43 protein-coding genes and 2 tRNA genes (1 of these 45 running past the window's edge) are annotated in these 57671 nt (G+C 40.6%); 14 read left to right on the top strand and 31 right to left on the bottom strand.

Annotated elements, in window-relative coordinates; translation table 11 throughout:
- The 10 genes from EQO05_RS12070 to EQO05_RS12020 form a co-directional block, all read right to left on the bottom strand.
- Window positions 1–595: the start of a flippase gene (locus EQO05_RS12070; protein WP_128506855.1), read on the bottom strand. The gene continues 953 nt to the left of window position 1, outside the view; the window shows 595 of its 1548 coding nt (coding positions 1–595); its start codon is at window positions 593–595; the stop codon falls past the left edge of the window.
- A gap of 21 nt (window positions 596–616) precedes the next feature.
- A complete protein-coding gene (locus tag EQO05_RS12065) occupies window positions 617–979 on the bottom strand; it encodes a hypothetical protein (protein ID WP_128506853.1) in 363 nt (120 codons plus the stop codon).
- Window positions 980–2152: 1173 nt separating this feature from the next.
- Window positions 2153–3718, bottom strand: coding sequence for a PGF-pre-PGF domain-containing protein (locus tag EQO05_RS15605; RefSeq protein ID WP_164888545.1), 1566 nt, complete (start codon window positions 3716–3718; stop codon window positions 2153–2155).
- Window positions 3719–4307: 589 nt separating this feature from the next.
- On the bottom strand, window positions 4308–4478 hold the full coding sequence (locus EQO05_RS12055; protein WP_240664632.1) for a DUF1328 domain-containing protein: 171 nt from the start codon (window positions 4476–4478) through the stop codon (window positions 4308–4310).
- Window positions 4479–5170: 692 nt separating this feature from the next.
- Entirely contained in the window at window positions 5171–6355 is a 1185-nt protein-coding gene (locus EQO05_RS12045) for a DUF1015 domain-containing protein (protein ID WP_128506851.1), read from the bottom strand.
- A gap of 76 nt (window positions 6356–6431) precedes the next feature.
- A complete protein-coding gene (locus EQO05_RS12040; protein WP_128506849.1) occupies window positions 6432–7802 on the bottom strand; it encodes a rhodanese-like domain-containing protein in 1371 nt (456 codons plus the stop codon).
- A 340-nt stretch (window positions 7803–8142) separates the two neighbouring features.
- Window positions 8143–9432, bottom strand: a complete 1290-nt coding sequence (locus tag EQO05_RS12035; protein ID WP_128506847.1) for a hypothetical protein — start codon at window positions 9430–9432, stop codon at window positions 8143–8145.
- Between the two features lie 603 nt (window positions 9433–10035).
- Entirely contained in the window at window positions 10036–10461 is a 426-nt protein-coding gene (locus EQO05_RS12030; protein WP_128506845.1) for an IS1 family transposase, read from the bottom strand.
- A 231-nt stretch (window positions 10462–10692) separates the two neighbouring features.
- The gene (locus EQO05_RS12025; RefSeq protein ID WP_128506843.1) at window positions 10693–12033 is read right to left on the bottom strand and encodes a glutathione-independent formaldehyde dehydrogenase; all 1341 of its coding nucleotides are present in this window, start codon (window positions 12031–12033) and stop codon (window positions 10693–10695) included.
- 427 nt (window positions 12034–12460) lie between these two features.
- Entirely contained in the window at window positions 12461–13102 is a 642-nt protein-coding gene (locus EQO05_RS12020; protein ID WP_128506841.1) for an HAD family hydrolase, read from the bottom strand.
- Between the two features lie 659 nt (window positions 13103–13761).
- Between EQO05_RS12020 and EQO05_RS12015 the strand changes: the two genes are divergently transcribed.
- Both EQO05_RS12015 and EQO05_RS12010 read left to right on the top strand, forming a co-directional pair.
- Complete coding sequence (locus tag EQO05_RS12015) at window positions 13762–14193, top strand: hypothetical protein (RefSeq protein WP_128506839.1); 432 nt, start codon at window positions 13762–13764, stop codon at window positions 14191–14193.
- A gap of 167 nt (window positions 14194–14360) precedes the next feature.
- On the top strand, window positions 14361–14783 hold the full coding sequence (locus EQO05_RS12010) for a secondary thiamine-phosphate synthase enzyme YjbQ (protein ID WP_128506837.1): 423 nt from the start codon (window positions 14361–14363) through the stop codon (window positions 14781–14783).
- Window positions 14784–14915: 132 nt separating this feature from the next.
- Here EQO05_RS12010 and EQO05_RS12005 read toward each other — a convergent pair whose 3' ends face one another.
- The 6 genes from EQO05_RS12005 to EQO05_RS11980 form a co-directional block, all read right to left on the bottom strand.
- Window positions 14916–16172, bottom strand: coding sequence for a histidine kinase dimerization/phosphoacceptor domain -containing protein (locus tag EQO05_RS12005; RefSeq protein ID WP_128506835.1), 1257 nt, complete (start codon window positions 16170–16172; stop codon window positions 14916–14918).
- Between the two features lie 20 nt (window positions 16173–16192).
- Window positions 16193–16576, bottom strand: a complete 384-nt coding sequence (locus tag EQO05_RS12000; protein WP_128506833.1) for a circadian clock KaiB family protein — start codon at window positions 16574–16576, stop codon at window positions 16193–16195.
- Window positions 16576–16923: a circadian clock protein KaiB gene (kaiB, locus tag EQO05_RS11995; protein ID WP_128506831.1), complete on the bottom strand. Its 348-nt coding sequence runs from the start codon at window positions 16921–16923 to the stop codon at window positions 16576–16578. The genes EQO05_RS12000 and kaiB overlap by 1 nt, the downstream gene beginning before the upstream one ends.
- 182 nt (window positions 16924–17105) lie before the next feature.
- Window positions 17106–18827 carry a circadian clock protein KaiC gene (gene kaiC, locus EQO05_RS11990; RefSeq protein WP_128506829.1) on the bottom strand — a complete coding sequence of 574 codons (1722 nt, stop codon included), beginning with the start codon at window positions 18825–18827 and terminating at the stop codon, window positions 17106–17108.
- A gap of 894 nt (window positions 18828–19721) precedes the next feature.
- Window positions 19722–20213: a rubrerythrin family protein gene (locus EQO05_RS11985; RefSeq protein ID WP_128506827.1), complete on the bottom strand. Its 492-nt coding sequence runs from the start codon at window positions 20211–20213 to the stop codon at window positions 19722–19724.
- A gap of 92 nt (window positions 20214–20305) precedes the next feature.
- Window positions 20306–21652: an APC family permease gene (locus EQO05_RS11980; RefSeq protein WP_128506825.1), complete on the bottom strand. Its 1347-nt coding sequence runs from the start codon at window positions 21650–21652 to the stop codon at window positions 20306–20308.
- A gap of 606 nt (window positions 21653–22258) precedes the next feature.
- Between EQO05_RS11980 and EQO05_RS11970 the strand changes: the two genes are divergently transcribed.
- From EQO05_RS11970 to EQO05_RS15595, 3 genes are all read left to right on the top strand, one after another.
- A complete protein-coding gene (locus tag EQO05_RS11970) occupies window positions 22259–24112 on the top strand; it encodes a PKD domain-containing protein (protein WP_128506822.1) in 1854 nt (617 codons plus the stop codon).
- Window positions 24113–24726: 614 nt separating this feature from the next.
- The gene (locus EQO05_RS15600; protein WP_164888544.1) at window positions 24727–24867 is read left to right on the top strand and encodes a hypothetical protein; all 141 of its coding nucleotides are present in this window, start codon (window positions 24727–24729) and stop codon (window positions 24865–24867) included.
- Between the two features lie 701 nt (window positions 24868–25568).
- Window positions 25569–25724, top strand: a complete 156-nt coding sequence (locus EQO05_RS15595) for a hypothetical protein (RefSeq protein WP_164888543.1) — start codon at window positions 25569–25571, stop codon at window positions 25722–25724.
- 204 nt (window positions 25725–25928) lie between these two features.
- Here EQO05_RS15595 and EQO05_RS11965 read toward each other — a convergent pair whose 3' ends face one another.
- Window positions 25929–27845: a DNA/RNA non-specific endonuclease gene (locus EQO05_RS11965; protein ID WP_240664630.1), complete on the bottom strand. Its 1917-nt coding sequence runs from the start codon at window positions 27843–27845 to the stop codon at window positions 25929–25931.
- A gap of 877 nt (window positions 27846–28722) precedes the next feature.
- Between EQO05_RS11965 and EQO05_RS11955 the strand changes: the two genes are divergently transcribed.
- Together EQO05_RS11955 and EQO05_RS11950 are read left to right on the top strand one after the other, a co-directional pair.
- On the top strand, window positions 28723–29154 hold the full coding sequence (locus EQO05_RS11955; protein ID WP_128506820.1) for a CRISPR-associated protein Cas1: 432 nt from the start codon (window positions 28723–28725) through the stop codon (window positions 29152–29154).
- A gap of 178 nt (window positions 29155–29332) precedes the next feature.
- Window positions 29333–32044 (top strand): DUF2254 family protein, encoded by a 2712-nt coding sequence (locus tag EQO05_RS11950; RefSeq protein ID WP_128506818.1) that lies wholly within the window; start codon window positions 29333–29335, stop codon window positions 32042–32044.
- A gap of 300 nt (window positions 32045–32344) precedes the next feature.
- On the opposite strand, the gene EQO05_RS11945 is transcribed toward EQO05_RS11950, so the two are convergent.
- A tRNA-Leu gene (locus EQO05_RS11945) sits at window positions 32345–32429 on the bottom strand.
- A 97-nt stretch (window positions 32430–32526) separates the two neighbouring features.
- Between EQO05_RS11945 and EQO05_RS11940 the strand changes: the two genes are divergently transcribed.
- Together EQO05_RS11940 and EQO05_RS11935 are read left to right on the top strand one after the other, a co-directional pair.
- Window positions 32527–33282, top strand: a complete 756-nt coding sequence (locus EQO05_RS11940; protein WP_128506816.1) for an MBL fold metallo-hydrolase — start codon at window positions 32527–32529, stop codon at window positions 33280–33282.
- Between the two features lie 540 nt (window positions 33283–33822).
- The gene (locus tag EQO05_RS11935; protein ID WP_128506814.1) at window positions 33823–34167 is read left to right on the top strand and encodes a hypothetical protein; all 345 of its coding nucleotides are present in this window, start codon (window positions 33823–33825) and stop codon (window positions 34165–34167) included.
- A gap of 257 nt (window positions 34168–34424) precedes the next feature.
- On the opposite strand, the gene EQO05_RS11930 is transcribed toward EQO05_RS11935, so the two are convergent.
- From EQO05_RS11930 to EQO05_RS11920, 3 genes are all read right to left on the bottom strand, one after another.
- Window positions 34425–35765: a glycosyltransferase gene (locus EQO05_RS11930; protein ID WP_128506812.1), complete on the bottom strand. Its 1341-nt coding sequence runs from the start codon at window positions 35763–35765 to the stop codon at window positions 34425–34427.
- Window positions 35766–35910: 145 nt separating this feature from the next.
- The gene (locus EQO05_RS11925; RefSeq protein WP_128506810.1) at window positions 35911–36945 is read right to left on the bottom strand and encodes a glycosidase; all 1035 of its coding nucleotides are present in this window, start codon (window positions 36943–36945) and stop codon (window positions 35911–35913) included.
- A 9-nt stretch (window positions 36946–36954) separates the two neighbouring features.
- Window positions 36955–39348, bottom strand: a complete 2394-nt coding sequence (locus tag EQO05_RS11920; protein ID WP_128506808.1) for a glycosyltransferase family 4 protein — start codon at window positions 39346–39348, stop codon at window positions 36955–36957.
- 992 nt (window positions 39349–40340) lie between these two features.
- On the opposite strand from EQO05_RS11920, the gene EQO05_RS11915 reads away from it, so the two are divergent.
- Together EQO05_RS11915 and EQO05_RS11910 are read left to right on the top strand one after the other, a co-directional pair.
- On the top strand, window positions 40341–40967 hold the full coding sequence (locus EQO05_RS11915; protein ID WP_240664628.1) for a hypothetical protein: 627 nt from the start codon (window positions 40341–40343) through the stop codon (window positions 40965–40967).
- 784 nt (window positions 40968–41751) lie between these two features.
- A complete protein-coding gene (locus tag EQO05_RS11910; protein WP_240664626.1) occupies window positions 41752–42435 on the top strand; it encodes a PrsW family intramembrane metalloprotease in 684 nt (227 codons plus the stop codon).
- A 297-nt stretch (window positions 42436–42732) separates the two neighbouring features.
- Here the strand turns inward: EQO05_RS11910 and EQO05_RS11905 are convergent.
- The 3 genes from EQO05_RS11905 to EQO05_RS11895 form a co-directional block, all read right to left on the bottom strand.
- A tRNA-Gln gene (locus EQO05_RS11905) sits at window positions 42733–42805 on the bottom strand.
- 134 nt (window positions 42806–42939) lie between these two features.
- Window positions 42940–43341, bottom strand: a complete 402-nt coding sequence (locus tag EQO05_RS11900) for a hypothetical protein (RefSeq protein WP_128506804.1) — start codon at window positions 43339–43341, stop codon at window positions 42940–42942.
- Between the two features lie 45 nt (window positions 43342–43386).
- The gene (locus EQO05_RS11895) at window positions 43387–43716 is read right to left on the bottom strand and encodes a DUF2551 domain-containing protein (protein WP_128506802.1); all 330 of its coding nucleotides are present in this window, start codon (window positions 43714–43716) and stop codon (window positions 43387–43389) included.
- A gap of 902 nt (window positions 43717–44618) precedes the next feature.
- Between EQO05_RS11895 and EQO05_RS11890 the strand changes: the two genes are divergently transcribed.
- Both EQO05_RS11890 and pap read left to right on the top strand, forming a co-directional pair.
- A complete protein-coding gene (locus EQO05_RS11890) occupies window positions 44619–45083 on the top strand; it encodes a hypothetical protein (RefSeq protein ID WP_128506800.1) in 465 nt (154 codons plus the stop codon).
- A 2490-nt stretch (window positions 45084–47573) separates the two neighbouring features.
- Window positions 47574–49079: a polyphosphate:AMP phosphotransferase gene (gene pap, locus EQO05_RS11885; protein ID WP_128506798.1), complete on the top strand. Its 1506-nt coding sequence runs from the start codon at window positions 47574–47576 to the stop codon at window positions 49077–49079.
- A gap of 23 nt (window positions 49080–49102) precedes the next feature.
- On the opposite strand, the gene EQO05_RS11880 is transcribed toward pap, so the two are convergent.
- A complete protein-coding gene (locus tag EQO05_RS11880; protein WP_128506796.1) occupies window positions 49103–49576 on the bottom strand; it encodes a response regulator in 474 nt (157 codons plus the stop codon).
- Window positions 49577–49722: 146 nt separating this feature from the next.
- On the opposite strand from EQO05_RS11880, the gene EQO05_RS15590 reads away from it, so the two are divergent.
- Window positions 49723–49866, top strand: a complete 144-nt coding sequence (locus tag EQO05_RS15590) for a hypothetical protein (RefSeq protein WP_164888541.1) — start codon at window positions 49723–49725, stop codon at window positions 49864–49866.
- 246 nt (window positions 49867–50112) lie between these two features.
- On the opposite strand, the gene EQO05_RS11875 is transcribed toward EQO05_RS15590, so the two are convergent.
- The 6 genes from EQO05_RS11875 to EQO05_RS11850 form a co-directional block, all read right to left on the bottom strand.
- Window positions 50113–50430 carry a hypothetical protein gene (locus EQO05_RS11875; protein ID WP_128506794.1) on the bottom strand — a complete coding sequence of 106 codons (318 nt, stop codon included), beginning with the start codon at window positions 50428–50430 and terminating at the stop codon, window positions 50113–50115.
- 775 nt (window positions 50431–51205) lie between these two features.
- Complete coding sequence (locus EQO05_RS11870; protein WP_128506792.1) at window positions 51206–51601, bottom strand: response regulator; 396 nt, start codon at window positions 51599–51601, stop codon at window positions 51206–51208.
- Window positions 51602–51640: 39 nt separating this feature from the next.
- On the bottom strand, window positions 51641–54235 hold the full coding sequence (locus EQO05_RS11865; RefSeq protein ID WP_128506790.1) for a histidine kinase dimerization/phosphoacceptor domain -containing protein: 2595 nt from the start codon (window positions 54233–54235) through the stop codon (window positions 51641–51643).
- A 74-nt stretch (window positions 54236–54309) separates the two neighbouring features.
- Window positions 54310–55095, bottom strand: a complete 786-nt coding sequence (locus EQO05_RS11860; RefSeq protein WP_128506788.1) for a winged helix-turn-helix domain-containing protein — start codon at window positions 55093–55095, stop codon at window positions 54310–54312.
- 668 nt (window positions 55096–55763) lie between these two features.
- Window positions 55764–55979: a hypothetical protein gene (locus tag EQO05_RS11855; RefSeq protein WP_128506786.1), complete on the bottom strand. Its 216-nt coding sequence runs from the start codon at window positions 55977–55979 to the stop codon at window positions 55764–55766.
- 793 nt (window positions 55980–56772) lie between these two features.
- Window positions 56773–57671 (bottom strand): histidine kinase dimerization/phosphoacceptor domain -containing protein (locus EQO05_RS11850; protein WP_128506784.1); only part of this gene is annotated, 899 nt, incomplete at its 5' end.

Raw genomic sequence — 57671 nt, 5'->3', positions numbered from 1 at the left:
AGGTAAAGACCATTGAAAGCAAGTCCGCGAAGACGATTCCTTTCAGGGAAGCTCCGATAAACACGGAACCTAAAGCAAACCCTAGCATGGATACCGGCCTTATAATGTTATAGAAATACATGTTAACATTCGTGCGGTCGAATCCTCTGTAGATTGCTACTGTCAGGTTCAGGAGTATTGTGAACGGAACTGCAAAGATCAGGATCTTCACAACGGACAGGATATGGCCATCTGCATCAAAGCCATTTCCAGCCAGACTACGGAACAGGGAAGGCGAGACAAGAATTGCAAGCAAACCTGCAAGCAAGCCCATAAGCATGGCTGAAATTATTAATTCATGTACCTTTTGTTCTTCGTGCCTTCCCCTGAAGAACGCAATATACCTTGGCACGCCTTCGTTGAGTCCCAGGGTCGCAAATGCACCTGTAATCGAGATAACGGTAAGTGCAAGGGAGTATGTACCGAAATCGGCTGGTGTGAGATGTGATGTAAGTACCTTTTTAGTAATGATGTCGAGAAGCATTCCGATGAAGGTTCCTGCGAGTATTATGCCGGAACCCGCAACTATCCGGTTGACCGAGTCGTTAACTGACATGTTAACTCCGTTTTATTGCGGCTAGTTCCCGACTTCCGGGGTCAACGGGCAGGAGCAAGCTTCTGTTGCCTGACCACTGACAGTCTGTAAACGGTTCTCAGTCAACTGCAGGTTAAATCCCGGATAGCTTTTCTTTGCAGTTTGCAGGAAAGCCAGGTCTTGCTCTTCAACCTTGCAGGTATTACCAGATAGGGTACTGGTACTGGATGGGATTAAAAATCTCATTTTAGGGTTCAGGGTTTCAAAATTTGCTGTTTCAAATTCCTTCAAACAGCTGTGAATTTTAAGTTTGTCGGATCTTTCTTTTTGCTCAACTGCTTGTCTGGCTGCCCCGTTATGAGCTTTCAAGACAAGGTCTATGTAGGGTTTCTTGATAAGCTGCATGATTTCTTTCGACCTTGGGTTGGATCGTAGGTAGTCTTTGATTGGATCCCGGGGTCAATTGCCAGGTTGGATCATGGGTTGAATCCTGGCTGGGTCCCGAAATGGCTCGAATATGGATTTTGGGTTAATCCTCGGTTGGGTGCCGACGCTTCGAGCTGGATTTTGGGTTGAATCCGGGAGGACCCCTATTGGATCGCAGGTTGGGTTGGGTTAGTTGGATCCCAGGCAGGATCTCTGTGAATTTCAGGGTGAATCCTGGGTAAGATTCAGGGTTGGGTTATGTAAGGCAGGTCTGGGTATACCCGCCTTAAGTGTAATTGTGATTTGCTTACGAATTCGTCAGGCTTCCTGCCTGCTCTTCGAAGCTGGGAATCTGTTTTTGCACCAGTAAATCTTCTTACGAATTGCATTGAGCCTTTTTAACTCAAGAAGCCCTCGTAATCATTTAGCCATCTCATTGATGGCGAAGCAAACTCTGGATTGTTATTTCTTTGAAACTTGAAGAAACCCCACTTATTAAACTCCTTTTAGGCTTCCCCCAAGATTTCTATGATGTACCTGCCCGACTAAGTATAAAAGCTTTTTGGAATCATCCTGTACTTATCATTATGAGGCAAGATAACTGCCTGAGGGAAAATTGATTTGATATGTCTCCTGCCATAGCTCTGGCTGGATGCCAGGTCCTGACTTTTGCAGTTATTGACCTCAAACAATCCAAGGCAATTAGAAGTTCCTAATTCAGGAAAAAAGCCTTTAAGTGGCTTGAATCTAACCTGAAAAATCGGCTTGCCTTTTCCGGATAATTCTGATTTCTTTTATTCGGTCAGGTATAAACCTGATTTAAAGGAGTTATTGCAAATATATTAGCGTGCAGGCAGGCTAGAGAAGCTATTTCCGAAGTAAAGATTAATAGAAACGGAACTTTTTAAAGACCGTTATTAATTACGCAATTATTTTTAATTACGCAATTATCTTTTTCCCGAAAATCCCGTATTACTTCCCGCATGAGTTATTATAATAATAATTTTATATAAATATTTTTTCATTAATAAACCATAAATAAAATGATTTGTATGTCAAAAGTAACAGAAATACCCCATACTCTCAAATTTTCCAATTAATAATCCTTAAAAAATAGAACTGAAGGTTTTAAACCTTCATTTGAGGTTCACCTTAATTTTCCGGCTTCATTTTTCTGTACAGGAACAGGACAAGCATTGAAACAATTAAATAAACAGTCTCAAATCCTGGTGCAGTTGCTTTTTTCTCAAGTGCGATCTCAACATTTGTATTATTTATCGCGCCAGGATTTTCTCCTCTAAAGATCTTCGCTCCCGGACCGGACTGCGAATAAGGCTGTTGTTCAGACTCCAGGTCCTTAGCCGAAACTTCTCCAATCTTACTCTCACCGGTTATTGCAAAGAATGAGAGTTCCGGGATTTGTGCTGTGAAATAGAGGAAGCTGTCATCTTCTCCGGAAAGGTTTGCTGGCAGCTGTTCCCATCTCCCGGCATTAAACCTGCTGAGGGTGATAGAAGCCTCATTGATATTTTTATCCTCTATCCAGGCCTTTTCAACCCTGAAACACACAACCGGGTTATCCATATTATCTAAAGTCGCATATCCTCCGTTTCCAATCCCGATATTAAAATACTTGTAGACCTCACCTGAAACCGGCACTGAAACAAGTGAGGACTTTGCTTTTAACTCCTCGACTGTGGCGGTTATCTTACCCACGGTCTTTTTTGAACCAAAAGTCAGATAAGCAATGCAGGTCTCGTTCTTTTCGAAGTCAAACTTCACCTCTTTGTCGTTTGTAATAAAGGCCTCCGAAATTTCTTTACTCTCTACATTGCTTGCAGGTTCAGGGGATACTTCCGTACTTCCATCGTTCTCACCTTCGTTGATGCTGCGGATGCTGCTTTCGCTGGTACTGTCAATCTCAAAATCTGATGCCAAAAGCGCAGGCTGCTGCGGCTCTCCTGCCGGGACGAGGGGCAACTCATCCGAATAGATGCTGTTTGTGAGCCTGTATGCAGAATCTGCAATTCCATCTTCATCCGCATCGACTGCAGTTTCTGAAAACCCTGTACCATCAGGTTCTGCCCAGAAATTGCCTCCAAGGTGGGAACCCCCTACAATATTTAAGCCTTCAGCCTTCACAATATTGTAGGCATTTCCGATTCCATTTTTGATCTCTGCATTTACAGAGTTATTGAAATAGTTATTAAAAACCAGATTATTGTCGCTCCTGGGGCAAACAAAAAGCCCATAAACGCCATTTGAAGAAATAACATTGCCTGAAAGTGTATTGCCTTTTGAAAGCAGGAGATAAGCTCCATACCCATTATTCAGGATTTTGTTTTGCTCAAGGATGCAGTTATTACATTCAGAGAGATAGATTCCTGCATAACTGTCTATAGCTCCTGTAATCCCAAGCCCGCTTACTTTGACGTTATCAGCCTGCAGAGTAATTACATGATCGCTTGAGTTTCTGGACATAATTACCGTATCCTCAGGATTCCCGGATTCCGAAATTATTGTAAGGTTATCCTTACTTATTTTTACGTTCTCTGTATAAATTCCGGGTTTTAAGAGAATCGCATCCCCTGAGATTGCATTATCCACTGCGGTTTGTATTGAATCTTCCGGCTGGACATGGATCTCAGCCGCATTTCCAATACCCGAGCTTAGTATTAAGAAAAGAAAAGTTGCCAATAAAATGATTAACCTGTTCAATTTGATTCCCCGGTACATGCAAAGTATGGATGGTACTTCGATTAGTTATCCGGGAATTCATATAAAGTAATATAAATATATTGGTACAAATTATATTGGACTAGCTCTATAAATCTAGATCGTAAACGATACTTTGATCGTCAGCTACTATCAGCTATTAAATGATTCAATTAGAACTAATGAGTTTAAGTTTAAGTTAATCATGTTATAAAGACCGGTTCAAAGACTAACTTAGAAAATCGGGCTTCAATATCGAACTCAAGTTTTTAAAGTTTTGCAGGATTACCTGTTACAGGAAATTCTGAAACCCCATAAAACCTGCCAGATATATAAAGCTCTCTATTTAAAATATAAAAGTAAGTTTTATGGCATCGGTTTTTTGATGGCATCGGTTAGCAGTAATTCTACCTCAAATGAAAAGAAAACTAAATACATTATTTTTCAACTAGCCTGATGAATAGTTGTCAGGCAAAAATGTAAGGAAAAATTAAACTGGTTCTGAATTTTAATGTATTGACTCCAATATATTATTTATCACCCCGACCTGCATAAAGTATTCTGAACCAGCGCTCACATCATAGAGCTCTCGTCATAAGAACAACGATATGATTGCAAGTATAATAAAGATTATAACGAGCCACTTTGCAATCTCCATTGAGAAGCCAGCAATCCCCCGTGCACCCAGAATATATGCGATCAATGCTAATATTAGAAAGACCACAGCAAGTCCTATCAAATCCGGTATGTTTAACTCCCCCATTGATTATTTAATTAATAAATCAATTATTAGATTGAAGGTATTTATAATTTGACTGTCGAAGTAAGTCGCCTTTTCATAAATTTACTCTTTATAATTGAAATCGTCCTTTTTAAGATTGCATGTAAGTATTCCAAGTCCTTCCTGCTTATCACAATTAAAGCTCATTGAGTGCGGACTAAAGCAATAGAAAGCAATTAGCAGAATGAAATGATAATTGTTCAAATCCGGGATTCACAAAAATGAGTATTTATCTCACCTGAAAAATGAAAAGTTCAAGGAATGGTGAATTAGAAAAATAAAAAAGATAAGCGAGGCAGGAGAAGAAAGAGAAAAAAAAGATAGGGACAAGAAAGGAAAAAAAGAAAGAGATAGCAAAAGAAAGGAAAAAATAGGGGGAAGGAAGGAAAAGAAAGGAAAAAAATATAGGGATAAGAAAGGAAAAAAAGAAAGAGATAGCAAAAGAAAGGAAAAAATAGGGGGAAGAAAGGAAAAGAAAGGAAAAAAGAAAGAGATAGCAAAAGAAAGGAAAAAATAGGGAAAAGAAAGGAAAAAAATGAGAAAGAGAAAAGAGAGAGGGAGAAGAAAGGAAAAAAATAGGGGGAAGGAAGTAAAAGCGAGGCAGGAGAAGGAAGGAAAAAAGAGAGGGAGAAGAAAGAAATGAAAAACTGCAAGATGTTTCGGGGTAGGAAGCCTTATGGAGTAATCTTTCTGACCTCAATGTAATATCTTTTCTCGTTTTCCTTCCCAAGGGAAAATGATTTTCTCGGGAGGACTCCTTTCTTTTTTATAAGAGAGAAGAATTCGCTTTTCTTTAGCGGGGGAAGGAAGAAACCTGTATTTCCCTGTTCCCTTCCGAGTTTTTCTACGACTTCAGGATCATGTTCATATTCGATTGAATAATTATCAATAATCTCATCAAGGGTTTCGACCTCAAGCTCGTGCGCAGGATTCTCAAAAACCATAATACCGCAGCTATCCTTTGTGATAAAGCCGATTGAGTGTCCCATAGCTTGAAAATCCATGTTTGAGGGGCAGGACTGAACTTTCTCGATCCTTGCATCGAATTTCCTGAGCAGTTCCCCAGGGTCAATTCCGCTTACAACCCTGTGAATCGGCTCAAAGGAAAGTCCCGGGTCGTGAATGTTTACAAGTTCGACCATGGCATACCGTGCAGGATGGTCGGCATTTACCGTCCCTTTAATTTTTTCCCAGAAACTCTTTGCGGCAGCAAGACTATGGTTTCCATCGCCGACAAGAAGGGTTCCCAGGTTAAGGATTTTATCCGAGATTTCTTTAATGATCTTTCCGTCACTGATTCTGTAACCTGTGATATGGCCGCCGTTTTCCATCAGGTCAAAATCATAGACCTGATTATCTTCACAAACAAGATCATCCGGGTTACCGGGAATAACCATGAAATCCGGATCGTCATATAATACCAGGATATGCGAGAGTTCCAGTTCCGCATTTTCCCTTATTCTGACTCTTGCAGGAAGCCTTGCTCTAATAGTACCTTCCGTTGGTCTGATAAATGAATCTGATCCGTTGAACTGATATTTTTCCAGGTCGACTGCAACCACAAGTCCGGTTCTTTCCCCGCCTGAGACCGAACGCTTCACAAGAATAAAGCATGAACCGTGGTCAACAAGAATTTCTTTGTAGTCACTTAGAGTTTTATGGATCTTATTCACTCTATTTTCATCTAAAGGAAGATATATTTCAGGATAAATAAGTTTAAAAGTGGAAGGGGCATCTCCAATAAATTTTTCAATTCTTTTCCAGTATTCCAGATCCTGAGTATGCTGATCACAGGCAATTACTGCCCATTTTTCCCAGTTGTCCTTTGGAAGAAGAATGCGAGGAACATGTAAAACCATGGTAAATTAAAAAAAGAGAGAGAATATAAAGATTTCTAATCTCCTTTTCTTAGTATAAATAAAGTAAAAATTAAAGTTACTTTACTACGGCATATCCGGCATTTTTCCATGCTGTCATGCTGCCAAGCACGTTGTATACGTTCTTATAGCCATGCTTTTTCAGAATTGAAGCTGCTATGCTGGAACGCCGGGAACTATCGCAATAAACAACTACCGGAGACTCCTTAGGCACTTTATCCAGATTTTCTTCAAGCTCGCCAACATATACATGTTCAGCTCCTTGAATGTGCCCTTCTTTCCATTCCTTTTCCTTTCTCACGTCCAGAAGTGTCATCTTCTCTTGCTTCTCCAGTTTATGTTTCAGGTCATGGACGGATACGAAACTATACCCGTCTACTGGCAAGGCTTTCATGTACCAGGCTGCAATTCCCCCATTTAAGAAACCCGCTATATTGTCATAACCCAGGCGAACCAGATACCTTACCGCAGTTTCAAGCTGTTCCTTTTCTTCCAGCACAAGAAGTATGGGCTTATCATAAGGGAGCATCCATCCTGCAAATGAAGCTATTCCTCCGAGCCAGATGCTGTAGCTACCTTTTATATGCACCCCGGCAAAAGAGTGAGGCATGCGCATATCCACGACTACTGCCCCTTTTTCCATTTCTGCTCTGAAAGCTCCGGGTGATAGCTGCTTCGGAATTGGCAGACCCTGTAGCAGAGGGGGACCCTGCCTGTTATATTGCTCCATTTTCCTGAAGTAAGGAGGTAACTCAAGCTTTTCTTCCAGTTTGAATTTGATAAACTCTTCCCTATCCGTTTTCTGCAGAAGAGGATTCTGGATACGTTCAAGTCCGAGGGTGCTGTAGTCCCGCTTTGCGATAGCTCCCCCGCAGACCGAGCCTGCACCATGCGCAGGGCACAGTATGACCCAGTCCCCGAGTGGAAGGATTTTATTAAAAATACTGTCATAAAGGTTTGCTGCCAGCCTCGGAGCTTCCTCAGGTCCATAGAGATCGGTTCTTCCTGCGTCCCCTATAAACAGGGCATCTCCTGTAAAAACCATTACCGGTTCTTTTCCCGTATCAAGGTCAGTCAGGGTATAGGACATGCTCTCGTCAGTATGGCCAGGCGTATGTAAAGCAGCCAGTCTCATAGAGCCAAAATCGAATTCATCACCCTCACTCAAATAGTTTCCATATTCGAAATCCACACCCCGGCCGTGATAAATCTCTGCGCCCGTAAGCTTCTCCAGTTCCAGGGAACCGATTACGTAATCTTCGTTTCTGTGGGTTTCAAAGATATGTTTTATACTCATGCCCTCTTTTCTGGCAAGATCGGCATATACCTGACAGTCCCTGCGCGGGTCGATGACTATTGCTTCATTTTTCGAGCCAATGAAATAAGAAAGGTGAGCCAGGCCTTCCGATTTAATGCGTTCGAATTTCAAGCTAAACCCCCTCCAATCTATTCTATACGTTGTATGATAACCTGTACGTTATATGATAACTTTCCACGTATTGCAGATGCCTTTCTATCTAACATATACCGCATAGCTCATATTTTTTATGAAAAATCGAATCTTTCAGATAACCATTAAAGAAGTGAAATTGTGACATTGTGACAGCAAAAAAGAATAAAATTGTAGTGAAATAGGAATTCGAATTATAACATTAAAAGAAATAGAATCACATTAGTAAAATAAATCTAAAAATTAAAGAGTAGAGACAGATTCTGGAATAGTTGAAAACCAGATCTGTCAGTTACTTATATTTCTCTGATATTGACGTTTATTTCAGTTTTTTCTCGGAGTCCTCTACGGTTATTGAGTAGTCGAAATTATTTGTGTTTTTCGGAAGAATTGTAAGCTCCCAGGCTCCGATTGCCCCGGATGCTTTATAAGTTTCGAGGTACTGCCTACTGTAGCTGTTATAGCTTGAGTCTTCCACTATCCAGATCGGGAAATTATATCCCGTAGAGTATACAGTGCCGCTCTCAATAGTCTTTACAAGGGTCAGATTAACAGGGCTTGAATTGCATTTCAAGTTCATCTCAAAAGCTGGCATTTCCTTCTGGGGTAAGATACGCGATACGTCAGGGTCGTTAGTTACGGTGGAAACTTCAATCTTTATAGGGTCAGTGGTTGAAGTGTTAAAGGTTTTTACGTAAGGAGCATAAGGCTGTTTATTAACCGCAAAGCTCAGGCTTATTTCCGGGACTGATCCGTCATACTCTTCTCCGTCAGCATTAAATTCTATGAACCCGTTATAACTTCCGCTTGCATTTTCAGGGACAGGCACCAGAATGGTCATATTTGTGATCTCACCGGCTTTTATAGTTGAAGGTGCAGTGATTTCTATTGCATCGTTACTGAAAGCAGGCTCGTCAGCTGAATAGTCATACAGGTCAGGACTTATTACTTCCGGATCGATATTGATATCCTTCTCTGCCACATTTTTGATTTTTATAGCGTATACATATTCCCTTCCAGGCTCAATGATATCAGAAATGTAATCTGCCTGAAGCTCAAGTTTCGGACGGACCGGCACTGAAATTCCGAGATACATTGTATTAACATACTGGGCATCGGTATATTCTTGATCATATACAGGGTCGTCGTACACAGGATAAATATCATCTGTAAAAGCTATCTGAGCCTGATATTCCCCGCTTTCCGCATCTGCAGGAACGGTTACTTCAATGGCAAAATCCTGTTCTTTGCCAGGGCTTACTGTTGTGTTTGCCGGGGAAATTGTAATCCAGCTCTCATTCACATTATCATAACCGTAAGGTACAGCCACGACTTTAGGAGCTATATTCAGTATTTCACTACCTTCGTTCCTGAAACTGACATCAAAAGTTTCACTTTCCCCCGGCAGGAGAAATGCGGAATAATAGGTCGGGTCTATTAAGTGTACTGTATAATTCCCGTTATCTAATCCAGCCTCAGGAATTTCGTCTTCATAAATTATACTTCCGCTAAGCTCCTCGGGCTGAGCAAATGCCGCCGGTATCAGTACCAGGCAAATCAGTATACTTAAAAACTGAGATACTGCTTTCAATGCTATACTCTTATTCATGTTTCTGGCTCCTTTCTTCTGGTAAGGAATTAGATTTTCCTAATCGACGCACTAGGGATCTCCAGCCCTCTGCAAGATATCAGCATAAAATCCTGTATGAATGGATATAATTTTTAAACCGCGTATAAGGGTGGATATTTTTTACAATGTGCATAAGTTCATTATATGACCCGCTATAAAATACTTATGCAACTTACTAAAACTGTAAAATCCGGAAGATGCCTGCAAATCGAGACTGAAAACTCGTATTATTTAACAAATTATCCGGACCGACTTCTCGAATTCTCCAGATCAAAAGTCAGAAAAATTATATTAAGTCTGACGAGGGAATAGCTTTAAATATTTTTAACCAGTAACACAGTATAAAAAGAGTTTACTTAAGTATGAATTCATTTATCTCGTTAAATGTCCCCGGATAACTCCCGGGTAAATATCCCCTTTACAGGGTTTTTCTTGAATCAGATGAGTGTCCCTCTATGCAATACCCATTTTATTGCATATTTTTAATTTCTCTCTCCCAGGACATTCTTTTTTTAGAGGGGTATATACTTTTGGCTACCGTGCATCGGTCGCTCATACCCGGAAAGTAAGCCTGATGCTATCTTACTCGGATGGCTTTCGGGATGTTTCTCTCTTCTTTTCCAGAAGTGCCCATAATTTGTCACATTCACTGGCAGTCAGCCCGATCTGTTTTACCAGGTATTCTTCCGTTTTCTGGTTCCTTACCGTATCTTTGATAAGATGGCTTATCGTATCCCTGTGATGCCCTGTTATCCTTTCAATGCTCCGAATCCCGTTTTTTTCAAGAAAAAGCCGATATATCAGCTTTATCTCATCTCCGGGCAGATGTTTGCGATAAACGGCGGTACCAATAGTATCCATAAAGAATTTCCCACAATGTTTACAGTAGTACCTCTGGTGTCCTGTCTTATACTTTCCCCGCTTTATGATAGCTTTCCCTTCCGCCCTGAGATAATATTCACATTTGGGGTTTGGGCACACAATCTCATTCGAGTTTTCAACTGGCATAATATAATCAATAAGTTGTAACTTCACTAATATATTTATTTTGCTCGCTCTTGTCTCATCTGTTCCGTTCCAGACAGATTATTAAGCACAAAGAAAAATCGTTATTCAAAACTCATCATGGAATTAACACATAGAATTATCAAATAATATCATACTATATTTATTATTTGTGAGAATTGAAATAAAAAAAGTATCAGGTTCCCCTGATAGTTAATTAAGCTTGTAAGTTCTTCATTTTTCAAATTCTATTATTACCTTTGTATAGCCATCCGCACGTTGAGAGAACTCTTTATAGGCAGCAGGAGCGTCTTCAATGGAGATTCTGTGACTTACTATGAAACCCGGCTTTGCCGCACCTGCAATTATCATATCCCTGAGCATCAAAATGACTTTTTTCACTGGTGTCTGGCCGGTCCCCACGGTTAACCCTTTTTCCCACAACTGTCCAAAGGGAAGAATGTATTCTCCCTTCTTAGCGTGCTCATCGGAGCCGCCGGGGTCATCCGCCGTGAAGACCCCTATGATTCCGAGATGTCCTGTTGGGTTGACTAACCTTACCAGGTCGCTTATCACCTGGGTCGGGTTTTCTTTTGAGGGATTATTCCTGTCTCTTGCCTGATAGCCGACAGCGTCTATGCCGGACATAACGCCCTTCATTTTCTCCTCACCCGGCAGGAGTGACTGCACGATTGCCGGGTTCATAGCCCTCATCAACTGAATCATGGCTACGGGGTCACTCCTTGTAATGTCAATAGGAACGCCTGCACGTCCAGCCAGGTTTTGTACATCTGATACGACTTCCTGAATTTTCTTATCTCCAGGCAGCAGCGTATCTACAGCAGAATACTGAGACCTTAATGCTTCGATCTGGGCTACCGGATCGCTTATGGTAAAATCAATGGGTATAGCACCTATACTCCTTGCCAGTTCCAGTCTGTCCGGGATATAATCAACCACAAAGACCTGACCTGCGCCCTGCAGGATAGCCGAGTAAGCCGAAAGCAAACCTACCGGGCCCGCACCAAAGACTGCTACGGGTAATCCCGGCATTACCATCGCCAGCATGGTAGCGAAGAAGCCGGTGGGAAAGACATCAGACAGCAGGAGAAAATCGTCCTCCCATTGGTCTCCAGGCGATCCCGGAAGTTTGGTACAGTTAAAATCCGCAAAAGGTACTCGAAGCAGTTCAGCCTGTGCGCCTTTATATGGGCCCATCTTGGCATAACCGAAAGCTCCGCCAGCCATCTCGGGATTTACGGTCAGGCAAGCACTGGGAAAGCCCCGGACACAGTTCATGCAGTGCCCGCAGGCAACATTGAAGGTGACGACTACTCGATCTCCTTTCTTAAAAGAGGTTACGGCATCTCCAACTTTCTCTATAACCCCTAAAGGCTCATGTCCAAGCACTCTTCCCGGCTTTACAACTGTTCTTCCCTCATACATATGAAGGTCACTTCCACATATTCCACTGGAAGTGAGCCTGATTATAGCATCTCCAGGATGTTCTATCTCCGGATCGTCTACATCTTCTACAGCAACCTTATTCGGTCCTTTGTAAACAACAGCTTTCATGATACCACCCCACAACCCTATGAAGTTCCCCTGTCATTTTTCTATAAATGTTTTCATAACTAGCTAATTTAACCCTTAAAATGCAGAGTAACCTCTATAAGAATAAGTTTAAACTGCTATTTTATAATAGCTACTTTTATAAAAACCACTTGAATCTATATATTTGTTACAGAATTTTATCTAAGGGTTTCAAATTATGTTCGGCGTTTCCGGATTGAAACTGTAGCTTTCTTTGCTTTTCCGGTAGCAATCGTCGTCAGGATTTCATTAAGTTAGATTTCATTAAGTTAAATTACAGTCAGAGCAATAAGGTTTCTACCCTTAACAATTATGTTCCGTAAAGAAAAAGGCATTAGAAGAACTGGCTTCAATGGATAGATTCTCAAAAAGCAAATTTAAGGGAGGAATGTTAAAAGAAAATTCGGTTTTATTCGTTCAAAAGTTCCGACAAATTCTTTATTATTTTTACACATGGACATTGAAAAAACTCGGCTTTTTCTGTCGTTCCTGTGGTCACTGCTGCAAAATCGACATTTGCTGCCAATGCGGTTTTAGCATCTATCAGACTATCTCCAATGTATAGAACATTACTCCGTTCTTCTTTAAGGCTGTCAATTGCAAGCAGTAATCCTTCAGGGGACGGCTTTGGTACTTTCACATCTTCCCCCCCAACAATAATGTCTATTAAGTCCAGGGCACCATGCAGGTTTAAGGTCTCAACTATCCTGAAATGATGTTTTGTGGTTACGATACCTGTATTAATCCCGCTCCTTTTCAGATACCTTAATGTATTTACCGTATCGGCATACAGCACAGTGTCTCTGGACATTACCTTATTAGCTTTCTCCCGGAACAAGCTCAGAAAACGGTTTGTCAAAGCCTCATTTCTGCTGTTTGTCAGCTGGATAAATGCTTTATCGAGCGGTAATCCGACGGTCTTTTTTATGCTTTCAGGGTTACATTCGGGAAGATCCAGCCTGCTGAAGGCGTAGTTGAAACTTGATACAATACCTTTCGTCGCATCGGCAAGCGTATAGTCAAAATCAAAAAGGATAGTACTGTATCTCATATCTTCCTCCCTGGGTCTGCTGAACCGACACAAGCCTCCCTTTTACTGATATAGAAGCCTCCCTTTTACTGATATAGAAGCCTCCCTTTTACTGATATAGAAGCCTGCCATACTGGCATACAGTCCTGCTGTACTTACATAATATCTTTTCGTCTGAAACTGAAAGTTTTGCTTATTCTTTACTTTTCGGGAATTAAAATTTTTGGAATAGAACGCATGTAATATACAGTAGATACTCTTCTATACAGTAGATACTCCTCTCAAATTCCCTTTGCATCCTGCAGGATAAAGGTATTTGACAGATTCCGTGAATAAATGGAATTTACGCCGGGAACAGGCATCTCCTCGTAAGATTAAATCAAAAGAAATATACACTTTAAGAAGTAACACAGGACAAACAAAACCCCTGAAATAGTGCATAAATAATCTGCACATGGTGTGAAGAGAACTTGCCACCAGTTACAAAAATCTTAGAATTAAAACAATACCAGTAGCTACGACAATACCAGTAATACAAGAATTATCTGCTGAAAATATGAGAGTATTTAATTAGTAAGAATCTGCTGAGGGGAAGTTAATTGGTAAGCCAAACATATAAAAACTTACTTAGACTGTTCGAGAGTTTAGAGAGCCAGCGGCCATTTGACAGATTAAAAAAGATGTTCACTGTTCTGCTAGCTATCTTTTTCATAATAGCCCTGACAGTCCTGGTAGCAGGCTTTTGCGGTGTGAAACCTCCAGGCTACCAGCAGGGCTGCGAAGACGGCTATCGAGCCAGTTACCAGGCTGCTTTCGAGGGCGAAAATTATAATGTCAAAGCCGGCCTGGCAGAAAACCGTGTCTACAACGACGGCTACGTACACGGCTATGATGAAGGCTATCCTGACGGGCAGGTAGACAGGGCAATCAGCCAGGAACGCACAACCAGTCCGAAGCTCGAAGCTGATCAGGAACCTCAAGCTGGACAGAATAACGAAACCAATCTGAGCCACGTAACTGACCAGAATCAGGAAACTGGCCGGGATAATGAAACCAGCCGATTCGCCGGACCCAGCCGTCCCCGAGAAATCAGCTACAGAAGCGACAATTAAGGCGATTATTGTTTAAAACCAGAAAGGAATATTTTTGCACTTCTTTTCCGGATTTCGCTGCAATTATGCCTTTATAAGTCACGAAACAATATAGAAACCAGCCAGAATCTTGGATAGTCTTTAAAGACTTAAAAGAATTTATCAATTGTAATTTCTAATATTCAACTATGCCTGTAGAAACGAGGGAAATCTCAGTAATTGGAAAAGAAGACTGTGGAATTGTTGATATTACGGAAATAGTCTCCGAGGAACTCAGACAGTCAAAAATAAGAAATGGGACGGTTACAATCTTTTGCATTGGGTCAACCGGAGCAATAACTACGGTGGAATTTGAGCCAAATCTCTCAAAAGATGTTTCTGAAACCCTTGATAGGCTAATCCCTCTGGATAAGGACTATCACCACCATAAAACCTGGGGCGATTACAACGGAGGTTCCCATTTAAGAGCCCTGCTCATCGGCCCGAGCCTTACTGTTCCTTTCGTTGAAAGGAGCCTGACCCTTGGGACCTGGCAGCAGATTGTATATATTAATTTTGACAGGATTGAGAAGGTAAGAAGAATAATGCTTCAGGTTCTCGGGGAATTTTAAAATCGTTTTTATAAAAGAGAGCTTCTCAAAGGTCATTTATCTAAAAGGGTTCTTCCTTTAGTGAAAGATTGAAAGTTCCTTGAGAAAGAGAGAATTAGAAAGCTTATTAGAGAATAGGAAACGCGTAAAAAATTAGAGTTTGTTTGATAATTTTTCTCCCGTGCTGAGTTTTATAATGAATTCCGTTCCGTTATCCCTTTTTAGCTCCATTTCCCCATCCAGCTGGTCCACAAGAATGGACACAAGCTGCAGACCAAGCGTATCCGGGTTTTCAAGATCGACACTGTCGGGAATGCCGGTTCCGTTATCAGAGACCACGAGAGTATACCTGCTACTTTTTCCGTCAGGCTCCTTTTTATTCAACTCGTTTCCAGTCTCCTGACTGAAGAGTTTGATCCGGATTTCCCCTTTATTCATGCCTGGGAAGGCATATTTTAAGGAATTGGAAACAAGTTCGTTGACAATCAGTCCTAAAGGCACTGCTGTATCCATATCAAAGAAAATATCCTCTTCAAGCTCCATATTTAAGCTAATACTGGAATCTCCAAGCCTGTAAGTCCGGAGAAGATTTTCAGCGAGTCTCTCCAGATACGGCGAAAAGTTAAGGGCATCGACTTCTCCACCTTCATGCAGTTCTTCATGGATAAGCGCCATTGATATGACCCTGTCCTGGCTCACCCTGAAAGCCTCAAGGATTTCCGAATCCTTAATACACCCCCGGTCACTGAATCTTTCAGCCTGGAGGTCAAGCAGGGAGGAAATTACCTGCAGGTTATTCTTTATCCTGTGGTGAATCTCTTTTTTGCGGGCAGTTTCGATATTTGCGAGCATCTCCTCATTTCTCTTCTGCTCGGTCAGGTCTGAGATTACGAGGCACCAGGCATTCGAAAACCCCCTTGTCTGCAATAAGCTGATGGACAGATACACAGGCAAAGCTTTGCCTCCCTCAGCCTGGAGATTGATTTCCCCTTTGCCCCTCTCACGCCCCAGGATTGCCTTAAAAGTGTTTATGCTATCAGGTACAATAAATCGATAGATAGATGTGCCTACTATGGCAGGAAGGGGCATCCTCAGGAGTTCTGCGAAATGGCGGTTGCAGTAGAGGATGGTGCCATCAAAAGCCAGGGTGGCAGTGCCCTCATTCATGGTCTCCACCAGGACACGATATGCGTAATCCGCACTATCCAGTGTGAAAACCATTTTCCCTTCAGGACCTGGCAGTACCAGGGCATCAAGATCCCCCTCGCTGATGGCACGCCTGAGTTCCTCAGCTTCTTCCAGACTTGCTTTCAGGCTTTCTACCTCGTTTTTTAAGGCATGATTCTCATCCAGCAAAGCCTTATATGGTACGGGCTCCCGGCTTTTTTCCGCTTTAGAGCTCATATTCATACGGTCCTTCAAGAAGTCGATTATTCTTTATCATTTTTGAATTTCAGATCCATTCCAACGAGAACCCTTTCGGTATCCGCCATGCTCCCGATGAGTTTTTTTAAGGGTGGAGGGAGCTCCTTTATCAGTGTTGGGGCTGCCACTATCTGCCCATCTTTGGCAAGAATCGGATACTGGTAAATATCAATGACTTCCAGCTCGTACCTGCCTGGAAGGTATTCTTCGCATATCCGCTTGATATTCTCGATCGCCTGTACGGATTTGGGACCCATGCCCGCAACATAGAGATGCAGAATATATTTTCCATCTTCGGTTTTCTCCAGGGCTTCCTCAAAAGAAGTTTTGAGCTCTTCGGAATCCGAGATTCTGGTTTCTTCAGCCCCTGTCTCTTCATTCCGGGTCATTATGCGCACCTCTCAGGAAGCAAATCCAGTCCAACCAGAACGCGTTCGGTATTCGAGAGATCCCCTATTATTTTCTTTATGGGTGGAGGGAGCCTCCTGACTAATGTCGGGACAGCCAGTATCTGATCTCCTTTGGCTAGCTGCGGATTCTCTACAAGATCCACAATCTCAATCCTGTACTTACCGCCCAGGTGTTCCTCGCAGATTTTTTTTAAGTTAGCAAAAGCTGCCAGGCTTTTCTTGGTCTGCCCGGCCACGTATAATCTCAAAATGTAAATATCCTCATCAGACATATTTTCGGACTCAAGAGCATTGGGTCCATCACAATTTTGCGCTGCTTCTTTCATTAAATATCCACCACTTGAACCTGAGAAGTACCCCTCTTCCTGACAGGCTCTTTCCATACAACTTTTGGAATCCATAGATAAATAACAATCCATAGATTATAATAATCCATAGATTATAACTATACAGGCTACGTGGCAAAAAATGTTCACTTATCCCGCCTTTATAAATAGAGCAGTAATGTTTATTCAGGCTCATCAGCCTTTCTCATAAGAGCCATTCTGTTTTTGCTTTTCTCCAGTGCCCCGGCTTTAAATTCATCCTCGGTAATTAGCAGATCAAGTTCCTCTTTTTGTGTCTCAAACTCCGAGTTCAATGCTGCTATCTGGGCATCCAGGGCTCTGAGCCTGGTCTCCAGTTCTCTTTTCTTCCGCTCCACCCTCTGGCTTTCAGCTATAGCCTCAGCCATCTCTTTTTCCTCCTGGGCAGCTCTCGCTGATCCCATGAGCAGGTTTCCGGAGGGTCCAAGGTATACATCCTGGATTTCTATGCCATGATCGGTCAGCAGGTATTCCCTGATCTGGTTGGAGTGTCCCATACCCCTTGATTTGATTACGGAAATACCGCGGTTGCGCTCGCCGTTATGCTCAAAGAAGCGAAGGTTGATCCAGGTATCTATGATAGAAGACACGCCCTGGGCATTCGCACCTATACCTTCTATACTCTCTTCTTCTACAAGGCTTGTGCATACTGCTGTAATTGTATTGGATTTCAGGTAATCGATGAGCTTGGTAAGCGTAGCCCTGACATCAATCTGAGTACCCACATTAGTAAGGTTGGATATGGGATCCAGTATCACAATTTCGGGCTCGAAGCGGTCTATGAGCCTGCGCATCCCTATCAAATGCATCTCCAGGCCGTAAGCCATTGGACGTGTAGCGTTAATTTGCATAAGCCCGGCATCAATATAAGGCTGGAGGTCTATGCCTATGGATCTCATGTTCCTTATTATCTGGTCTGGCGACTCTTCGAATGCAAAATACAGGCAGCGTTCTCCTCTCTCGCAGGCAGCTTTTACAAACTGGGCTGCAAAGCTGGTCTTGCCTGTGCCTGCAGTGCCTGAGATCAGGATAGAGCTTCCGCGGTAGTAACCCCTGCCTCCAAGCATTGTATCAAGGCGTTCTATGCCTGTCGATACCCTCTCACTCGATACATCATGTTCCAGACCCAGGGAAGTAATGGGCAGGACTGATATACCGTCTTCTTCTATCAGGAAGGGATACTCATTGGTGCCGTGCCTTGAGCCCCTGTACTTAATTATCCTCAGGCGCCTGGTAGCGATCTGCTCTTCCATCCTGTTATCAAGGAGAATAACACAGTCTGCAACGTACTCCTCAAGCCCGTATCTTGTAAGGGATGCCTCTCCCCGTTCACCGGTAACTATAGCGGTTACACCTTTATCTTTAAGCCAGCGGAAGAGTCTGCGAAGTTCGGAACGCAGTATGGCTTCACTCTTAAACCCTGAAAACAGAACCTCTAACGTATCAAGAGCCACACGTTTAGCGCCTATGGAATCTATAGCCAGCCCAAGCCTTATGAACAGACCTTCCAGGTCGTAGTCGCCTGTCTCCTCATACTCGCTCTTGTCAATGTGGACATAATCAACTGCAAGCTTGTTTTCTGCCTCCAGGCTGTCAAGGTCGAATCCCAGGGAAGCGAAATTCTTAACCAGCTCTTCTTCGGTCTCTTCAAACGCCATGAAAACCCCGGGCTCACCATATTCTCTGGCTCCCTTTACCAGAAATTCCATGGAAATCAGGGTTTTTCCTGATCCTGCGCTTCCCGCTATCAGGGTCGGACGACCCTTTGGCAGCCCTCCATAAGTAATATCATCCAGACCTTTTATACCGGTTGGGGTTTTCTTCAGGATTTTTTCCTCTAAAGTCTTATTCCTCTCTTCGACCATTTAATGCTCCCCTTCAGCTCAGAAATTGACTGTGTTCCTATTTCTTTCTCAACTTTTATGTCCAACTTTCTTATCCGGTTTATTCATCCGATTTTCTCACCAATTCTTAGCCGATCGATGAATCCACTGTTCTACTCCCTTGCATAGTTATTGTGGAAAGTACTTTAAATTTGCCCTTCCCCAGGCAAATATCAGGATCAGGAATGGCTTTTGGAAGAACTTTTTAAGGGTGGCTCTGTCTCTTTTTCTTCCGAAGCCTGTGTGTTCGGGTACAAAATTCATTATTTTCCAGTCCTGTTAAACCCTGCTATGGAGTATGAATGAAAAGTGGCATAGAATCTTCTTTAGTCTGATAGAATTAGCAAAAATGTGTTTCCCGGATCACGTCCGTTTATATTGATATCAGAAATAAAGACTTTCTCAGTTTAGATTCGAGTGGCATTTTTCTCTAATGATCTAGTGCGATTTTAAAGAATTAATAAAAAAACCTTGTTATATAGATAATTTTATTCTGAGGCAAGAAAATATCCTTATAATGGTACATAGAATACTATTTTTTTTTCTGAGGCAAGAAAATATCCTTATAATGGTACATAGAATACTATTTGCTACATTTTAGAAAAATAATCTGTCTACATAGCAATTTTAGTATTTTATATTAAATCTGGCATATATTAACGTTTTTACCTTAAATACTTACCCTGATTTTGTTATGAACCAGGCAAAAAAGCCGGATTTTGCTAGCCATGATAGATGAGGAGCATTGATGAGATACGTTATGAAATATGATAGCAAAAAGTAATTTAGAGAGCTTCTTGGAATTTTTTAGCTCTCAATTTGTTAGCTCGGAATACCTTCCGTTTACCCTGGAAACTTTATTCTCTTAATCGGCTTTCAGTCGATTTTATCAAATCTGGACGGAGGCGCCCCGCAAATTGGACAGTTTCCTTCAGGTTCACCTTCTACCGTATATCCACAGACACTGCAGACGTGGTAATCAACCTCCTCGTTCTGGCCGATTTCGTTCAGGGCTTTTTCATAGAGTGCGGCATGGATTTTTTCCACTTTATTTGCCACCTCAAAGCTCCAGAGGGCTCTTTTGTCCCCTTCTTTCTTTGCTTCCTCTATAAACTCGGGGTACATCGTCATAAATTCATATGTTTCGCCGCCGATAGCATCTTTCAGGTTGTCCATTGTAGTTCCGATCCCGCCCATCCGCTGAAAATGGTTGAAAGCATGGACCGTTTCCGCAGCAGCCGCTGCCCTAAAAAGTTTTGCTATCTGGTGATACCCTTCCTCATCGGCTTTTTTCGCAAAAGCCAGGTATGTCCTGTTTGCCATCGATTCGCCAGTAAATGCAGCTTTGAGATTATCCCTGGAACTCAAATATATCTCCCCTGATTAAACTCTTATTTAACCTTATTTACAAGGTTATGTATATCATCCTGGCGCCCGGAACTACTGCCAGCGGATTGCTCCTACTGCTTTGCAGGCTGGGAGAGTTCCTGGGAGTCTTCAAAGGCTGCGAGTTCCTGCCTCGACTGTGAATCTACTGACTGCACAGACAACTTATCTTCCTTTTTTACGATAAACCTGAAATAACCAAGCCCCATCAGAAAGAGCGGATATATAACCTTCCAGGTAAATCCTGAAGCAAGAAAGCTCAAAGACAGAAGTGAAAGAACCGAAAAGATCCACTTCTGCCATCCAGTTTCGGTTTTCCAGTAAGCAATTATAATGAAGCCGCAAAGGAAAATAAAGTTCTGGTTTACTAGCAGCATCATAGCGGTAACAGGAACCTTGAAGAAATAGCATCCTGTAATAAGTGAAACTGATAGGGCATATAGAATAACAAGGCTGGATAGAGGAATATTCCTTTTTGAGAGCTTCCCGAATACGGCAGGAAAAACATCTGTCCTGCCAGATGCATAGAGCAGGCGGCTTGCCGTAAAGTTCCAGGAACAGGCATTTGCTGCAAGCACTATTATTATGAGCCATATCAGAAAATTTCCGCCCGGTATAAGAAGAACCAGACTGGAGAGCCCGGCAGCTCCTTTAAGGGAAACTCCCGTAGCACTGGCTCCTACGCTTATCAGGGCAAGTAAAACATAGATAGCAGCAACCAGAACAAAGCTCAGCCAGTATAGCCGGGGAACGTTTTTTTCGGGATCCTTCATCTCTCCAAGGAAAAAAGAAAGATTCTCCCAGCCAAGAAAAGCCCAGAAAAGCAGGGCTGTAACATTCCATACTATGTTTGGGTCCGCATTTCCGCGGTTACTCAGAGCTTCTCCGGCAATCCTCAGCCCGGAATCGATAAAATCGATATTAAAGACAATAATCAGTCCTATAAGCAGAAAAAGTACGGTCAGCGCCAGGTAGTTGATCAGAGTGATGGCTCTTATCCCGAACAGGTTTGAAATAAACATCAGGCTTACAAGAAGGATGGCACAAAGGGCTCCTCCTAATTCGGAGAGATTAAAAAACTGCCGCATATATTCACTGCCAATAAAAGCAATAGCAGGAAGCCCAAAAAGGTAAGAGCCGCTTACAAGATAAGAGACCGAATACCTGCCCCAGGGCCCGACTGCTTCTTCTGCGTAGCCGGCAAGCCCGGCGGTCGAAGGGAATCTCAGGCCAAGCCTTGAGCAGATCTGAATTCTCGGAATGGTAACAAAAGTTATAAGGAACCATCCAAGAATTGCTTCATGGACGTTTCCCACACTTAGAGCCAGGCCTGGCAATGCAAGAATTCCTGTACCTATGAGCATGCAGATTGCAAGCCCTATACCTCTCTTTAAGGTGATTGTTTTTTGGAGCCCGGTCATTTTATAAGCCTGTTTTCTCTAAGATTCTGGTAGTAAAACACTTTAAGATATCGGGATAGAATCGATGTACCCGCGCCCTCAAGCATTTTAAAGGCAATTGCGCTAAGTGCAGGCATCGGTTCATACCCGTATGTAAATATAGAAGTTATCCAATAGCTTTTATTCGTTCCGATTTCCATTTTAAGTTCGTTCTAGCACTCCTCAAAAATTTCCTGATCCCAGTCACTGAATTCCCTGGCATTCCCATTTTCAACTATAGTTATCTCATCAATAGGAGAGTTCTTTTCGAGAATCCGGATGATTTTTATCCTGCATTATCTTGCATGAAATAATACTCATTAAGGTATCAGATGTTTCCTCAGAAGTATTCATTTAAGGTAAACATTCAAAAAATTTTAAATGCTTTGTGTTTTATATGTATTACTGATAAGATTTCTCTTGTGAACTAAAAATTGTGAGCTGAAAAATAGGACATTGTCAGTACAGGCTATTGTCAGTATTATGCCTGAGAATACAAATTGTCAGTATTATGCCTGAGAACACAGATTGTCATCAGGGTTACTTCCGGACTTTGAAATGTAAGCCTGCCTGGGAAAGGGGAGATAATTGAGTAGCAAAGTTTTCTTATTAATTTTAGTTTTTTTATTTTTTATATCAACTGCATCTGCAACGGATGAGGCATTATCAGATTCAATAAAGCCTGTAGCTGCATTTACTGCCGATATAACTTCCGGTCCTGCGCCTTTAGTCGTGCGATTTACTGATACCGGCACCGGAGGAGTACCAGCTTCCTGGAATTGGGACACTGGAGACGGGATTTACTCTAAACATGCCATGAATGCAACTCACACATTTACAAAGCCAGGTGTATATACTGTCTCCCTGACGGTAACTAATGGAGCAGGCAGCGACACGGTAAGTAAGACGGATTATATAACGGTATTATCAACGCCGGAAGCGCCCGAGGTCTCTGAGCACCCGGAAAAGCCGACTGCTACATTTACATCTGACGTAACAGCAGGATATGCCCCATTGGGTGTTCAGTTTAAAAGTGAAACAACTGGTAACCCAACCTCATACTACTGGATTTTCGAGCCCGAGACGAGCAACGATTGGAACTCTCGCCACCCTGTTACAGCTGTTCACACATTCAAAAAGCCTGGCGTTTACACTGTTAGCCTGGTTGTAACCAATTCCGCAGGTAGCTATACAGTGACGGAACCTGATTATATCACTGTTCTGGATCCGGCAGCGCCCGTGCCAGCGCAAAAACCAGCAGCTTCCTTTACTGCCGACGTAACAAGCGGAAAAGTCCCATTAGAAGTTAGATTCGCTGATACCGGTACCGGAGGGGCACCTGCATCATGGTACTGGAATTTCGGAGACGGTACTCATTCAACGGATGCAAAAACAGCTACTCATACCTTTACCAGTCCTGGTACGTATACAGTTACTTTAACGGTAACTAACGATGCTGGTAGTGATACGGAAAGTATTACCGGCTATATAAAGGCATCTTCAGCACTAAAGGCACCAATCGCGAATTTCTATTCCACGCAGGTACAGCAGGCAATTACATCCGGCAAATCGCTCAGCGTACCGGCGACTGTATCATTTATCGATTGCAGTACAGGTTCACCGGCTACCTGGCTCTGGGACTTTGGAGATGGTGAAACATCGACCAATCAGAATCCAGTTCACACATATGTTGAAGCTGGTAGTTACTCTATTAAATTGACAGTAAGTAATGATGCTGGAAGTAATACAATATCCAGGCCTTATTATGTATTAACCAGTGTAAAAGAACAGCCTGCTGACACACAGACAGATTCTGTAAATAATAATCACCAGACGAACTCTGTGAATGATAACCGTCAAACCACTACTGTAAATAATAACTATCAAATAACCAATGTAAATAATTATAATAGTAGCCCATTTACAGAGCAAGGTGAAAACATATCAACAGAAAGATCCGCTCTACCCTCTTCAAGTGTCAGTCTCTATGGTGAGAAAACAAACGTAGTAAATGGTGAAGAAGTTCTTCTCAAGCTTTCAGTAGTAAACCTTATAACAAAACCTGCCATGCACGTTCAGGTTATCATTATCCCGCCTTCGGGAATGAGCGTTTCTTCTACAGGATTTGCTGAGTCCGGTGCCGGACAGTATATGGCAAAATATTATCTGGAACCCGGAACGGGTAGAGATATCGAAGTGAAGATCGTAGCCAATCAAGCTGGAAACTTTAATGTTAACGGAAGGGTAGTTTATTATTTTGGCGAGAACAAACAGGATGCAGAAGATTACGCTTTTAATCTTCCTATTCAGGTAGAAGAAGCTCCCGATATTCCAGATATTCAGCCTGAGCCTGCTCCAGAGACCCGCAATGTCGTGTCCGGGTTTGGAGTACCGGACCTGGTACTAATGCTATCGGTGGTGTTTTTATTAAGACGGAATTAAGGTAATGCACATAAATAAGATAAAACAGTTCAGAAAATGGAGCCAGATCTAAGCTCCAGGTCTATATATTCTTTTTATTAAATACTTTTTATTTTTGTTTATTTTTGTCCGTATTCCCTTTATGATCTCATTCTGTCTGTATACTTTTTATGATCTCATTCTGCCTGTATACTTTTTATGATCTCATTCTGCCTGTATAAGTACCATAATTTATACATCTGTCTACGATAGTACAATAATATGGGAGAAAGCCAGTATCAGCACCGCATATGGCAAGATTTGCTGTCCGAAGGAAAAATTCTATGTGTGCAATATCTCCACCGGCAATACAACCAGGATCCTTAACGAAAAATTAGAGTTAAATGGAATCAAATATTTGTGCGTGTGGGGTTCGAACCCGAAAACCTTTTAATACCGGATCTTAATTTCGGGTAAGTTTCACTCTATAATGAACCTGAAATTTTTTACGTCAAACAATTTTTCGCTTGAATACAAATTTTGATATCATTTATTTAATATATTTTATGATATTACTATGTTCTTGAGTTAGGATATATTAAAACAAAAAGTTCCAGAGATTACTGACTCTTTTCCAAATTATGAGGGATTTAATTATGAAACATCTAAAAACATGTCCAAAATGCCAGGCTAGTCTTAAAATGCACTCGGATGGCGAGACCCAGTATTGTAGTATTTGCAGCTACTGGACAAAAGCAGGCACCGCGAGACTTGATTCAATAATGATTTTCGGATAAGAATACTACATGAAGAATACTACATGAAGAATACTACATGAAGAATTTAAAATTGGGGGATAAAAATGGAATACGAACTCGAAGAAGTGGAAAGAGATTACATAGAATTTAGAAAAGAAATGGGAGAGGAATAACTACTCTCCAGTTTTATATATCATATATTAGCAAAATATAAATTATTTAAAATCTGTTTAATTTTTCTAAAAATTGGCCGACATGTTTGAGGCTAAGATAAGTATTCATTCATAAATTCCGATTTATTATTGACTTTTCTGAAAAAATAACCTGTTCTTCTTTATCTTTTCTATATAGATAGATCTTATGAAAAGATTTTTGCAACGATGGCGAAGAAAATCCGGCCCTGTAAAAAACATGTCTAAAGCAGCATCAAGAAGCTGAAATCTAAATGTGTGAAAAGGATCATATTATTCAGTTCAAATAAATCGAGATCAGTTAATTCTGAGAATTTCAACAAAGCCTGAATAAGTTATTCAAAATAATATTTAAATCCGGACGTTAGCTGAGAGACATTCTGTTTTTTTATTTATCATCTTTTGCAACAGAACCTGTTTTTCTTTATAGGGCAATTTATTAAAAAGAAGGTGCTGTTGATCTGTTGCAGTAATGCATACTTTAAAATTATCTTTGCGTCCCGTATAAAATTGGAAAGTTAATTTAAAATTTTACAGGTTGAAAAAGCTATGCTGCGAGACGCAGGAATAAGTAGACGAACTCTGGGGGAAGCTCTCTGTGGGTGGGGAAAATTCGGTCACCACTGTTTGCTTGTTACGCATGTAAATGATATGTCTGACGAGGAATTAGAAAAAGCTATAAAAGTAATGTTTTCCAGGGATTGAATCCGATTCTGGAATTCAGTCATCGTTGCCAGTAAATTGCCAGCATAACTTTGATTTCTGGAAGATATGAAGCTACCAGTCATTGAGCTTGCACGCAAAATGAAACTGACACACAAAAAATGGCTGTCGGCTTAGCCCTTTTAGTCTGTCAGACAGATTGTGTTTCATTGTCTGATCCGAGGCAACAACCATCAAGCGATCGTATCAGAGCATTATATCCGCAGCAGAGCGAATCCTTCGGATATTTCTTCTCTGGCTTTCCAGATCTTTTCCGGTTGCTGCCCGCGCCATAGGATCGGCATCTGCAGGCAAGCCGAATGACAGGCCTGTCAGCGCCTCAACCTGCGCTACCGGTACTTGCCAGGTCTTGAACTCATCGTCGAAGAACTTCAAGCTCTCCAGATAATTCTTCTGCGTGCGCAGGTAGGCAGTGGCGCTGAGCTTGCCGTTCTTATTGATGAATGCCACCACCTTCCAGAAATCGGCAGGCAGGAGGTACTCATTGCGGTAAATCATATCGTCTTCACGAAAGACCGGACCGGTGAATACCGCTATCCGCTCATTGGTATTATCTGCGGTCTTCAGTATGTAATCTTCCACTTCGAGCCAATCACGCTGGTTGAGGCGCTCGTGCTGAGGTGAGCAGTTTGTAAAATGGAATGTATCCTCTCCCGCTTCCCTGGCATTTGATCCCCAGCAGGGATCCAGCCGGCGAACCAGATGTCCGCGGTCAAGTGGATTGCCTTCATACAATTTGGGTCCGGCTTGAAATTTCTGGTCGAGACGCGGATCAAAGTACCATCTGTCGCGGCCGCGTTTGATGTTCTCCAGCTTCTTGCCGTCAATATTGACTGCGGTGTAGAAGGCCAGCCTTCTATCCGCATTCATCACAATCGAGAAATGCAGGTAGGTGAGAACCTCTCTCCCGTCTTTGAGCTTTGCGACTCTGGACTGAAGATTATCTGCCAGCTTTGGAAGAGGCACAGGATGCAGAGAACCCAGGAAATCGGGGTTGTAGCCATCCGCCAGGAGGTAGTGTTCCGCGGGCAATTCTCCCAGCTTCATTGCTGCTCCGTGGATTGACTCTGGGGCGGTTATGACTGCAGGTCCGGCCGGACCAGTGACATGGCTTCGAAGCCTGCACAGAGCTTCCACTGCCATCGGCTCGTTCTCGCTGCGCGACTCCAGTGCCTGGATGATGCAGCTGATGCGCACGCTCTCATTGGCTACCCAGGCTAGAGTGCTGGCATTATCTATGCCTTCACGATAAGGCTGACCATCTGTTTTAAGGATGTTCCCCTGTGCATCTTTCATCGGCACTCCTGAGTGTTGCAGGCTTACAACCAGCCACTGATCGTTGAATACGGGTGAGCCTGAAGCTGCAGGCTGAGTGTCGGTCAGATAGTACAGCCAGTTGCCGAAGATATCTACAACTTCGTTTTCCCGCAGGCAGCAATGCTTGAAACCGCCATCGGGATGCTGAATTATGGAAATGTGTTCGCCGGTCAAGATCTTGCCGGTGTCTTCCACAAGATGCAAAAATCCGTAATCGCTAAGCTCTGTCCCTTCTGTGGCAACCGGGGCTACGGATACCAGTGTGAAGTCCAGGTCCGGATCAGTGACGAAGATCTCGTCGGGCCGGAGGTCGAAGGACCTGGATGTCTTCCGTCGACCTTTTATATCCTGTTCGAATTCAAACTCTGCAAAACTCTTCTTTGCCAGTTCTGCTGTATCGAGGATATGGTTATTCGTCAGCAGCAGATTTGGGCCGACAAGAAAACCCGTACCGTAACCCTCTGACCTGCCAAAGGTATTCACGATCTGGATCCTGCAGACAGGTCTGGCAGCAAGCAGTCCAAGCTCCAGATAGGAGATACCGACGAGATCGCTCTTTCCCCTGATCCTCTCCAGTGCCATGCCATCCCCTGGTTCAAGAAAGATCAGGCGCTTCTCTATAGATTGTGCCTCCCTCAAGGACCTGGTGATTTCATGTCTTAATCTCTCGCCCGGTCCCCCCGCTTCAGCAGCTTTCTGCCGGCTATAATACCTTTGAGAAGCTTTTCTCTGTTGCTCTACTTTTCGCAGGTTTTCAAGCATATCTGTCCCCTCGTCACAACTCAACCGTTTTAAATAGTTAAAACTCCAGGAACAAGGTTTGAGTTTTAAAAGAGTTTTAAAATAAATTTATCAATACAATCCGGGTATATTATTATTTATTATTAATATAATACCTAAATTATAATATGTTAATATATATCACAATATGATATTAGACAAAATGAATATAATTGTTTGGAATTTTATATCAGTATCAAATTTTTGGTTTCTTCCAGATTAGCTTCTAGATATATGCGCTTTCAGGATAGGAACCCGGTATTAACAGAAAACTAGCAAATATGCATAAGGCAGGGTTGATTTTGATTTCGTCAGGCGGGAAAATCGCAGCATCAAGTTTTTCATGCGAAATGCCATGACCACTCTCATAATCCTTAGACCAGCACCCTTTACACTTCAAATTACAATTACTGGTCGGGTCTACCAGAAGAGCCCTTTTGGAATGAAATATTTATTTTTAAATCAACGGTAGAGCTTCTTTCAGAGTAATGAAATTGCCCATTGTTAAACGAGTTGACATTCCTTTAGCAAAAAAGAACTGCTTACTCCTGTAGATGAAAGCCTTATGATGCGGAAAAGGAGGGATCTCTTCTTTTTTTCCATTGATCATCAAATATTTCATGTGCAAAACCTCAGATCTTATTTTTCAGCTCCGGATACTTTCTATAGAATTATCCAATTAAACTCTGAATTTGATGTCAAAAATTATCTCATTCCCAGGAAAATTGTATATATATGAGAATTATTCTTTCATTACACTTACATTTTTCTTTTCGTATTTATCTGAAGGTGGGACAGCTCAAGGATTGAATGATTCCTGTGACCTTCAGGAACCTTTCAGGTTTCTTGTTTTGCAGCTATTAGTCTGATTGAAAGCGAAGCTATGGAAACTAAGGATTTCATAAGGACTGAGAATTACAATCTCGGGCTAAAACCTACAGGAGCCAGGAAGGTTGTTAATGAGTACTCCAATATGCTGAATAAAAAAGTAAGTTTTCAGGGTAAAGAAAGCACATGGAGTTATATTATCTTTCTGAAGGTAAGAGGATTAGCCCAATACCTCATAAGCAAAAAGGAGAAACTGGATTTTGTTAAGCCTGAGTATGAAATTGAAAGAATTGATTCATATGACATAAGGCAGAAGATTCTTAATATTTCTTATGTTGACTGGAAGAAACTAGGGTTTTCTAAAGGTACTTTGCATTATATGAAGCAGAATGCAAAATCAGATAAGCCGTTTACTCTTAATGCTAATGTTCTGGAAAGAGTGAATAAGTGGGAAGCTCTGGTTTCAAGTCAAAGTAAAAATGTGTAAGTTTTACATGTAAATTGTAGAAATGTAAAATTTATAGTAAAATTATAAAACAGTACCAGAAGAAATTGTAAATTTTACAGTAAAATAGCAAAAGGCGGCAAGCACTATCATTATTAAGATATGAAAATCAGCTACAAAAAACAATGTTTATAAGTGAAAATATCTCAGTAGCAATACAATGAACAAGTTTAGAAAAGTAATTCATTATTTTTTTCAGCAAACAAAAGAAATTTGGTTATCACTACTTATCTTTTTTTTCACTTTATTTTGCCTTATATATGCGGGGTTTTCTTGTTTTATATTTACAGATCCAGATAGTGCATTATATTTGTTGACAACTATTGTTCAAATTAGTGCTTCTATTGTAGCCATCGTTATAAGTCTGAGCTTATTAGTGATACAGTATTCTGCGTCAACCTATTCAGCAAGAGTTGTTGATATTTTTAAGAATGACTTGAGACTGCAAGCGCTTATATTCTTTAATGGCTCTTCAATAATTTTTTCTCTTATTGTCATCAGGTTAATAAATGCCTCAATTAATGATTATCCGTACTTCGATATCAAATATTTAGAAGTGTTTTATACTGTATTATACCTGGGTATCAAGTATTTAGAAATCTTCTATACTCTAGCTCTTTTACTCTCAGTTTCCGCATATATTTCACTCGTTGCCTATATTCCATATATCTTAAAAATGATGAAACCAAGCTCAATAATTGACGTTTTATCTGAAAAAATTGACATAAAAAATTTATCAAGCTCTTTATATGAAATAGGCGAATACAAAAGTAAAATTTTCGAAGACGAGCCTAGAATTAATAGGACTATTATAAGTCTAGACGATGATGAGAAGGATCCTTTTTTACCGATAATTGACATCATACAGACTTCAATTAAGCGATATGATTACGCTACCGCAAGATATGCTCTTGGAGAAGTAACAAATAGCCTTTTTATTATTCTTATAAAAAACCCAACTGATGAAGAACGAATATCAGGACATGTATTCAATCGTATTTTAGAAATTTGGAAGTTAGCTTTGAGAGATAATGATCTTAGATTAATCAAAATGATACTGATAGAATGTTGCTTCATTGGTCGAGAATGCACTTATCTCGTAAATGAATCAGATTTAAATACTGATTTTGTTTCAAAATTAAAAACAAAAGTTTTGATCACATTACACAACGCCATCGGTACGCCCGAGGTAGAAGAAAAAGTAACGCAAAAAGATTTTTTATATACTACTTTTTTGTCTGAGTATTATTTAAAAGAAGCTTTTAAATCAATTATAAAAATAAAAGAAGAAGAATTTGCCGAATTATCGATATATTTAATAAAGCAGATTCAAAAAATTGCAAAAAATACTTTTATCAGGCGAAATGAAATCAAAATAAATGAGCAAATAAAAATTTTTGAAAAACTCGAGGGTTCGATATCCGAGTTATCATATTTTTTAGGTGATATAGGAATCGCTGCAATTAACTCAGACTCAAAAAATGCGTTAGATGAAGTTATTAAAACTCTCACTTATATTGGAGAAAGAGCAATTGATAATAATCTTATACATAGTGTATCCCACATTCTGAAAAACCTATGGATCATCGGTAAAGAATCCACAAAAAGAGGAACTGAAATTGAATATTCAACTGTGCAAATAGTGAAGTGCTTAGAAAACTTAGCATTCAAAATAGATTGCCATTCAAAAGAACTTTCCGACGAAACACAATATCAGGTCGTTGAATATTATGACCATATTAAATCAAACTATAAATATGCACCCAGAGCAAAGAATTCATTGGAAAAACTACATCAAAAAGTGCTCATTGATATAATAGATATTTCAGCTTATATAGCTTCTATAGGGGAAAACGCCGTTGAAAATAACCTTTTAGATGCACCAAAACAATGCCTTAAATCGCTAGAAATTATTGACAGAATTCTTAGAAGCGGCACCCAATCCAGAATTATTTGTCAGAATATAGAAAATATTGGACAGAAAGCCATAAATAAAGAAAAAACTTTTCCCTTAGTCGAAGACATAATTAAAACTTTATATTCAATCGGAATACTTCATTTTGGTTATTTGTTTGAATGGGATATAGATAAAAGTAAAATAATTGAGTTTCTAAATGAAGAGTATAATGCACATCTAGATGAGGAAGACTCGCAGATATATTTTACCAGTTGGTGGACAATAACAGTTGAGGATAAAAATAATTCAAATCTTTCTTTTTCATTAGAAATAACCGATAGAAATGATGAAGACAATGCGCTGTTAATAAATAATGTAAAAGACAAAAATATAAAGGCATTTCACCTTAATGATATAGAAGGCAAACACTTTGCATCTAATTTAAAAATCTTTAAAATAGGAGTTATTGAAAAATCTAAGAAGGCATATTATGAAATACCCAATTCATTAGGAAAACTTGCTGATCCTATACTAAATTATGCGCAAAATTCACCAACCTTCGAAACGCTAAAACCTTTTACTATGATAATTAAATGTTTCGAAAATTTTGGAATTATATCAATTCATCTTCGGAACAAATTTTCGTTGAATAATATTTTTCTACCGTTCCTTTTCTCCAGAGCAAATTTTCTAGTCTACGACTTCAAATATTCAGACGACAGCGATAAGCCGGAAAGTGAAGAATGCTTATATTGGATGGTAGAAGAGGTCTTTGAATCATTTCATAGATTAGCAATCCTGTCTTTGAAACATAATCTAATAGAGTATCATGAATTAAGGCAATTAGTAGACAGTTTAAAACGTCTTAAGAAAAAGTATTCTTATATGTCAAGATTGACAGTAGATGTATTTGAGGAAATTTTAGAGATAATAAAAAACCCGAGCTTAGAGAATGTGAATGCACTGAGATCATAGAGTTGATAGAAAATGCAATCGAAGAATTCAGAAACGAAAATAAGGTTAACTGAAAGCAACTCTTTACACTATTAACATTCTCGATTAAATTGAATCATTTGAATGTTTTCATCCTCTTGGCAAAATTAGCTATTCATTAATTTGATACAAAAAGTGCAAAAAGAGGATTTTTTATTTGACCTATATTATAGAAATATAGTAATTTATTTTGGTTAAAACAACTTTCTAAAATAATCGGTTGTGCATAACTCTTGCACTAGCGTACAAAAAATTTGACTTACCTATTACCCAAAAATCTAATGCGAGGGGTGGGATTCGAACCCACGAAATCCTTCGATACCGGATCTTAAGTCCGGCGCCTTTGACCGGGCTGGGCAACCCTCGCGCTTTGAAAAAAAGCAGGATTTTTTTGAGCCGCAAAGATTCCTTATGCGGACATGCTTTAAATAAAGTTAAATTATTTAAAGTTTATTCTTTAACCCATGGAAATTACATTTCTTGGCACTGGAGTTGCGATCCCTCAGAGGAATCGGGTACAGTCAGGAGTGCTTGTCAGGCTTGAGGAAAAGCCGCTACTAATCGACTGCGGAAGCGGTGTATTGAGCAGGTTTCCTGAGGCTGGGGTTTCCCATACCGAAGTAGATACGGTATTGCTCTCACACCTTCATCTTGACCACGTGGCTGACCTGCTTCCCCTGATCAAGGCAAACTGGCTCCGCGGAAGTACCAGTATGAAGGTATACGGGCCTGAAGGAACCGAAGAATGGTTTTCGAAAGTGCTTGACGCTTATGAATATCTTCAGGAAGAAGTGGATGTGGATGTTATAGAGCTCTCCCCGGGAAAAGAATTCACTCCTGACGGTTTCGACTGTGAGATCAGCTGCATGGCAGCCGCGCACAGCGTTCCGACTCTGGCTTACCGCGTGACCGGAGAGGATGGGGAATTCGTTTACTCCGGAGACACCGAGCCCTCCAGGGAGATAATGGGGCTTGCAGCCGACGCCGATCTCCTGATTCATGAGTGCTCCTTTCCCTCAGGCATGAAAGTCACAAACCATACCACACCAGGCACACTCGCAGGCCTCCTGGAAGAGTCAGGTATAGAAATAGGAAGCATCTGCCTTACACATTTTTACCCGGAAATGCAGGGGCATGAAAAGGAAACCGTAAACCGCCTTAAAAGGTACTTTGAAGGAGAGGTGATTCTTGCCGAAGACCTGATGAAACTTGAGTTATGAAGGCACGGAGTGAATTATGAAGCATAAAAACCCTTGTAAAGTAAAAAAGCCCTTATGAAGCATAAAAAACCCTTGTAAAGTAAAAAAGCCCTTATGAAGCATAAAAAGCCCTTATGAAACATAAAAAAGCCCGTGTGAAGCATAAAAAGACCCGGACATAAAGTGAAATTCCAAATACATAAAACAAGCCTGTATTGTAAAACGAGAGAAATCCGAAGAATAGCTTCAAATTCTTCGGCAATCCTCAGACTTTACACTTCACGCTTGCTGAAAACAGAACTTGACTCATAAATGACTCTTTGACTCATAACTGATTCTTTGACTCATAACTGATTCTCTTATACATACTTTTTACATGCTTCTTATATGCATATCTTGCATGCTTATCTTAACCGCTTAACCTTATATCCAGTTCTCATATCCCAGACCGCATCCATCCTTGTACCTTAATTGCATACGTTTATTATTTCTGAGATGTAAATCGTATATATTCACTATCTCGGAAGCAAAGGCTGCATACTTTTATCAATGGTGATCATCATGGCAAGACTACTCTCAGAAACGGATATCGGGATTCTGAAAACCGTTGCCCCGGAGTGCGAGGGGTATCTCTGTTCAGGCTCAGGAATGGCTTATCGTTCCATACTCCCTCCCCTGGCAAATCATTATGCAAAAGATGCTCAGGATTTCCTGAGGAGGATAAAGCTGCTATCCAGATATGACCTGGAATACCTTGTCAGGCTTATCCTGTCAGGAGAGGAAAGCCTCGGCTGCGTACCCTTCGAGTACATCGAGCTTTTTATCCAGAACGTATCCGAGAGACTGGGTGAGGAAGTGGCGACTCAGGTAAGGGATTCCTATAACACTTCAGAATGCCCGGATTAAAAATAAAGATTTAAAAAATTTATGAACGAAAACAGTAAAAAGAACAGTAAGGCAAGAAACTGAAACAAAAAATGGTAAAGAGAAATCGGGCAGGGCTTATGACTCAGACAGGCTAAAGCAGAATCATAAATTGGAGAATTGTAATTCTGTTTCATAAACTGGAAAATTATATCTGCTTAAGCCTGTAGTATTATAAGTCTGTGAGAACCTGCACAGCGCTCCAATCCTTATGCAGATTTCTGCTCATGCAGTTCTGCTCACGTCCTCCCGTATCTATCTTCAAGCCTTTCGATATCGTCTTCTCCCAGGTAGTCTCCGCGCGAAACCTCAATGAAGACAAGATTCTGACCGCCTATATTTGTAATCCGATGGATCCCGTTTACCGGAAGATCAACCGAATCCCCGGGAAGCACCCTGATCTTACTCCCGTTTTTAGTTACAAGCCCCTCTCCACTGACTATGTGCCAGTGCTCACTTCTATGAGCATGGCGCTGGAGTGAAATTTCACTCTGCGGGAGGACAGTAAGGCTTTTGACTTTATATCCTGGTTTCTCCATAAGCACTTCGTAAAAACCCCACGGTCTTTTGTCCTCACGTTTGCGCTTTTCAAGAATGGTCTCATACACTTTGATATAGTCATCCACCATTCTGTCAACAGAAAAACGCTTTTCAACACTTTCCCTGCAGGCCTTGCGGGATACGGAGCCGAGCTTTTGCACAGCTTCTGCAGCTTCATCAACGCTATTGATCAAAAACCCGGTTTCCCCATCCCGAATGAGCTCAGGCATTGAACCCCTGTTCATTGCAATTACCGGCGTGCCGCTTGCCATAGCCTCAACGATACCAATCCCGAAAGCCTCATCATAATTGATCATGTGCAGCAGAGCAGATGCATTCGACAGGAGTTCTTTCTTATATTCAGGATCAACATGCCCTTCGAAAATAATCTGCTCATTATCTATAAAGGGCTGGACTTCTTTTTCAAAATAAGCCTGATCCGCAACGAAGCCGGCTATTCTGAGTTTTCTGCCGGTCTTTCTTGCAACTTCTATCGCTTCCCTTACGCCCTTGTCTTTATGCAGGCGCGATAAAAAGAGAAGATAGTCCTGCGGGTTCTCGTTGAAATGGAAACTTTCTATGTCGATCCCATGCCGGACCGTTGCTATATAATCAAGATCGCGGCACCTGTAAGCATCACTTATCGATACATAAAAAGTTCTGTTATTGTACTTCTTATAAACAGGCAAAATTTTCCTTGAAGAAATGCCGTGGATTGTTGTTACGACAGGCGTATCTACAAGCGCACTGTAGGTCAGAGGAAGATAATCGTAATGGTTATGAATTATATCGAATTCATTTGCTTTCTCGAAGACTTCTGATATGTGCATGCCTTCATAAACCTTCACGATCATATCCTTATCTTCTTCATAGGGTCTCGGAGCCACAGCATGAAGTTTCGCTGCCGTATGGGAATCCGCTGTTGCAAATAATGTAACGTCAATACCCCTTTTTACCAGGCCTTCGGTTAATAAAGATACTATAGATTCCCAGGGACCATATTTTTTAGGTGGCGTACTCCAGGCAATCGGAGATAACATCGCAATTCTTATACTAATACCCCCAAATCATCCCCACACTCAATTTTCGGCTTTTTGAGTCTTAACTTTTAATCTCAGGCTTTTTACCTGAACCTTTAACTTCTGGCTTTTTTAACCTGTATCCATTTTCCTTTAACTTTACTTCTTATTTTAATTTTGAATACCCTCTTTTCGGATCAGTTGAGCTTTCTATATCCTCCTCAAACCACCTGCAATACTCATCCGGGCACTGCTTTTCAGGGCATGAGTGAATATATCTCATGACATCGCGGACTTTTGCAGTGGCCAGCGATACGGAGGTATCGGCACTTCCATAGTAAATACGGATTTCATCGTCCACCATAACCCACCCGCAGGGGAAAACAACATCGTTGACATCTCCGCTTCGTTCATACATTTCACGCGGCCCGAAAACCCAGCCTTCCGACCTGTGAAGCACTTTTGTGGGATCGTCAAGATCAAGGAGAGCCAGCCCAAGCCTGTAACTTGCTTTAGCCGTTGTCTGGCGTACTCCGTGGTACATGATCAGCCATCCGTCAGGCACACGGATTGGCTGTGGGGATAATCCGATTTTGTTCGCGTCCCACCATCCCCCTTCCCTAGCGTACAGAAGCACATTATGCTCTCCCCAATATTTCATATCCGGGGAAAAGGAAATCCAGATATTTGCCTTTGCACCGCTTATTAAAGATACAGGCCTGTGCAGCATTGCCCACCTGCCATTAAATCTTACAGGAAAAACTGCAGCATCTTTGTTTTCAGGAGGCAAAGTAGCACCTACCCGATCAAAATTACGGAATTCTTTCGTAAAGGCAAGTGCCGTTAAGGGACCCGAATCCGAAAATGCCGTATATGCCACAGCCCATTTTTCCAGCTCATCTATATAAGTTATGCGTGGGTCTTCAATACCGTATATTTCTTCAGGATAGTTTGCAGGATCCGGAGAAAAGGTGGGTTCAGTATCAATTTCCCAGCCATCAATCCCATTCTCACTTGTTGCTATTGTAAAGTGAGAAAAGCCCCGGTGGTCTTCAACACGCACCAGTAACAGGGTTTTGCCATCAACTATCGCAGCCGCGGGGTTAAACACCGAATGAGCCCTGTATGGCCAATCCTCAACAGTCAGTATAGGATTCCTGTTATATCTAACAAACAACTCCCCATGGTCTTTCCAGATCATATTACCCTCTCACTCCATTTGATTTGCTGACAAAGGACCCTTTCTTTTCTGCAGGGTTTCATCCACTTCGTCGCTTGCTGTGGATTGCAGTATTGTACTTAATGTCTTATCCATGTGTTTATTTAAAGCTCCCAAAGCCATAAGGAAGCAAACTACAGATTCCGCCCCCTGATTACAGTTCATACCATCGCGGTTGAGCCCGTCACAGACTGCACCTGTGGAATAATCATACATAACAGTTCGCAATCGATTTCTTCCAAGGAAGTATTCAAAAGAATATTTTGCAAGTTCCAGATATTTATTCTCACGTACAATCTCGTAAGCCGAAACATAAGCCTGGGTCAGGTAACCTGCTTCAATAGGCTGCTGGTCAAAGATCGGCTTTTCCCCTTTATAGGAGTACCAGCCCTCGTTTCCAACCATGTCAAAAAAGTCACCTTTCCACTGTATCTCGGTAAGAAAGTCCAGCGTAGCAAGCCCAACCTTCCGGTAAGTCCGATCTTTAGTGTAATTATATGCCAGTAAAAGGGATTCGCTCAATTTTGCGTTGCTGTAGGTTACTGTAGGCTCGAACCAGTTCCAGTCTTCGGTATGATTGGCTTCATATAACCCGACCAGAGAATTTGCGTGGCTGGTAAATACGGATTCAAGGGCATCTTTACTTACAAGGGAGTCAATGGATTTCACGGCATCCCTGCGCGAATTGAATACCGATTCGAATTCGTCGGCTTCCACACCTGCCCTGAGCATTTCGTACAAACCACAAACGGTATAGGCTTTTGCCCTGGGATAGTTGAGTTTCTCCATCTCAGGCATAGCCCTGCTTATAAGGGTATGAGCAAGAGTGCGCATATTTTTTGACAGGTAAGGACAGCTTACCACATGACCAAGCCCGTAAATGGCACGCCCGAGCGTGTCTTCGCTGCCTTTTTCATCCAGAAATTCCCGTTTATAACTCATAAAGTTGTGGAAGTGTCCTGTATCGGTCTGGGCATGTTCAAGGAAGCTCATGTATGTGGTAATTAACTTCCAGAATTCCTCGGTCTTCTTCTGGCTATCGATCAACTGTGTCAGTGCAACAAGAGCCCGACCTACATCATCAGTACTGTACCCGTGATGACGAGCCGGCACTCCAAGATTGCTGTGCTGTATAATACCCACGTCATCGGTCAACAATTTAAGGTAATCAAGCTTTACCTCAGGCAGCTGACTTGGAAGGAAATTGAATTTATTTGAGGTACTGGAGTAGGTATTGTAGCTCTTTAAAGCTCTTGTGAAAACCGTATTATACTGCTTACCTACATTTTTCCATGTCATTTTTCTACCAAAATCATATGCCTTCTTGCGCATAATATCACACTCTTCTGGATTTTCAATCAGGTGCAAGAGAGATTCTTTAAAACCGTTCGTGTCACCGAAATCTACAAGCAACCCGCGATTGTCGGAAAGCATTTCCTGGGCGTACCAGTAAGGAGTGGAAACTATTGCCTTTCCCATGCCAATTGCATAGGTCAGAGCCCCGCTTACTATCTGTTCTCTGGAAAGGTAAGGAGATACGTAAATATCACTGGCGAGGATGTAGTTGCAGAGTTCCTCTTTTTCGACAAATTTGTCATGGAATACTACATTTTTCTCGAGCCCGAGTTCCGAAACTTTGTTCTTGAGGTATTGCCTGTACGCTTCTCCGAAGTTCTTTTTAATAGTCGGATGCGTGGCACCCAGTATAAGGTAAACAAGATCAGGGTACTGGCTTACGACTTCAGGAAGAGCCTCAAGCATACTTTCGATACCTTTGTTCTGGCTCAGCAGGCCGAAAGTAAGGACAAGCGGAGCCCCCTTCAGCTTCAACATTTTTTTATACTTACTGCAGTTATTGAACGGATAGTCAGGCACTCCATGAAAAATTAATTCTATCTTGTCCTCTGGAGCCTTATAAACATCTTTTAACATATCGACTGCAGTCTGGCTCATTACAACCAGTTTCTCGGAATACCTGATGAGTTTTTCCGTGGACACACGATACTCAGGCTCAGGTTCCCGGATTACAGTATGCATCGTGCTTATTACAGGCTTGTTGATCCCTGAAAGCAGGGCAAAAATGTAGTCTCCCGCATTTCCCCAGAAAAGCCCGAATTCGTGCTGAAGGCATACGAGATCAATATCAGACTGGTTTATATAATCCGCAGCCCGGTAATAGTCCTCAATTCTGTCCCTCTGGATTTGAAAAACGACTTCTTCAGGATAGTTGTAGGTTTCAGAGGGATCGTTCAAAGCGATTACTTCACAATGAACGTCATTATATTCCCCGGATACTGAATTTAAAAGATCGGCTGTGAATGTGGCAATCCCACATTCTTTTGGAACATAGGTTCCTATAAATAATATTTTAAGTTGCTTATTCAATTAATACCCCCCAAGCTAAAACAACTGAGCACATTAAATTCTATTCTTCGTTTTTTTTCTGTATATAGTTTCTCAATTACATACCAGTATTCCCCTTTAACACAATATTACCCGCAAACTAACGCAAAGAATCGGTATTGATAAAGTTTATTAGGGTTTTGAATCAAAGCTATATATATTTACCCAAAATGCGGGTACAGTAGAGATATACAGCCAACTATTCGTAAAACATAGTTTTCGGTCAGTTTCTGGAATCACCTATAATCTGGTGATTACTAAATAGCAATGAGTTTATAATACCCACCCAATCAGTCACTTTGCTGGGCTTCAACAAAGTGTGTAATAAAATGTTGACTAGACCTAATAATTGTATTCAATGTTATTTAATATTATTCATAAATATATTTGTGCGAGTTAATCAAACAAGCTAAGGGGGTTGGGAAAAAGTCTGGTTAGAAATAGATATAGCAAGAACCTTTCTAACTGAGGATCTATTAATACAATATGTGGTCCTTTAGTATAAAGAAAACTCTACTACTTCTTTCTATAAGACCTTCCGCCCAACAAATCTAAGTTTAATACTGAACGCTCTAATGTGAATAGTAATGCTGTAAATATAGAGAAGTTCAGGAAGAAGAGCTTATTCCCTCTGGGAAGTATCTTGTTATCGAATCCTAACATTTTCCCCTGAAAGTTTCTTAAGCTTTAAAACCTGAATTAACGAATTTGCCAGTATCACAAACTCATCAGGCTTAATTCTCAATTCATTCAGGGAACGAAAAAGAAGTTTCTGGTATTGGACAAAAGAATAATTCATAGTAAAAGCAGCTTTTTGATGACGTATTGAAATGATACATAATGCAGTTACAAGCTAATATACTTTGAAACTAATATGTCTCCGAATTAATCATTATATCACCTGAACCGGAACTTTGCTTGCAGGATTTTGAGAAATAAAGAAAAAGAAGCTTGCTTATGAAGCGGGTGACAGTTTGAAAACTACACAACCTCAGTTTTCGGGAAGTCAATTGAGATCTCAGGTGATATCCCACAGCCTTTTATTCCTTGTTGTGAGGATTGGATGGATTATCACTAAAGTTCTCGACTTCTGTGCCTTTCCTGAGCTTATGGACCGCTTATGGCAGGTTATTAAGCCTGAGACCCGGGGTCTTTCTGCAGTGGAGGAACAGGAAGCTCGAAGCATATTCGGAAATCGAATCGATTACCGGAAGGTACGTATTGATGAAGCTTCGTTCATCGCCTGGACGAGAGCGAAGCTAAAGAGGTGTTCAGGAATGGGGGTTACGACCTTCCATACAATCAACTTTACAAGAAAGCTTAACACAGCTCCAGGCAACTCCGACATGAAGTGGCTTGTACACGAATTAACCCATATCGCCCAGATGGAACATACAGGTTCGCAATATATGGTTGAAGCATTTCGTGCGCATGTGAAGGAAGGATACGCATACAGACCAGGCGCAAAAAAGCATTTCCGGGAATATAACCGCGAGCAGCAGGCTTGTATTGTTGCAGATTATTACGTTGCAAGCTTTTCAGGCGGCTCAACTGCCGCTTATGATCCGTATATTGCAGAATTGAGAGCTGGAGAGCTATAAACTATAGATAAGGCTGTTCACCTCCGGAGCCGGCTTATTGAACTCCTCGGCTATAAAACCCTGCATCAAAGTATCTGGGATCCGTATTGCCTGTAAGAAGAGAAAGCCGTTAAAGGAAAAAAATTGCCGGTTGGCATTAGCGGAATATCATCAGAGGGATAATATTTAAAGCTCCCAATCATAATATTACCTGTAACGTGGGTAATATGTATTGAGGCTCTCTTGCTTTCATACGTCAAGACCCTTATCGGTAAGGGTTTAAGCCTGGTTTGGGGATCTCTACTGAAGAGATGCAGGCAATTATCGATCCATGTTTCGGGTACGAGCAATTCAACCATCCCGAGACCGGCAAGTTGATGAAATTTTGTTTCAGGAGTCAATATACTGTCACTCGCTGATGGCACCAGTTCAAAAATTCCGAATGGGGGAAAGTCGCTTTTGCATGAAGTCATCGAGAAATATCCGGATAGACAGGGGACTTTTGTCTGCCCGTTCTCAATTTTATATTATGCTTCATCCATACTGTCCTGAACTAATGCCTGAGTTCAAGCTGTAAATTCTTTACATTAGGAGGCGCATTTTGGAAGATAATTCAGGGTTACTGGATAGGGAGGAAAGTATAGATAGCCCGGCGAAAGCTCAGTTCTCTAAACCGGCTACCCGACGGAACTCCTGGCTAAAAGTTATAGTATCCGCAACAGCTTTCTACATTCTCTTACTTGTGGCATTGCTGATGACTGGCAATCCCAACCTGTTCCCAAGTTTGGTGTTAGTCGGCAACTTTATGGTACCTGTTGCCTATGTGGCGTTCTTATATGAGCGAAGGCATTTTAGCCGCCTGAGAATGCCTACTGTCTCCCTGGCTTTCCTGTACGGTGGGCTGGTGGGTATTATCGCTACTTCTTATCTGGGGCCGTTATTCATTATCCCTTTTAATCTGGGCGAGTCTCTGGCAGTAGGGCTAATTGAAGAATTTGCTAAAATCCTGGGCGTACTTGTAATTGCACGCCGCGGACGGCATGATCTGGAAATGGATGGGCTGATCCTGGGCGCGGCGGTGGGGATGGGGTTTGCGGCTCTGGAAAGCACCGGTTATGCCTTTACGAGCTTCCTGATGAGTTCGGGGAGTATTTCTGCAACAGTGGAAGTGACTTTATTCCGCGGTCTGCTTTCCCCACTTGGGCATGGAACCTGGACAGCAATTTTAGCCAGTGTACTGTTCCGTGAAAGCAAGGACTGCTGCTTCCGGGTTAACCTGCAGGTAATTGGAGCATACCTGTTTGTTTCTATCCTGCATGCAATGTGGAATGGTTTGTCACTGGTTCTCACTCCAGTTATTGGCCTGGGACTGGGTGCGATCACAACCTGGGCTGTGGTTGGATTTATCGGGTTGTATGTGCTCTGGGTGCGCTGGCGAGATGCCGTCAGGTCGCAAACTATCCTGTTACCACAAACAGAGGGCGAATAATCCGGAAATGGAGTGTGATAGAGGTACATGGACAGGAGCTGAGAAAACGAGATCCTTTTAATCCTCAGTCTCTCGGGTAGATAGCCGGAGATGTTTCCGGAACGGGATCTGAGGGAAATTTCTCTTTGTGCCATCTGAAGGAAATTTCTCTTTGTGCCAAAAGTATATCTTAAGGGCATCTGGAAAGTCTCGAGACTCCCAATAATAAGATTTAGAAAAGTACTTGATATAAAAAATACAAAAACAGAAACTCTTTTTTTGCCTGAATACAAAAGAGCTTTACTTACATAGTGTGTATAGCCCGGCACGGATTCGAACCGAGGTTGCAGGATCCAGAGTCCCGCATGATTGACCACTACACTACCGGGCTTCGATGATTTTTCGCTGCGGGGCGCAATTCTTTCGCCCTGAAGCGTATCTTCTAAAGGAAGATCTCATATATATACCTTTCGGCTGAGGAGGTGAAATTCCAAAATTGAATTGGGAAAAAAGTTTAATATTTTTTCAAAGGTTTTCTTCGGGCTGATTGAGAACTGCAGTCCACCACCAGCGGGCCATGTCTAAGAGATCTTTTGAAAACTGGCCTGAAAGCCTGTACTCTTTATCCTTTATCGAGATAAGTCCGGCTCCAAGCAGTTTATTGCGCATCGCATAAAATGAGGCACGTCCTATCTGGAGTTCTTCCAGAAGGAGCTTCCATTCATCAGTCCTGATTGCGTTTCCTGAAGCCTGGCGCTCTTCAATTATTGTCAGAAACTTTTGACCTCGAACAGCCGTTGAATCCTCTTGAAAAATACGCCGCATAAGGGTATAATAAGGGTCCCTTGAGTTACTTATGCGAGTATTTGCATCCGACCTTACCACAATAGTCGTTGCTGTTCTTGGTGCGTTTTTAACGAGTGACATTGTCCATCAGGCAGCTGGGGGTAAAATAGTGAAATAGTAAAAATCTCAAACCGAGAACTCAGCCGGTGTCTTGGATGAGGATACAATCTTCATGAGCAGATCTATATACTCCTCTCTCAGAAGGTAAACCATTGGGGTTTTATAGGATTCTTTATGCGCCCTTAGAATTCCAAGTTTCGAATGGATATACCCTACCATGGATGCGACCGTATTCCTGGATACATTATAATTACTCGTAAGCATTTCATGTAACTCGTCAATGGTCGCTTTTTTTACCTTGATGAAGATGCACAGGATTGCCCTTCGATATCCACTGGTATCAACTTCAAGAAATTTCTCTAACCTGGATTTAATTTTAGCTCGGATGGATACCATTAATTGCCACCTCTACTGATGTAGTAAACTATGTAAGTTATAGCTCTATATATAGATTTGTAAATTTATTCGTCCAGATGGGGATGGATACAAAAAATTGATACCCATTAAACAATTTTACTTTACTTCAAATCCAGTTCCTGTATGCATATATATTCTTTCTCTGATATATCGTTTTTTATGCCTCATCCGCACCGGATATAATCCCAAATCTTTCAAGAGCTTTTTACTATAAATGTCAAACTTTTATATTTTTATTTTTAATTCTAATTCCTAATAAAAGCTTTATATTCAGATAAATCGAAAAAGCTTCTATTCCATGGGAGAAAATTTCGAATACTTACATAATATATTTACTCAAATACTCTATTATTTTCTTATGAAAATATATTAAGTTTGCGTTTAATCCACTAAAACTGTCCAGTTAATATACATCAAAAAGTAAAAACTGTGAGATTTCAAACCTCACTGTAAGCTTGAGGTTAAGTATTAGTCTTACAGTGAAAGTTTTTTCTGGAAATTCATTCCGTTTGCGGGCTGTTTTCATTCCCAAATATTTCAGGTAACAGGCTTTTGGAAGCCTGTATTTAAGTTCTATTCTTCATGAATCTTGCGGCATCCTTCCTGTATATAATTAAATCTCAAAAACGAGTAGAATTATCTCAGTGCATGAGGGTAGAATAGAAAAGCTTCAGAGTACAATAAATTTTAAACTAAAAAAGAAGAGAAGAAAAGAAAAAAATTAATGAAATATAGGGTAGCCCGAAAGCCAGGAGCTTTCATAAAAAGGGGATTAATATTAATAGGGTTATAACCTTTACAAAGAAAGAGAGTAAGAAATAGGAGAAAATCCTGAAAACCAGTAGCTTCGACCCTATCAGCCTCATCCAGGAGCATATAATATGGATTATAGCTATGACCTTAAAGGAAACAATCTATACATTGGAGAGAACCGAATACCTGCTTACAGCCTGGAAGAAAATGAGATAGGTAATTGCACCAGTTGCGATTCCATACTTATAAGCCTCAGTTACCACAGAGCAGGTGAAAAAACCGTAATCGTAACAAAATGTGTTTCTTGCGGGGTTTTCTATGCAAATGTTTATGATTCCGGATGGAATTGGGCAGATGAGGTCAAGGTATCCCTGCTTCCAATTCCGATTCCCATAAGCAGCCAGGTCGTTGACGACTGGAAAGGGCTTGAGACAATTCCCATAAAAAAGCTTGAAGCCGTCTTCTCCAGAGGGGAAATCGAAGCCCTTTTTGCCAGGGCAAAGGACGAAACACCTGTCCGCCAGTACCTTTACAGGGCCCGCAAAAAGTACAAACTCTTTGAAGAGATATTTGACCTCGAACTTGCATTATAATTTAGTTACGGACTTTTTCTATTTACTTATTTCCTGCGTACAGGGAGGTTTTAATTCAGAATTTATTATTCGTACTAATATATTAGTACGAATAAATAAGGAATAATATTATTTTTAACATATAGTGTTTAATTAATTAAAATAAGATTAATAATTTAAACTTTAAAATTTTTGAATTATTATTTTTAAAAAATAATATTTATAATATAAATGTGTTATGTTGAATTAAAAATTTTTATTTGTTAGACAGTCCGAATTTTTGTAAGTGCAATACAAAACCATGTCCATAAATATTCATCTATCAATATTTATTTTAAAATTTTAACCTAAATTGAGCTGTCTGTAGAAATTCCTTGGCTGTTTTTAGCTATGTGTCGCTGTATATTTTTAATTTAGTAAGCCTACACTATTCGAATCAAATCATATAATATAAATATACCAGCATAAAACAGTGAATTGATTAATTTCTCCTTTTTATCATATAAATGATGAGATAAACTGAAGTATCCCGTAAAAAAGTAGTGAGAAAGGCAGAGAAATTTTTTCATCCGAATTTTACAAAAATACTTTCTCTGGATAATTATTTCTGTCTGGGGCACTGTTAGAAATAATACTGGCTAAAACCTTTAACTCGTGTGAACAAACCTCCAATTTTGTAATAAATCATATGTTTATTTATGACCCAACTGCATATTACAGGGTTTGTCTCTTATTTTTTATTTTTTTAACCATTTCTTCATTATTTGAACAAGTCCGAAAATTAAAAAGCGAACGGATAAAATCTATTCCTATATGATATGGGTATAGATTCATCACGATGTACAAAAAAATATTTATGCTCCAATTTTGTAAAGTCGTTTATTCCAGATACTATAGGAATATGCAGGTTTCTGCCGATAACTGTACACTTTAATGCAAAAAGAGGTTAAAAGTAAAATGGTTGAAAAAGTAAATATAACTATACATATAGACTATATGAATAACTTATACATTCCATATCAATATATAAATTCGGTCATTCTCAATTTAAATCAAATATTGTTTTAAATAGAAAGAGTGTTATTTTTTATGTCTAATGAGAATAATTTGTTGCTATATGTTATTATCCAAACTTCAACTGTGTAGTCTACCCTATTTAATCGAAAAAACATATTATAAATATAGAAGAATTTTAACACTACTGCTTAGCAGAATAAGCTAAAAATCTAAAAATATCCTTATGTCAAACTGAACAGTTTTTAAATGAGAAATAATTCCTCAAGTGTATACATCTCAGATTTTGTATATTAAAGAAATGTAAATAATTGTAAGAGTACATTATAATCATCTTACTATATTAAACAATAAAAAAATGTGCAACACAATAACTTACTATTAAGCACATATAACATGTAATAAATTATACCTATTTCAATAAATGCTTTTATGATATTATATTGTTACGTAGCATCTTGAAAACATTCACTAAAATAAATATATTATCAAACATTCACTGTTTTATTTAATATGTGAAAATGATACATAATAAATTAATCAAGAAATAACTCATATTCTATTGTATATTATAAGTAGATTAGCAGATAATTTTTTGATAAATATGAAATTAAACATATTATAAAGATTATAATTAGCTGCACGTAACACCAGAAAGTCTTAATTAACTAGTTGCAATAAAAAACATATATTAAAAAGTAGATTTAATTGATTAGTTATTTAATAATAAGAAACTATAAAACAATCAGAATAGGATATATTCATTTAATTATACATAAGTTATTGTTCAATATAATTATGAGAGAAATTCACCAACTCGTTTAAGTCGTCGTATATAATATACAATGAGATGTACAATACAGGGACCAAAACACTGCACTGAGTACAAATATTACTGTTTACGACCCCAAAATAAAGATAATTATTAAGATATATTTATAAAATGGTTTTTCCTCTGCTTCGTATAGACTCTCTGAAACAAAAAGTCTGTAAAAAGAATACTTGATTTTGAGATTAAAGGTTTACTAATTTTACATTGGATGGACTAAATTTAAACTATGATATGGAATTAAACAATTGAGTTATAGACACATTGATTACAAAATGATCTGAATGAATAAAATAAACAAAATAAAATAAAATAGTTGAAATAATATAAAATGGTTAAAATAAAATAAAATAAATAAAATAAATATAATTAACATTAATATATTAATAGAGTCATGAAATGAAAGTTTATCAGTTGAGTCTGCAAAAATATATAGTTCGCCAGAAATATATAACCCATCTTATCACCGGTATCCAGAAATTGGGGCAAAAAACTGAAATAATTATCCAGTGCATATACATTATATCATTATTTTCGAAGTAAAAATTGTATAATTTCTGATTGAATAAATTGTTATACTTTCTTTGAATAAATTGTATACTTTCGGATTGAATATTTAATAATATTAAAATAATCATCTCTTTTAGGAATAAATGCGGAGCTCCATCATGCTAGAAAAAATTGATCTCTCAAAGACAATAACAAATGCCGATTACAAGAAAAGCGAAAAAATGCTTAAACCCAAGCTAGGAGAACTGCAGCGAAAAGCCTGGGACTTAAAAATTCCCGTTATTCTCGTTTTTGAGGGCTGGCACGTATCCGGGATGTGTGAGGATATCAACAGGTTTATTCTGTCACTGGATCCCAGAGGATACAATTTCCATACAATGACAAGACCCTGCTACGAAGAACTCCTCAAGCCTTTCATTGTACGCTTCTGGTCCAGAATTCCCGTGAGAGGAAAAATTGGAGTTTTTGACAGGAGCTGGTACAGCAGATCGATAACAGAATGCCTGGGAGAAGAAAAATCCGAAAGAAGAATGGAAAAATGCCTGGAAGAAATAAACTATTTTGAGCGGCAGCTTGCCGATGATGGGTATCTCATAATAAAATTTTTTCTTCATATAAGCGAAAAAGAACATAAAGAACGTTTTAAAGAGCTCAAAAAAGCCGGTATCCCGCTTCTATTTGAGGAATACGGAAAGGAAATGATACATGACCTATATTTTATTGGCAATTACAATAAGTATCTCCCATCTGTCGAAAAACTGCTGGAAGAGACTGATATGCCTTACGCACCCTGGACAGTCGTGGAAGCTGATGACAGGAACTTTGCAACTCTTAAAATCATGATGACGGTTATTCATGCACTGGAAGCCTCTATTGAACAGGCAACCCGGACACCAGCAGAAAAGACACTTAAATATCTGGATCTGGAAGCCCAGGGAATCCCTCAGCTTAACAATTCTATCCTGGAACAAATTAACCTTTCCCGAAAGATTAATGCCGATGAGTATAAGGCATCAAAAAAGCTTTACCAGCAAAAGCTTGCAACTCTCCAGTACGAGCTTTTCAGGATAAAGCGTCCCATGGTTGTGATCTTTGAAGGCTGGGACGCTGCAGGCAAAGGAGGCGACATTTACCGCCTTGTAGAAAATCTTAACCCCAGGCTCTACAGGGTAGTCCCAGTTGGCTCGCCTAATGACACCGAAAAAGCCCATCATTACCTCTGGCGTTTCTGCGAAGCAATCCCTAAAGCCGGAAATATAACAATTTTCGACCGGAGCTGGTACGGCCGCGTCCTGGTAGAGAGGGTCGAAGGCTTTTGCAGCGAGGAAGAATGGAAAAGAGCTTACAGGGAGATCAACGAATTTGAAGAAATCCTTACACAGGCCGGAGCAATTATACTCAAGTTCTGGCTTCATATCGATAAGGAAACCCAGCTGGAACGCTTTAACAGCCGTCAGCTCGACCCGGAAAAGAAATGGAAAATTACTGCCGAGGACTGGCGAAACCGGAGCCGCTGGGAGGATTATGAAACCGCAGCCGACGAGATGCTCCAGAAAACAGGCACAATGAATGCGCCGTGGGTTGTCGTAGAATCAAACGATAAACGATATTCCCGGATAAAAGTCCTGAAAACTGTTGCTGAGACTCTTGAAAAAGAGTTATAAAAATAACAACAGGCTCTCAAAGTTTACATTGGCCCGTCAGAGCCAGGAAGGAAACTGGAAGGAGTTCTGAGCCTTTCAGAATCCTCCCGAGGTTTCCCCGGATTTCTTTTAACGTTTCTCTTCTCCAGCCTGTGCTGCATAAGAACGGAATCAATACCTTTTTTCAGATCCTTTTCGTCAAAAGGCTTCGTAATATACCCGGATCCGGTATCCCAGATTCTTTCAAGAACCTTATGGTCGGAACAGGCAGTAAGGTAAACGACTGGAATCCCAAAGCGCGATATTATCTCTTTCGACGCTTCTATGCCGTCAAGGTTGCCTTTTAGCATAATATCCATAAGCACAAGGTCAGGCAGGTTGCTTTCAGCCTTGATAATTGCCTCCTCCCCCGTCGAAACCACACCCGTAACCGTATATCCCAGATTACTTAACATTGCCCGTATTCCCATTGCAACAATATGTTCGTCCTCAACAACCAGAATTTTTCCTTCCACCATTACCATTACACCTTATTTCAACTTCCAAAAGCCGGATTTTAATCAGGTTTCCTGTCTATCTTAAGCTTAAACCGAGTTTACTGTCAATTCTTTTCTATTCCTTTAAAGGATTTGTATATAAATTAAGGTATATAACCCACGCTATCATGGCAAATACATCAGGAAGGGAAGTTTATGCTCCCCCTGTCCCAGGCAAAAGTGAAAGGCTTTATCCAGGGCTAAGGGATATTTTTATTCATTTGAAAATTTTAACCGCACTGTCAGGAAAAATTGAATTTATGAGAAGCTGAAAATTATCCTAATATACCTGATTAAATTAAAAATATATACATTCCATATTCCTTTTTGAGGAGTTCTATGAGATTTTAGTAAATGAAAATATATTTTTTACTCAATTCATAATGCATTTTAATTATTAATAGATTGTCAAAAAGGTAATATAATTAATCGAAATTACTTCCCGTCACTCGTAAATATAGAAAAGATATACAATCGTCTTTGTTTTCATACTGTGCAGAAAAGTACACATTTTTCTGTTACTCTTGTGACTTCTGTTTTATTATTACCTTGGCTACATGGTTGAGTTTTTCTTGCAGTTGTAGTATTGTACTTTTATCAAAGTATGCCTGTTCAGCTCTTATTATTACATCAGCAATTAGAAAATAAAGCGATTCATTAATATCATAATATTTAATTAGAAAATCAATTTCTGAAATTTCTCGTTCTATAGCTGCACGTTCAAGTAAGATCTTTGCCAAATGCTGCTGTTTTTCTCTAAGTAGCAATCTTATTTCCCTATCAATGCCAGTTTGCACTGCCTTTTTAATTAAATTATTGAATTCAAGTGAAAGCAATTTAATCGCTTCATACTCTTTTGGTTCCTTACGAGAAAGAATTTGCTGGATTTCGTTTAATAGTGTAAGAGTTTGTTTTTTTTGGCATGTCTCTTGATAAGCTTTTATTTTTTTTTCAATCTCTTTAGAATTTAGTTCTTTTCTTTCTCGTTCTAATCTTTTTCTTGTTTCTTCTATTTCTTTTGAAGTAGTTTTGAATTATAGTCATATATATAGCTTGACCAGTCAGGACTGTCAAAATAGCTTCTATCATATAACATTCCATTATAATATAATGTTGCCATTACAGCTTTTCTCTGCTCATCAGACTCAAAGGACATAGGATCTCCTTAATAAACATTATATGAATAGAAAATAAAACTTGATTTACTAGATATAACTTTAAGTACAAATAGATCTCTTGGTTTAAAATCAGTTAGATTAATATTTAAAAAGCCAAGATATTAATTTCAACACGGGAAACAATTATTAAGAGATGGATTCAAAAATAGACAAACATTAAAAACAAATAAATTGAATAAAAGATTAAAGGAAGATAAATTACAAAAAGGCACAGGAATAAAAGAAAAAGTTCCCGCGCCTCTAAGAAAAAAAGTGACCTGGCGGCAAAGAATTTCAGGATTTCTTAAAAAGCCCGCAGGAAGGAATATTCTATAGAATATTTTTCCCTGGATTATTCCTGTATTTCATTCTGCTTAAATTGCTCCGGGCTTTTTTCTTGCTGGTTTATTCTGATTTTTCTTTTTCCCTGAGTTATTCCGGCTTTTTCCCTGACTCATTCCGGTATTTCTTTTTCCTTCCTGTACCTGTGCAGGGCTACTTCGATACTGCTGTACAGGTCTTTTTCGTCAAAGGGTTTTATGATATAACCGAAGGGTTCGGTTTTCTTGGCACGCTCAAGAATGTTATTATCGGAATAAGCAGTCAGGTAAACGACCGGGACATCAAATCTTTCCCTGATTTCTTTTGCAGCTTCCACGCCGTCAATATCGCCTTTCAACATGATATCCATAAGCACGACATCAGGAAAGGTGCTCTCTGCCTTGCTTATGGCATCCTCTCCCGACGAGGCCACCCCGGTAACCGTATATCCCAGGCTTTTTAACATTCTCTTAATTCCCATTGCGACGATATGCTCGTCCTCAACGACCAGAATTCTTCCTTCTGCCATTTTTCTTCCTTCCGCCATTTTCACACCTTTTTCTGGATTTCATCTCCTGAAAAAACTAATTCTGAAACCTGTTCCGCTACTCCTGTCAAGTTCGATTTCCCCGTCAATCTGGTCCACAAGCGTTGTCACCAGTTGAAGTCCCAGGGAAGCCGTCTCCCGGAAGTCGAATTCTTCAGGGAAGCCCCTGCCATTATCCCTTACTATAAGGGTTAACCGGTCTTCGGAATTCCGCGCTGCGCCGTTAAGCCCGGACCCCTCATTATTCGGGCACCTGACTTTTCGATTCCCGGAATTCGCCGGACTCTTTTCCTGCGAGGTAGATTCCTCCTTACTTCTGTGCAGCCCGATATAAATCTCTCCTTCCTTCTCTCCGGCAAAAGCGTGTTTAAGGGAATTCGAGACCAGTTCATTGACAATTATTCCGAGAGGGACCGCCGTATCCATGCCCAGGAAGACCTTTTCAACATCCAGCTTCAGGCTCACTTTTCCGCTGTCAAGGGAATACGACTGGAACAGGTAGCCTGCAAGGTTCTTAATGTAATCGGCAAAGTCCACACTTACCATATCCTCGGACTGGTAAAGTTTTTCGTGGACAAGTGCCATTGACTTGACCCTGTGCTGGCTGTCCCGGAAAGCTTCGATTACATTTTTATCCGTGAAATTTCCGGACTCAAGGTATAGAAGCGTGGAAATCACCTGCAAATTATTCTTGATGCGGTGATGGATCTCTTTTTTGCGGATCTCTTCCATCTGGAGAAGCGCATCCTCGGCTTTCTTATGCTCGGTTATATCGAGAATAATGCCCTGAAGGCGGATTTCGCCGTCCTCGTTGCGCTGGATAACCGTTCTTTCGTCAACCCAGCGGATATCGCCCGATTTTGTGAGAATCCGGTATTCCGAGGTATAATCCGAACAGCCGGCTTCGATGTGCATCTCAAGTTCGGCAGCCATCCTTTCTACATCTTCGGAATGCACAATATTCCCGTAAAGAAGCCTTTTCGAAGTGAAATCCTCCACGTCATAGCCCAGCCTGGTAATATTCTCCGAAACAAATTCTGCAGGCCACATTGGTTCATACTTCCACAGGAACACGATTACAGGGCTTGTATTGATAACCTTTTCCATTTCTTCCTTAAGCTGGTTGGAGCGCTCAAGCTCTTTTGCATAATCCAGCAGGGCTCTCTCCGCCTCTCTGCGCTGGGTGGTAACCTTATCGAGAGCCTGGCGCGTCTCTTCGATACCATCTGTCAGCAGCTTGAAATCCCCCTGCCCGTGTATAAGGATCTGCCGCTTAAAATCATTCTGCTGAAAGGCTGTAAGGACTGCATTTGAATCGTCAATGATACTGTTTAAGGTTTCAGAAAATTTGTCAAGCGTATTTCCGAGTTCCCTGAATTCTCCCTGCACATCGGCATTTACCCTTTCTTTCAACTCTCCTTTTGCAAGTGCATTGGTCACCCGTATAGTTTCCCTTACAGGAACAATGACAGCTTTAAGAATCTCATTTAGGCCTGTGGGGATCTCCCTGAAATCGATTTCTACATCCGTATCCGCCCTGACATCGAGCCTTCCCTTAACCGCATCCTGGGCAATGCTCTTGAAATCTTTAACGATTTCATCTATTGGCCTGGTGATGGAACGTGAGATCATATAAGCAAGGGCTGCCATAAACAGGATGGAAATTGCGGAAATGACCAGCAGCCTGTTCTGAAGGTCAACAACGCCTGCAAGCATTTCCTCTTTCGGAATTACAAGCACAAAAGCAAGATTCCCGGTCTGCACAGGTTCATAGAACATTACAACGGTTTTGCCCGTTGTCGAATCTCTTACCTCGATATACCCGCCGGTTCCGTTTTTTATGTCATCTGCTGCCCTGGTTATTTCCTGTGAATTAAAATCATAGAGACTCTTTTTCCCGATCCAGTCCTTGCGCACAGGATGAGAAAGCAAAACGCCTGTATTACTTACCATGAAGGCATATCCCGTGTCAAAAGTCCGAACCTCGCTTACCACTTCATCCACATATTCAAGAGGGACATCTACTCCTCCTATTCCGACAAACTCCCCGTCCCTGAAAACCGGGGAGACCTGACTTACTATGAATATCCCTTCATAAAAGTACGGCTCAGTCAGGACATCTTCCCCTCTGGCTTTGGGCAGCTGGTAGTAATCCCAGGAATCGTAATGCAAAAGGGGCGCAACCATAAGCCGGCCTTCAATTTTATTGCAGTAAGGGACAAACCTGCCTGTTGCATCGTGCCCGGGGGCGTTAACATATTCCGCGTCCCTGCCGTCAAACGCGTTTGGCTCATATCCCACATAAACGCCTATAAGATTCGGATTTTTTTCAAGGATATTCTCAAGGACGCCGATTACCTCAGTCCTGTTGGAAGCCTCGTAATTTTCCATCGTAAGGGCAAGAGTTTTTGCAATTGCACTGTTAGCCTTCATATCGGCATCAAACTGGTTTGCATAGTTGCTTGCCATTTCGATTGATTTCTGGTAAGCCAGCTTTTCTTCCTGGGAAGTGACCGTACTGATAATTACAGCCGTAGAGACCGCAAGTACAAGAAAAACCCCGACAACAATATAAATAACCAGCTTTGACTTCAGGGGAAAGTTTTTAAATTGCATAGTTCAAACTCCAGCCAGTTATAAAGGGTGATGGGAAGCTTGTTCCTGTTCTGCCTGAATAGACCGGGCAGCTTTCAGGTTTCGATCACTTCTTGCGACAATTCTTTATAATGCATGAAAAGTTCCCTTCCCCAGCGAAGGGCACTGGCATCAAAGCTCATTACCTTCCTGTGATCATATTTCCCCTGCCTGTCGAAAAGGCAGAGATACATAAACTTTTCAGTAACAGCAATCGTCGGAAGCTGGAGATTTTCATTACAGACCTTAAAAACCGTATTTTCAGAGTTGAGCAGGGTTTCGAGTTCATCCCTGCAATCGTTTTTGAGCCTCTCGAAGACGGCTTTCGTTAGCACGATTTCCATTTCAGCCCCGCTTTTTGCAAGCCTGGAATAAAGCGAAGGATAAAGAGGATGATAGTAAGAAAGCGAACTCATTATGAATCTGGATTTTATGAGATTTTCTGTAAACTCCCTTGGAAGGTCGAAAAGATGATTCAGGTCAGGTTCGATTACCATGCATTCTCCCAGTTCTCCAAGCCGCATAAACTGTTCACCGGGTATGACGCCAGTATCCCGACTTGCCCAGTATTCTTTATTTTCCTCGATGACTTCGAGTGTGTTCAGGAGAGGGAGCATATTTCCTACTACAAGTCTGCCAATCTCCGAAAGCATATAACTGTCCCCTTTCTGGAAGATCAGGCCCTGTTTTTTAAGAATTTTAATCTGAGGCATCATTGCCTTTGAGGTCACATTGAGAGAAGTTTTTATCTGCTCAATATCCCTGGACCCTTCCATTAGCAGGAGGAGGAGATTTTTCCTTTTTTCAGAAAGCCAGATGGTATCGCATAAAGATGAGTTCATTGCTACTCTATATTTATTGGAGACACTTTTATAAAAAGATTATGTTAGATAAGGAAATATATTTAGTAAAAAGTAAAAGCTTAAAATCCTGACTTTGAAAACAGCTCAGGGTCTGATTGAGCTCTATTGAAAATTTCAATCGCATTAAAAAATCGCTTTACTCTGGAACCTGCATGTAGCCCTTTCTTTTACCTGAAACTTTTGAAAGAGCCACGCGGATCGGGCTATATATTATCAAAACTATGAATATATCACTTACCACTAAACAAAAACAAATCCAACATAAGAAATTGCCTGAAAAATAATGAATATTTCAGAAAGGCAATTAAAGCATAAAAATGGCACTAAAAACGATTAAAAAAATGGCAAAAAATTAAATTGGTCATTAAAATGGGTTAAAAGACCGGTTAAAATGGCAATAATAACCGGCTAAAATGGCAAAAACGGATTAAAATGACCAGTAAAACTGTTAAAATGGCAATAAGAAAATCAGCATAAAAAACGAAACAAAATGGCTCACCAAATTTGAGTTAAAAGTAAAAACTTAAGAAATACTAAAATTACTGCATCCTTCAAAAAGGTGTAGATTACTCAGGCGGTTGTGTCGCTGTATACTGGAATACAGCGTTGACTCGAAAACCTCTGAGAAAAAAATAAAGAAGAGAATTTCAGGCTTGATAAGCGGAAATTTTCTCTACTCCGAACCCCTGCAAATGCATGAAAAACGTACCTGAAAGCTGTGGCACGTGGGAATGCCATAGTTTTCGGGTGCCTCCAAAACCTGACACGTTTTTTCGAAACAAAAAGAATATTTTCAGTCTTCTGTACTTTTTCTTCTTTCCTTTTTCCTTATCTCTTTCTTCATTCCTTATCTCTTTCTTCATTCCTTATCTCTTTCTTCATTCCTTACCTCTTTCTACATTCCTCATCTCTTTCTTCATTCCTCATCTCTTTCTTCATTCCTCATCTCTTTCTTCATTCCTCATCTCTTTCTTCATTCCTTATCTATTTCTTCATTCCTTATCTCTTTCTTCATTCCGTTCTTCATTCCTTCTCTTTTTCTGTTCTCTTTCTGCTCTTTCCTTTTGTTTTTCTTCTATTACGTTTTGTTTCATATTGCCAGCTTGTTTTTCCGAAGCTTTTCGGGTAATTGTGACAACCTATGTATGATTTGAATTTCTGGTTTTGTAATATTTTAAGCCATTAAAAAATCTAATGATATAGGTATTATCCGGAGATCGGTTCCATAACCCGGAGCTGGTGAAGAAACTTCATAGATTGGGCTAAATATATCCAATTCATATATCACGCTGTCAGAAATACTGAGATTCTCAGTATATACTGAAAGCAAGCAGGTTTTCACAGGAAATAAACTCAACCTGCGAGTAGTTTTATTTAAAAACAATATGAGTTTGGGAAACTCCAGTTCGAGAAAAGAGTGCTTAAAGGGATATGAGTTTGGGAACTCATCAAAAAGAAACGGAAAAATGTGTGCAGTTCTGAGGTATTCAAACAGAAAACCCCACCAATAAGAAGACCCCAATTTAAAACTGCCAGAATAAATAACAGTCTCCAGGCAGGGTTATTGTCTCTGGCACGACCCTGCACTGGTACTTCAGGCTCAAGGAATCACAATTTTATCACAGTTCCTGCAGAACTTACTTAATCGCTTTTCCTTTAACCCCTTGTTTTAGACCTCAATTCTGTAAACCGTATTCTGAATTCGGTTCCCCTGCCTGTACAGAGTTCAACGCTGCCTTCGATCTGATCGACAAGGTTAGTCACAAGCTGCAGACCCAGAGACTCCGTTTCTCTAAAGTCTATTTCTTCAGGGAAGCCTGCACCATTGTCCGCGACGACAAGTGAAAAACGCTCGGATATATTTCCTGTTTTCGCTTCGCTGGCACTCTTCTTTTTGGGGATTTCGTCCCTCTCAGCACCGGGAAAAGACTTTCCGAAGCTTTGCTTTTCATTTTCCTCCCTTTTAAGGCAGACACTTATCCTACCTCCGGTTTTGCCTTCAGGAAAAGCGTGTTTAAGGGAATTCGAGACCAGTTCATTGACAATTATTCCGAGAGGGACCGCCGTATCCATGCCCAGGAAGACCTTTTCAACATCCAGCTTCAGGCTCACTTTTCCGCTGTCAAGGGAATACGACTGGAACAGGTAACCTGCAAGGTTCTTAATGTAATCGGCAAAGTCCACACTTACCATATCCTCGGACTGGTAAAGTTTTTCGTGGACAAGTGCCATTGACTTGACCCTGTGCTGGCTGTCCCGGAAAGCTTCGATTACATTTTTATCCGTGAAATTTCCGGACTCAAGGTATAGAAGCGTGGAAATCACCTGCAAATTATTCTTGATGCGGTGATGGATCTCTTTTTTGCGGATCTCTTCCATCTGGAGAAGCGCATCCTCGGCTTTCTTATGCTCGGTTATATCGAGAATAATGCCCTGAAGGCGGATTTCGCCGTCCTCGTTGCGCTGGATAACCGTTCTTTCGTCAACCCAGCGGATATCGCCCGATTTTGTGAGAATCCGGTATTCCGAGGTATAATCCGAACAGCCGGCTTCGA

Source organism: Methanosarcina sp. MSH10X1 (genome assembly GCF_004099695.1).
Taxonomy (GTDB): Archaea; Halobacteriota; Methanosarcinia; order Methanosarcinales; family Methanosarcinaceae; genus Methanosarcina.
This window is presented reverse-complemented; position numbering and strand designations above follow the sequence as displayed.

Bases quoted from the DNA above. Each gene is read 5' to 3' on its own strand.
- EQO05_RS12065 (WP_128506853.1), bottom strand. From the start codon at position 979: ATGCAGCTTATCAAGAAACCCTACATAGACCTTGTCTTGAAAGCTCAT.
- EQO05_RS12055 (WP_240664632.1), bottom strand. From the start codon at position 4,478: ATGGGGGAGTTAAACATACCGGATTTGATAGGACTTGCTGTGGTCTTT.
- EQO05_RS12045 (WP_128506851.1), bottom strand. From the start codon at position 6,355: ATGGTTTTACATGTTCCTCGCATTCTTCTTCCAAAGGACAACTGGGAA.
- EQO05_RS12035 (WP_128506847.1), bottom strand. From the start codon at position 9,432: ATGAATAAGAGTATAGCATTGAAAGCAGTATCTCAGTTTTTAAGTATA.
- EQO05_RS12030 (WP_128506845.1), bottom strand. From the start codon at position 10,461: ATGCCAGTTGAAAACTCGAATGAGATTGTGTGCCCAAACCCCAAATGT.
- EQO05_RS12025 (WP_128506843.1), bottom strand. From the start codon at position 12,033: ATGAAAGCTGTTGTTTACAAAGGACCGAATAAGGTTGCTGTAGAAGAT.
- EQO05_RS12020 (WP_128506841.1), bottom strand. From the start codon at position 13,102: ATGAGATACAGTACTATCCTTTTTGATTTTGACTATACGCTTGCCGAT.
- EQO05_RS12015 (WP_128506839.1), top strand. From the start codon at position 13,762: ATGTTCACTGTTCTGCTAGCTATCTTTTTCATAATAGCCCTGACAGTC.
- EQO05_RS12010 (WP_128506837.1), top strand. From the start codon at position 14,361: ATGCCTGTAGAAACGAGGGAAATCTCAGTAATTGGAAAAGAAGACTGT.
- EQO05_RS12005 (WP_128506835.1), bottom strand. From the start codon at position 16,172: ATGAATATGAGCTCTAAAGCGGAAAAAAGCCGGGAGCCCGTACCATAT.
- EQO05_RS12000 (WP_128506833.1), bottom strand. From the start codon at position 16,576: ATGACCCGGAATGAAGAGACAGGGGCTGAAGAAACCAGAATCTCGGAT.
- kaiB (WP_128506831.1), bottom strand. From the start codon at position 16,923: ATGAAAGAAGCAGCGCAAAATTGTGATGGACCCAATGCTCTTGAGTCC.
- kaiC (WP_128506829.1), bottom strand. From the start codon at position 18,827: ATGGTCGAAGAGAGGAATAAGACTTTAGAGGAAAAAATCCTGAAGAAA.
- EQO05_RS11980 (WP_128506825.1), bottom strand. From the start codon at position 21,652: ATGACCGGGCTCCAAAAAACAATCACCTTAAAGAGAGGTATAGGGCTT.
- EQO05_RS15600 (WP_164888544.1), top strand. From the start codon at position 24,727: ATGAAACATCTAAAAACATGTCCAAAATGCCAGGCTAGTCTTAAAATG.
- EQO05_RS15595 (WP_164888543.1), top strand. From the start codon at position 25,569: ATGCTGCGAGACGCAGGAATAAGTAGACGAACTCTGGGGGAAGCTCTC.
- EQO05_RS11955 (WP_128506820.1), top strand. From the start codon at position 28,723: ATGGAAACTAAGGATTTCATAAGGACTGAGAATTACAATCTCGGGCTA.
- EQO05_RS11950 (WP_128506818.1), top strand. From the start codon at position 29,333: ATGAACAAGTTTAGAAAAGTAATTCATTATTTTTTTCAGCAAACAAAA.
- EQO05_RS11940 (WP_128506816.1), top strand. From the start codon at position 32,527: ATGGAAATTACATTTCTTGGCACTGGAGTTGCGATCCCTCAGAGGAAT.
- EQO05_RS11935 (WP_128506814.1), top strand. From the start codon at position 33,823: ATGGCAAGACTACTCTCAGAAACGGATATCGGGATTCTGAAAACCGTT.
- EQO05_RS11930 (WP_128506812.1), bottom strand. From the start codon at position 35,765: ATGTTATCTCCGATTGCCTGGAGTACGCCACCTAAAAAATATGGTCCC.
- EQO05_RS11925 (WP_128506810.1), bottom strand. From the start codon at position 36,945: ATGATCTGGAAAGACCATGGGGAGTTGTTTGTTAGATATAACAGGAAT.
- EQO05_RS11910 (WP_240664626.1), top strand. From the start codon at position 41,752: ATGGTACCTGTTGCCTATGTGGCGTTCTTATATGAGCGAAGGCATTTT.
- EQO05_RS11900 (WP_128506804.1), bottom strand. From the start codon at position 43,341: ATGTCACTCGTTAAAAACGCACCAAGAACAGCAACGACTATTGTGGTA.
- EQO05_RS11895 (WP_128506802.1), bottom strand. From the start codon at position 43,716: ATGGTATCCATCCGAGCTAAAATTAAATCCAGGTTAGAGAAATTTCTT.
- EQO05_RS11890 (WP_128506800.1), top strand. From the start codon at position 44,619: ATGGATTATAGCTATGACCTTAAAGGAAACAATCTATACATTGGAGAG.
- pap (WP_128506798.1), top strand. From the start codon at position 47,574: ATGCTAGAAAAAATTGATCTCTCAAAGACAATAACAAATGCCGATTAC.
- EQO05_RS11880 (WP_128506796.1), bottom strand. From the start codon at position 49,576: ATGGTGGAAGGAAAAATTCTGGTTGTTGAGGACGAACATATTGTTGCA.
- EQO05_RS15590 (WP_164888541.1), top strand. From the start codon at position 49,723: ATGGCAAATACATCAGGAAGGGAAGTTTATGCTCCCCCTGTCCCAGGC.
- EQO05_RS11870 (WP_128506792.1), bottom strand. From the start codon at position 51,601: ATGGCAGAAGGAAGAATTCTGGTCGTTGAGGACGAGCATATCGTCGCA.
- EQO05_RS11865 (WP_128506790.1), bottom strand. From the start codon at position 54,235: ATGCAATTTAAAAACTTTCCCCTGAAGTCAAAGCTGGTTATTTATATT.
- EQO05_RS11860 (WP_128506788.1), bottom strand. From the start codon at position 55,095: ATGAACTCATCTTTATGCGATACCATCTGGCTTTCTGAAAAAAGGAAA.
- EQO05_RS11855 (WP_128506786.1), bottom strand. From the start codon at position 55,979: ATGAAGAAAGAGATAAGGAATGAAGAAAGAGATAAGGAAAAAGGAAAG.